Here is a 57,671-nt window from a genome sequence, read left to right as displayed (position 1 = left end):
CCACGTAAACCAGTAATTGAATGGTGTGGATAACGATATAACCATTGTGCTTTTCTTCGCAAACTTCCAGTGGCAATAATAGCAGTCTCGCGCGTGAAGAAATTCTCATCTTCTTTAATGACTAAAACATCATTAAAATCACCTCGCTTTAAAATGGCCGCTTGAACTATACCCTCTGGTAATTTTGTAGGTACATCTTTAAAAGAGTGCACTGCAATATCAATTTGATTATTTAGCAGTGCAATATCTAGATTTTTTGTAAAAACACCGGTAATTCCTAATTCATATAATGGCTTGTCAAGAACAATATCTCCAACAGAATCAATTTTTATAATTTCAGTTTTAAATCCTAAATGCTCTAGCTGACCTGAGACGGTATTTGCTTGCCACATCGCAAGTTCACTTGATCTTGTCCCTATTTTAATTGTTCTCATTTAAAACCATTTCTTTAATATTAAACATTTTGCTGATAACATTTATACTTTGATCAACCGACGTATCTTCATCTTTTAAATGTTTCACAAATTGTGTAGTAATTTTTTGAATTAAACGAGATGATATCACCTCAGCTTGTTCAACATTAAAGTCTTTTATTTTTTTTGATTGAAAATCAATTTCTTCATTTTGGATGACCTGAAGTGTTTCTTTTAAAGCATTTACAGCAGGTACAAATTTACGAAGAGAAATCCATTCATTAAATTCTTGCTTGTACTTGTTAATTATTTTTTCAGCTTCCGGAATTTCGTTTTTACGAGTTTCAAGTGTTTTATCAGTTATTCTAGATAGTTCATCAACATTTATAAGTGTTACACCTTCAATTTCTTGAACTGAAGCGTCAACATTTTCTGGCATTGACAAATCCAGGATTAGAAGTTTTTTATTATTCGCAACATCAGATTTTGTCACAGTTGGAACAACAGCTCCTGTTGAAACTATTAAAATATCTGATTCTTCAATTTTCGAAGTCAAATCTTGATAATCTACAACAGTAACTTCTGGGTGACTATCTTTAAATGATATTGCCGTTTCTTTTGTTCTATTAACTAAAGATATCATTTTATTTGAGGTGTATTCTAACACATTCTTACAAGTGTTTTTACCTATATCACCTAAACCATATATAAGAATATTTTTTTTATCATATCCCTCAACATTCTCTAACAAATACTGTATCGCAGCATAGGAAACTGAAGTTGTTCCAGAACTTAATTTTGTATTATTTTTTACATCTTTACTTGCTTGTAATACCAAATTCATCAAACGCTCTATATACGCATTTGTAGTACCAACTTCTTTTGCTAACCTAAAAGCCTCTTTTAATTGACCTACAATTTCGTAATCACCTAAAATTTGACTTTCTAAACCTGTTGCTATATAAAATAAATGCTTTACAGCATCCTTATTTTTGTAAACATTAGATACATTAATAAAATCTTCAACAGTTCCATTTGAATATTGAACCAATAAAGTTATAAGCTCAAATGGATGCTTTGCAAAACCTGTAATTTCAGTTCTATTACAAGTAGACAACACAAAAACACCTTCAATACCCTTGGATTTTGCCTCTTCTAGTAATAATTTCTGATTTTCTTTTGTTATGCTAAAAGCACCACGCACTTTTGCATCTGCTTTTTTATAACTTAAGCCTACATTGTAAAACTTTGTAGACATTTCTTCTTGATTCATAATAAATGGTATTACCAATAAGTATCGTCAAAAGTACTAATATATTCGATTAGTAAACATCGACAAAAGTACTTTTATTATCGACATAAGTTACTACTAGTTATTTAGAATATTTCTAAATAACAAATTTCATAACTAAAACTGACATATGTCAGTAAAAATAACTAGTTGACCCTATGACAAATATCATATTTTAATTTTTTTTAATTTTTTTGTTATCATAATAAATACTACTTTTGCTCTACTTTTTAATTTTTAACTATAAAAGTATCTTATGAAATCCTCTCTAGAAAATTATAAAAATATCGACAAAAGTACTCAGAAGATTTTTGATGAGAATAATACTTTTAAAGTGTTTCATTTCAACAACTTATCATCTAATTCAGAACTATACCAATACCCTATAACAAAAAATTGCATTCATTTATATTTCCCAATTACCAACCAAAGTAAAGTTGCGTTTAATTTTGAGCATTGTGCCGTAAATTTAACTGCAAATAATTCTAATATGGTTTACTTTAAAGATGAACATATGAATCTTCTTTTTAATGTACCTCCACAATCTGAATTAATTGTTATTCTTATTTCGTTAGAATATTTTCATTCTTTATTTTCAATTGATGGAAATCTTTTATTTAAGTACAACAGTTTAAAAGGAGAAAACCCTATTATTGAGGCGAAAGAAATTAATTCAACTATTAAATTAATTTTAAACCAAATAACTACAAGACAAACAAACGAGGTTTTAAGACCCATTTTTATCAAAGGAAAAGTGTACGAATTATTAAGTTATTACTTTAGCACTACTACCACTGATAACAACAGTGAATCTTGCCCTTATATCGCTAACGAAGAAACAATTAGCAAAATTAAACATGCTAAACAACTTATTATAAAAGAAATGATTAACCCTCCTTCCCTAGCTGAATTAGCTAAAGAAGTTGGATTAAATATTAAAAAATTAAAATCTGAATTTAAAGAAGTGTACGGTGTTCCTGTTTTTACATTTTTACTTAATTATAAAATGGAACTAGGAAAACAACTTTTATTAGAACAACAACTAAACGTAAATGAAATTGCTTTACAACTTGGCTACAGCACTTCAAGTCATTTTATTGCAGCGTTTAAAAGAAAATACGGAATAACCCCAAAACAATTTTCAAAATCATAAAATATGAAAGGAGCATTATTAGTAAACTTAGGTTCACCAAATAGCACATCAACAAAAGATGTAAAAAATTATTTAGGTGAATTTTTAATGGATGAAAGAGTCATTGATGTACCATATTTGTTAAGAACTTTTCTAGTAAAAGGAATTATTTTAAATACACGCCCAAAAAAATCTGCGGCTGCCTATAAAAAAATATGGTGGAAAGAAGGATCACCACTCATAGTTTTGTCTGAACGATTACATAAAAAAGTACAAGAAAATTCAGATATACCAGTTGAATTGGCAATGCGTTATGGAAAACCCTCAATTAAAAGTGGAATTGAAAAATTAGCTAAACAAGGAGTTTCTGAAATATTTTTGATTCCATTATATCCGCAATTTGCAATGGCAACTACTGAAACAATTGTTGTTTTAGCGAATGAAATTATTAAAAAGGAATTCCCATCTATTAAGCTAACCGATTTTCCTGCATTTTATAATAATACATCTTATGTAGAGGCCCTAAGTCATTCTATTAAAAATGAATTAGATAAAATAAAACCTGATCATCTATTATTTTCATATCACGGAGTTCCTGAACGACATATTAAAAAGTCTGACATTACAAAATCTCACTGCAAAATAGATGGAAGTTGTTGTAACACACCTTCACCTGCACATGAATTTTGTTATAGACATCAATGCTATGAAACCACCAAATTAGTTGCAAAACACTTAAATTTAGAGGAAGGAACGTATAGCACTTCTTTTCAATCTCGATTAGGTAGAGATCCTTGGCTACAGCCATATACAGACAAAACTATTGATACTTTTGCCCAAAATGGAACTAAAAATTTAGCAGTTGTAACACCTGCTTTTGTTTCGGATTGCCTTGAGACTTTAGAAGAAATAGGTATGGAAGCTAAAGAATCGTTCATTGAAAATGGTGGAGAAAAGTTTAACACAATCCCCTGCTTAAATGATGATGAAAATTGGGTAAAAACAGTAGCAAAATGGATTAATGATTGGGCTCAAACTAAATAATTATGGATTATTTATACATAAAATCGCTTCACATAATTTTTATAACTACTTGGTTTGCTGGACTTTTTTATATCATTCGTCTTTTTATTTACTATAAGGAGGCTCAAGAAAAAATTGAAATAGAAAAAAATATTCTATTAAAACAGTATAAATTAATGATAAAAAGGCTTTGGTATATAATTACTTGGCCTTCAGCAGTTTTAGCTACACTATTTGCCATTTGGCTTTTAATATTGCAACCAGGTTGGCTTCAACAAAATTGGATGCTAATTAAATTAGGGTTTGTTGCAGCACTTTTTATCTATCATTGGTCTTGTCAAGTTTTATATAACCAAATTGAAAAAGGACATCTCAATTATTCTTCTTTTGCCTTAAGAATTTGGAACGAGGTTGCTACCATCATTTTATTTGCTTGTGTATTTTTGGTTGTTCTTAAAACATCTTTTGGATGGATTTTTGGTGTGCTTGGCATAGTTGGAGTTTCAGTTTTATTAATGCTCGGTGTTAAATTATATAAAAATATACGAGCTAAAAATAGTTGGGATAACGATTAGTTCGACACTAAAAATGTAGAATACTTAAATTCTTACTCATTTTACTATAAATCCATCAAATAAAATATCCTATTTCCAGTAAATTAATCAATTCTTTATTGCATTTATTGCATATTTAATATTCTGTTTTTCAATTTATTAAGCTTCAAAAGTATGATTTTGGTCATTCTAAATACGAAAACGTTTTCATAATTTTACAGCATTAATAAAACAAATATTAAATTAGAATTTCATGAAAAAACTTCTACTAGGTAATGAAGCTTTAGCACAAGGAGCAATAGATGCGGGAATATCAGGCGTTTATGCATATCCAGGCACACCTTCAACTGAAATTACCGAATATATACAACGCTCAAAAACTGCCAAAGAATTAAACATTCATTCTCAATGGTCAGTCAATGAAAAAACTGCAATGGAGGCTGCTTTAGGTATGTCATACGCTGGTAAAAGAGCCATGACCGTTATGAAACACGTAGGTTTAAATGTTGCTGCAGATGTATTTATGAACATGTCAGTATCAGGAATAAACGGAGGATTAGTTGTTGTTGTTGCTGATGATCCTTCAATGCATTCATCACAAAATGAACAAGACTCGCGGTACTATGGTAGATTTGCAATGATTCCAATTTTAGAACCTTCAAATCAACAGGAATGCTATGAAATTACAAAGTATGCTTTTGATTTATCAGAAAATATGGGATTGCCAATAATGATTCGTTTGGTAACACGTTTATCACACTCAAGAGCTGGAATAAATGTTGGAGATAGAATCGCCGAGAATAAGATACATTTACCGCTAAACTCGACACAATTTCAACTCATACCAATGCACGCAAGGGGAAGATACCAGCACTTAGTTGATATACAAGCTGACAGCCGTGAGAGTTCAGAAAACAGTTCTTTCAATAAAAGTTTTGATGGAAAAGATACTTCGATGGGAATTATAGCAGCAGGTATTGCATATAATTATTTAATGGAAAATTACGAAGATGGCGAATGCCCTTACCCTATCTTAAAAATATCACAATACCCACTTCCAAAAACTAGTATTAAAAATTTATTTGATACCTGTAAAAAAATATTGGTTTTAGAAGATGGCTATCCATTTATAGAAGAAATTATCTCAGATTTTTTAGGTGAAAATAGAAATGTAATTGGTCGTTTAAGCGGTCATGTAAATCGAGTTGGAGAACTAAATCCTGATTCAATAAAAAAAGCATTAGGGTTTAAAGTAGAAGTCACTGATTCTATTCCAAAAGTAGTATCTGGCAGACCACCAGAATTATGTGTTGGATGCGGTCATAGAGATTTATTTGATGCTATTAACCAACTTGGAAAAGAACAAAATACACAAAAAGTTTTTGGTGATATTGGTTGTTATGCATTAGGAGCTTTACCACCTTTTAATAGTATAAACACTTTAATAGATATGGGTGCATCTATTACTATGGCAAAAGGTGCTTCAGATGCTGGTATTCATCCATCGATTGCAGTTATTGGGGATTCTACATTTACACATTCTGGAATGACCGGCTTGTTAGATGCGGTTATTGAAAATACACCAATAACGGTTATTATTTCTGATAATTCAGCTATTGCAATGACCGGAGCTCAAGATTCATCAGCCTCTGGTAGATTAGTAACTATTTGTAAAGGAATTGGTGTAAAAGAAGAACACCTAAAAGTACTAACACCATTACATAAAAATTTAGAGGAAAACATTAATGTTATTCGAGAGGAAATAAATTACCAAGGAGTTTCTGTAATTATCTCTCAGCGCCCTTGTGTACAGTTATCTAAAGAAAAAAAGGACAATGTTAAACATTTACAAGCGGTTTCTATAAATTAATTTTAAACAATTAAAATGAAAATAAACATAATATTAGCTGGAGTTGGTGGACAAGGAATTTTAACAATTGCTGCAGTTTTAGACACAGCTGCGCTAGCATCAAACTTAAACATCAAACAATCTGAAGTTCATGGAATGAGTCAACGCGGCGGTGCGGTGCAATCTCATGTGCGAATTTCAGATACTGAAATTTATTCAGATCTAATCCCTTTAGGAAAAGCAGATATGATAATTTCTGTTGAACCTATGGAATTATTACGCTATTTACCATTTCTAAAGAAAGACGGGTTGCTTGTTACAGACTCCAATCCATTTAATAATATTACAGATTATCCTGAGCTAGAAGAATTGTATAGTGAAATAAAATCGCACTCAAATACAATCTTAGTAGATGCAAAAAAAATAGCAAAAGAATTAGGTAATTCAAGAGCAACAAATATTGTCTTGTTAGGTGCAGCTTCGTCACAACTGCCTTTAAGTGATGAAAGCCTGCAACAAGCTATTAAAACCCTTTTTGAACGAAAAGGTGAAAAAGTTGTTCTCAAAAACATTGAAGCATATCATAAAGGGAAAGAAATTGCAACTGCAACTATTTAATAAAATTACATATTTATAAATGCTACACAAAAACCTACTTAACCCCAAAAACATAGTTGTTGTTGGCGCTTCAAATAATGTGCATACTCCGGGAGGTAATGTTCTCAAAAATTTAATAGATCATAATTTTAAAGGACAATTAATTGCTGTAAACCCAAAAGAAACGGAAGTACAGGGAGTAAAATGTTATCAAAATATTATTGACATTCCTAATGTGGATCTAGCTATTATTGCTATTTCAGCTAAATTTACATTAGAGACTATTATAATTTTAACTCAACAAAAAAACACGAAAGGATTTATTATTTTTTCAGCCGGTTTTAGTGAAAAAGATGAAGCTGGAGCATTAATAGAACAACAAATTGTTGATGAAATTAATGCAGTTGGCGGTACTCTATTAGGCCCAAATAATATTGGATTAATCAATACGAATTATGCGGGTGTGTTTACCACTCCAATTCCTAAATTAAATCCAAAAGGAGTTGATTTTATTTCTGGCTCAGGCGCTACTGCAGTTTTTATTATGGAAGCTGCCATGTCAACTGGACTCACATTTTCAAGCGTTTATTCTGTAGGAAATTCAGCTCTAATTGGTGTTGAAGATGTTCTAGAGCATTTTGATAAAACTTTTGATTCTAAAACAAGTTCAAAAGTAAAATTATTGTACATAGAAAGTATTGAAAATCCACAAAAACTATTAAAGCATGCCGCTTCTTTAATCAATAAAGGTTGTAAAATAGCGGCTATAAAAGCTGGAAGTTCTGATGAAGGAAGTCGTGCAGCGAGTTCACATACTGGCGCCTTAGCAAATTCAGACGTAGCTGTTGATGCATTGTTTAAAAAAGCAGGAATTATACGTTGTTATGGTAAAAATGAATTAATTACAGTTGCTTCTATTTTTATGCATCCTGAATTAAAGGGAAAAAATATAGCAATTATTACACATGCTGGAGGACCAGCAGTCATGTTAACAGATGCTTTGTCTAAGAACGGTCTGAACGTACCTGAAATAAAAAATCAAGAAAGTGAAGAATTATTAACTAAACTATATCCAGGTTCTTCGGTTTCTAATCCTATTGATTTTTTAGCGACAGGAACTGCTGAACAACTTGAAACTATTATTGATTATTGTGAACAAGAATTCACCAATATAGATGCTATGGTTGTTATTTTTGGAAGCCCTGGTTTATTTGAAGTTTATGATGTTTATGATGTACTTCACAATAAAATGCAAACGTGTAGCAAACCCATATTTCCAATTTTACCTTCCGTAGTAAACGTAAAAAAGGAAATAGATTATTTCATTTCAAAAGGAAATATTAATTTCCCTGATGAAGTTTTATTTGGGAATGCATTAACTAAAATCTATAATACTACAAAACCAACAACTGCCATAAAAAAGACCTTTGAAGTTGATAGGGCTAAAATTAGAAGTATTATTAATAACAATTCAAATGGTTATTTGCACCCTCAACAAGTTAAAGAATTATTAGTTGCAGCAGAAATTCCTATAGTTAGTGAAATGGTTTGCAACACAAAAGAAGAATGCCTAACAGCATCTAAAACTCTTGGATTTCCATTAGTGATAAAAGTTGTTGGACCTGTGCATAAAAGTGATGTTGGAGGTATTATTCTAAACATTTCATCAAAAGAAAAATTATATGAATCCTTTGAAAAAATAATGCAAGTTAAAGGAGCTACTTCTGTTTTACTTCAGCCTATGAAAAAGGGAATTGAATTATTTATTGGCGCAAAAAGAGAGGGTGATTTTGGGCATTTAGTATTATGTGGTTTGGGCGGTATTTATATTGAAGTTTTAAATGATGTAAACACATCTTTAGCGCCAGTTTCACAAAATGAAGCTCTCGAAATGATTCGAAATTTAAAATCGTATAAAATTATTCAAGGAGTAAGAAATCAGGAAGGTGTAAATGAAAGTTTATTTGCTGAAATTGTAACAAAAATTTCCAACTTAGTTACTTTTGCTCCGGAAATTATTGAATTAGATTTAAATCCGCTTTTAGGAAATTCAAAAGAAATTTTAGCTGTAGATGCACGAGTAAGAATTCAAAAGAATTAACTTGTTTCAACTAATTCTATTTGACCAGATTTTGAAGAGTTTTGGCTTCCTATTAAGAAATTCGTTGTTCTTGGTTTAATTTTAAAAACTAATCTTTCATTTTTCAAATCTTGAAAAAGAGCTATAATTTGCTTATATGAAAGGATTTCATTATCAAAAATAATAGTATCAATAAGACTAGCTTTAATTAATTGTTTTATTTGAATAATATCTGAAGATGAATTACTACTCACTGCTATATGGTTTTTTGCTAAGTAATTTTCAAACAACTTATTTTGACCTATATACAATACATTAAAACTCTGTTTTAAATTTTGCCTAATTTGAAGAACTCTAAAAAACTTCAACCAAAACCAAAATTCAATTCCAAAACTCATTACAAAATCATAAATAAGGTTTAATTTAAAATACTTCTTGTAAAATATTTTCATTGCTTTATGAAAATATTTTAAGTGTTTTACATCTTTTTCGGTACTCTCTCCTTTATAATGAATTACTTGTACTTCAGCAAAATAATAGTTTTGATACCCTTTATTCAAAATTTTATAACTGAGATCAATATCCTCTCCATACATAAAATAAGCTTCGTCAAAACCTTTTACTTCATTATAAACACTTCTTTTTAAAAACATAAATGCACCCACAAGAATATCAACTATTCCAGTTTCATCTTCTGCTAAATGAGTGGCGTAATATTTTCCAGTTCTTTTACTCGAAACTCCAAACAATTTATTAAACGCAACCATTGGTGTTGGAATTCCTCTTTTACTCTCAGGCAAATAAACTCCAGATCCATCTATTAATTTTACACCTAACGCACCCATATTTTGTTTACTTTTTGAAAATTTCAAAATTTGAGTGAAGGTATCTTCAGGGATAACAGTATCTGGATTTAAAATTAAAATATATTCACCACTCGCCTTGGCAACACCTTGATTGTTCGCTTTTGAAAATCCGACATTTTTAGTGTTTTTTATAAGTACAACTTCTGGATATTTTCTTTGCAATAAAGAACAGCTAGCATCTGTAGAACTATTATCTACTACTATAATTTCAACACTTAAGTTTCTTGAAGCAGCATTTACACTTAAAATGCATTGCTCTAAAAAATATTGAACATTATAATTTACAATTATTACTGATATATCCATTTATATTACAGAGAAGTTTCAAATGGGATTCTATTTACAATACTTCTTCCTAAAGTAATTTCATCAGCATATTCTAACTCATCTCCAACTGCAATTCCACGTGCAATAGTTGAAGTTTTAATATTTAACGACTCTAGTTGTTTAAAAATATAAAAGTTTGTTGTATCGCCTTCTATAGTAGAACTTAAAGCGAAAATAATTTCTTTAATAGCTCCTTCTTTCACTTTTGCTATCAAACTATCAATAGTTAAATTTTGCGGTCCAATTCCTTCAATAGGTGAAATTTTACCACCTAACACATGATATAATCCTTTAAATTGAGCTGTATTTTCAATTGCCATAACATCACGAACATCTTCAACAACACAAATTATCTCTTCATTTCTTGAAGGGTTTGCACAAATTTCACAAACCTTCACATCTGAAATATTATGACATTTTTCACACAACTTTATTTCATCTACTAAATTAATAAGTGCATTAGATAATTGATGTGTTTGAGTTTTTGGTTGCTTTAACAAATGAAGTACTAATCGAAGAGCAGTTCTCTTACCAATCCCTGGTAATTGAGATACCTCATTCACTGCGTTTTCCAAAAGTTTTGACGAAAAATTCATTTCGCAAATGTACAATTAGGAAATGATATTCTCAATAATTTTAGTTTCTTTGTTACTTGTTACAAATATTCGTTAATGAAACCACTGTTTATTCTTTCTCTAATCGCTATATATTTTAGTATACTTTTAATAATTGCTTATTTCACAGGGAAAAATGATAGTAACGAAACATTTTTTAAGGCAAATAAAAAATCAACTTGGTATGTTGTTGCATTTGGAATGATTGGCGCTTCTCTCTCTGGCGTCACATTTATTTCTGTTCCTGGATGGGTACAAAGTTCTCAGTTTAGATATATGCAAATTGTAATTGGTTATTTATTTGGCTATATCGTTATTGGTCTGCTTTTAATTCCGATGTATTATAAACTCAAAATTACTTCTATTTATGAGTTTTTGAAGCACCGCTTTGGTTCAACTTCGCACAAAACAGGTGCTTTTTTCTTTATTGTTTCTAGAAGTTTAGTCGCTTCATTTCGGTTATTTTTAGTTGTTTCAGTATTACAATATTATGTTTTTGACGCTTGGAATATACCGTTTGAATTTACGGTTATTCTTTCCATTTTATTGATATGGGTTTACACATTTAAAGGAGGAATAAAAACAATAGTTTGGACTGATACTTTTCAAACAACTTTTATGCTTATTGCAGTTTTTGCAGCTATCTTCATTATTCTTAACAAACTAGATTGGTCAATTTTAGATATGATCAACTCAAAAGAGTTCACCAAATACAGTCAAATTATATTTTCAGAAGACTTTAACGATAAAAAACATGTGATTAAATCATTTTTAGGCGGAATGTTTATTGCCATTGCCATGACGGGTTTAGACCAAGACATGATGCAAAAAAACCTAACTTGTAAAAACCCAAAAGAATCACAATGGAACGTGATTTCATTGGGCTTTGTTCTTATAATTGTAAATTTCATCTTTTTAACTTTAGGAGCATTATTATTTATTTACGCTGAAAAATTTGGTATTTCAATACCTAAAATTGATGGCGCTGTTAAAACAGATCTATTATTTCCTGAAATTGCATTAAATAGCAATTTAGGCATTATTATAGCAGTCTTTTTTATTTTAGGATTAATTGCAGCAGCATATTCTAGCGCTGATAGTGCCTTAACCTCAGTGACAACCTCTTACTGTGTTGATTTTTTAGCTATTGAGGAAAAAGAAAAATCACAACAAAAAAGAATTAGAAAGAAGGTACATATAGTAATCTCAATAGTATTAGTATTTGTTGTTATAGCATTTAAATATGTATTAGCCGATAACGTAATTAGCAGTTTATTGCAGGTGGTTTCCTATACATACGGACCGCTCTTAGGTTTATTTACTTTCGGTATTTTTACAAAATATATAATTAAAGATCAATACGTTTGGATTATAGCAATCCTATCTGTAAGCTTAAGTTACGCTTTAAACAGCTATTCTTCTCTAATTTTTAACGGATATACATTTGGTTATGAGCTAATTATAATAAACGGATTATTCACGTTTTTTGGACTTTATTTAATTAGAAAACCAATCAAATAATTATTATTTTTACCATATGAATGTTAACGATTTAAGCAATTATCGAAAAGTTTATAAGAAAAGTGAACTTTCAAAAAATGAAGTACCAGAAAACCCAATGGAATTATTTCAAAAATGGTTTTTTGAAGTTGAAGAATTTGGAGGTGATATTGAGGCTAACGCAATGACAATTTCTACTATAGACTCCAACAGTATTCCTCAAAATAGAGTTGTTCTTTTAAAAAAATATACGTGGGAAGGTTTTATTTTTTATACTAATTATGATAGCAACAAAGGAAAAGCAATAGCGAAAAACCCAAATGTTTGTTTGTCTTTTTTTTGGCATAACATTGAACGTCAGGTTATTATTAAAGGAAGTGCTGAAAAAATTTCAGAAAATTTATCGGATGGGTATTTCGAGTCAAGACCTGACGGAAGTAAATTAGGTGCTTGGGCATCTAATCAAAGTGAAGTAGTTCCATCTAGAGAATTTTTAGACAATCGTTTAGCTAATTATGAAGAAAAATTTAAAGATCAAGAAATCCCTCGACCAAAAAATTGGGGTGGTTATATTGTAAAACCAATGAGTATAGAATTCTGGCAAGGACGTCCAAATAGAATGCACGATAGAATTAAGTACACATTGCAAGAAAATTATGATTGGAAAATTGAAAGATTAGCTCCATAATTTTTATATTTGAACTTCAACCAAACCAAATGAAAACACTTTACATTGTAAGACATGCAAAATCTTCTTGGGAATACGAAAACATCAAAGATATTGATCGTCCTTTGAAAAAAAGAGGAATTAATGATGCCTATTTAATTTCTAGCGTCCTTGAAAAAAAAATAGCCAGCCCAGATGTTTTTGTATCAAGTTGTGCAAACAGAGCATTGCACACTGCAATGATTTTTAGCTACACTTTTAATTATCCTTTAGCAAACCTTAAAATAAGTAAATCGTTGTACAGCTTTAGCGATGGCTATTTAATTAAAACCGTAAAAGCTTTAGATGATGGTTTTGATTCTGCCATAATATTTAGTCATGACCATGGCATTAGCGATTTTGTAAATAAATTTGGAAGTAAAAATTTAGATCACGTGCCTACTTGTGGTGTTATTGGAATAAAATTTAATACTAACCACTGGAAAAACGTTAAAGCTGGAGAAACCTTTTTAACGGAATTTCCAAAAACCTATAAATAGTTTTATTTTGAAAATTGAAAAACTTGCTGGAATTGATATTGGCTCAAATGCTGTGCGCTTATTAGTTGCAAATGTAATTACGGAGCGAGATGGTGAAAAATCAATCCCAAGTTTTAAAAAGTCTGCTTTAGTTCGTGTTCCTATTCGTTTAGGTGCTGATACTTTTATAACTGGAGAAATTTCAAAAGCAAATAAATTGAGAATGCTAAAAGCCATGAAAGCATTTAAACTGCTTATGGAAGTGCATGGAGTAGAAAAATATTATGCTTGCGCAACATCTGCAATGAGAGATGCTTCTAACAATGCAGCTCTTATTTCTGAAATTTTTGAAAAAACTTCAGTTAACATTCATATTATTAATGGGAAAAAAGAAGCTGCTATTATATTCTCAACAGATTTAAGTCATATTATAAAACCTAATAATTCATATTTATACATTGATGTTGGTGGAGGAAGCACAGAAATTACGTTATTTTCAAAAGGTAAAATTATTACCTCAAAATCTTTTAAAATTGGTACTGTACGCCTATTAAATAGTACAACTAAATTTACAAGTGTCTGGAGAAATATGGAGGATTGGATTAAAGAAAATACAAAAGGCTTAAAAAACCTATATGCTATTGGATCTGGTGGAAATATTAATAAGATTTTTAAACTATCGAGCAAACCAATGGGAACGCCACTTACTATAAATTATATAAGCACTCAGTTGGATTTTTTAAGCGAAATGACTTATGAAGATCGTATTACAAAACTCGATTTAAATCCAGATAGAGCTGACGTTATTATACCAGCAACAAAAATATATTTAAATGCAATGAAATGGGGAGGCGCAAATAAAATTTATGTTCCAAAAATTGGATTAGCTGACGGAATAGTTAAAAGCTTATACTACAATAATTTATAACTTATTTTAACATTTTATTTTTAAAATGTGACTTACATTAGATTTGTTGTGTCATAGTGATATAGAGTAAATAGAAATTAATTCAAATTATCATTATGAGAAAATTATTATTATCAATTACAGTATTTATTTTTGGAGTAAGTGCCTTTTCGCAAGACTTACCTGAAAATCCAGAACCAGGAAAATGTTACGTACGTTGTAAAACTCCAGACGTTTGGAAAAACCAAGATGTAACTATTGAAACTTATGCAGCTTACAATAAAGTTGTAACATACCCTGCTGTATACAAAACGGTTTCTGAAAGGGTCCTTATAAAAGAAGCCAGTCAACGTCTAGAACTTGTTCCTGCTGTTTATGAAACTAGAGATGTTGTAGTAACTGTAAAAGAAGCTAGTTATAAATTAGAAGTTGTTCCAGGAAGTTTTGGATCAGAAACTTTAACTTATACAGCTAAAGAAGATGCCTCTAAATTAAGTATTATTCCGGCAACTTTTAAATCAGGCTCTGAGACAATTGAGATTAAACCAGCTACTGCCGTATGGCAAATGAGTGATAAAGCTCCTGATTGTGAATCAAGTGATCCTAACGACTGTAGATATTGGTGCTACAAACCAATCCCATCTGAGTTTGTTACCATTCCACAAACAAAACTAGATGTTGATGCCTATACACAAAAAATGGCAGTACCTGGATTTGATAAGTCTTACAAAAAAACTGTTGTAGCTAAAGAGCCAACAACTAGAAGAATTGATATTCCTGAAGTAACAAAAGTTGTTAAAAAAACAGTAATGGTTACTCCTCCAACAACAAGAGTTATTGATATTCCTGCTGAATATTCTACTATTTCTAAAACTGTTTTAGTAAAAGATGCCTGGGAAGAAAATGTTACCGTACCTGCTAAATATAAGACTGTAGTTAAAGAAATATTAGTTGAAAAAGGTGGATTAACATCTTGGAAAGAAGTAGATTGTAAATTGACTGAAAGCAGTCCTTTACCAATTAACTGGAATTTAGGAAGTGCTACTTTAACAAGCGCAGCTAAAAAAATTATCGATTCTCGTTTATTACCTATCTTAAAAACTGGAGTTGCTGTAGCTATTGAGTCTCATACAGATTCAAGAGGTACTAAAGAAAGTAACCAAGATTTATCTGAAAGAAGAGCCTTAGCGGTAACAAACTATTTAATTGCGAAAGGAATTAACCCTTCAAAATTAACAGGTAATGGTTATGGTGAAAACAAATTAACAAATAGATGTTCTGATGGTGTTTCTTGTACTGAGAGAGAGCATTTAGCAAACAGAAGAACTACATTTAGAGTTATTAATCAATAATTAATATATTCTATTTATTAAATAAAAAAACCGCTTTACAGCGGTTTTTTTTATAATAATGGTAACATTACTTTAAAACAGAGTCTATTAAATCAAAATAATAACTAGTATCTCTCATTAAATTATATCCTTTTCTCTTTGCTAAAACTTTTCCATTAGCATTTACAATAATTACAGTTGGATATGAAGTAACCTCATATTTTTTCTTTAACCTAGTATTTTCAGCTACTTGCAAATCTGTAACTAGATCTTTATTTCTAGGAAAATTTGCTTTATATAAAATAAAATCTTTTTTAGAAATTTTCTTAAACCTTTCAGATTCAAAAAAATCGGAGACTAACTTTTTACAAGGTCCACACCAATCAGAGCCAGTGAAAAAAATCAAGATTGGTTTCTCCTCTAATTTCGATATTGATTTCGCATGATTAAAATCTTGTTCCCATTTTAACGTCTCAAGAGATAAATTTATACTATCCTGAGCATTAACACCTAAATAAAATAAGAATAAGGCAATCAATGTTAATTTTTTCATATTATAGATTTAAGAATCATATTACCAAAATAATGCCAATTTTAAGACTTTACAAATTCTTCAACTAATTTACCTACAATTTTTTCCGATTTTTTAGCAACTTCTTGAACTTCCTCGTGAGAAACTTCTTCAACAATTCCTTCAACGCCTAAATCCGTAATTACTGAAATCCCAAAACAAGTAATTCCCATATGCTTCGCAACAATTACTTCAGGAACTGTAGACATTCCAACAGCATCTGCTCCTACTAATTTAACCATTCTATATTCTGCCGGAGTTTCAAAAGTTGGCCCTTGTAATGCAAGGTAAATCCCTTTTTGAATAGGAACATTCATTTTATCAGCAATCTGTTCCATTTTAGCAATCATTTTATGGCTATAAGGCTCGTGCATATCTACAAATCTTGGTCCAAAACGATCTTCATTTTTACCGCGTAATGGATGATCAGGTATAAAGTTAATATGATCTGTAATTAACATAATATCTCCAACTTTAAACGCAGGATTTACACCTCCTGAGGCATTTGAAACAATCAAATTTTCAACACCCAAATATTTCATTACACGAACTGGAAAAACGGTTTCTTCCATGGTCCATCCTTCGTAATAATGAAAACGTCCTCGCATAGCAATCACCTTTTTAGTACCAATAGTACCAAAAATTAATTCGCCAGAATGGCCAGCTACTGTCGAAATTGGGAAATTTGGTATTTCAGCATAAGGAATTTTAATCTCAATTTCAATTTTTTCAACTAGATTTCCCAAACCTGTTCCTAAAATAATTCCATAAGCTGGTTTCGTAATTCCTTTATCTTGAAGAAATTTAACGGTCTCTTGAACTCTGTTCCACATAATTCTTTATTATTTTATCAAAACTTGTATTATTTGCTACAAATTTTGTTTGTATTGATATAAATCGCAAATTTTGCAATTTTGCAAAGATACGAACATAATCTTTCTCTGTTGTCAAAACAATTTTCTTATTTGACTTAATCTTTTCAAATTCTTGTTTAATTTTTTTAATATCTGTAGAACTAAAATGATGATGATCTGGATATTTTAAATGTTGAAATTTAACTTTTTCAGTTGTTAAATATTTTTGTAGCGGAGTTGGATTAGCAATACCAGTTACAAGTAAAATTTCTTCATTCTTATAATCATCTAAATTAATGAAGGAATCACCTTTTAATTTAGTATCATATTCAATGGTTGTAAAAAAAACTTCTTGATTGGATGTTGGTTGTAACTTTTCAATTACGAACTGCTGTTCTTTTATTGAAATATTTGAGGGACATTTAGTTACAACAATAATCTGAGCTCTTCTAGCACCCGATTTGTACTCACGTAAATTACCAGTTGGTAGCATACTATCATTAACGTATAAATCATTATACGAGGTTAATAAAATATTCAGTCCTGCTTTCACTTTTCTATGTTGAAAAGCATCATCAAGCAAAATTACTTGTGGCGGATTTTCTAAAGCCTCTAACTGCTGAATTCCATTTGTTCTATCGGCGTCAACACAAACAATTATATTTGGATATTTCTTATAATATTGAAAAGGTTCATCTCCAATATCTTCTGAAGTGATATTGTTTTCAGCAATTATAAACCCTTTCGTTTTACGTTTATACCCCCTACTTAAAACTGCTACTCTAAAGTCGTTTTGTAACAATCTAATTAAATACTCTATTTGAGGTGTCTTACCAGTTCCTCCTACACTTAAATTTCCAACAACAATTGTTGGCGTTTTAAATTGCGTAGACGTTAAAATTCCTACATGAAATAAATAGTTACGAAAACTTGTAACTAAACCATACAGTAATGAAAATGGATATGCTATTTTTCTTAATAAATACACCTATAAGCGAAAGTACAAAACAAATTAAAAAATGATGAGTAAATAGGCTAACTTTCTTTTGTAAAATTTATCTTTGTTCATATAATTAAGTTTTAACTATGAAAATTAAAGATTTTACTAGCTGTATTGAAGAAATTGCTCCTTTAAGTTATGCCGAAAGTTTTGATAATGTAGGCTTACTTGTTGGAGATTATAACACACAAGTAACTGGAGTTTTAATTACACTAGACACACTAGAAAACGTTGTTGATGAAGCAATTGAAAAAAAATGCAACTTAATTGTTAGTTTTCACCCAATTATATTTTCGGGCTTAAAAAAATTGAATGGCAACAATTATGTGGAACGCGTTGTACTGAAAGCCGTTAAGAATGATATTGCAATTTATGCAATGCATACTGCCTTAGATAATTCTTTTCAAGGAGTCAATGCTAAAATTTGTGAGGTATTAGGTTTGCAAAATAAAAAATTACTTATTCCACAAAAAAACACCATTAAAAAATTAACCACCTAAGTTCCTAATAAGAATGCTGAAGAAGTTCGATTCGCACTTTTTAATGCCCGAGCTGGAAACATAGGCAATTATGATAATTGTAGCTTTAACACTGAAGGATTTGGCACTTACAAAGGAAATGATAATTCAAACCCAGCAATTGGAGAAAAAGGAGTCTTACACACCGAAAATGAAACTTTAATTAGTGTAATTTTTGAAAAACATAGAGAAAAAAGTATACTTTCTGCACTTTTCAACTCACATCCTTATGAAGAAGTTGCCTATGACATTGTTCCTTTAGATAATTTACACCAAGAAATTGGTCTAGGAATGGTAGGTGAATTGGAGAAGGAAATGAGTGAATTAGATTTTTTGAATTTCTTAAAAAGAACTATGAATTCTAATGGGATTAGACATTCAAAGTTTATAAACAAACCTATTAAAAAAGTAGCTGTTCTAGGAGGTTCAGGAAGTTTTGCAATTCAAAATGCTATAAATTCTGGAGCAGATATTTATGTTACTTCCGACATTAAATATCACGAATTTTACAAAGCTGAAAACAAATTGATTATTGCGGATATTGGACATTATGAAAGTGAACAATTCACAAAAAATCTTTTAGTAGATATACTTACGAAAAAATTTCCTAATTTTGCAATCATTTTATCAAATAAAAACACAAATCCAATTTATTACTTATAATATGGCTAAAAGCAAAGAAGTTACTGTTGAAGAAAAATTAAGAGCTCTTTACGACTTACAATTAATTGACTCAAGAGCTGATGAAATTAAAAATGTAAGAGGCGAACTACCTTTAGAAATTGAAGATTTAGAAGATGAAATTGTTGGTTTAAACAAAAGACTTTCAAATTTAGATGAAGATGTTGTAAACTTGAAAGGTGAAATTTCTGCTAAAAAATTAGTTATTGAAGAAGCTAAATCTTTAGTTAAAAAATACGCTGAACAACAAAAGAATGTTCGTAACAATAGAGAGTTTAATTCAATAAGCAAAGAAACTGAATATCAAGAGCTTGAAATTGAATTAGCTGAAAAAAGAATCAAAGAATACAAGGCTAAAATTGAACAAAAAAATGAAGTAATTGCTGCCACTAAAGAAAATATCGCAAAGCAAGCTGATTTATTAAAACATAAATCAGATGAACTAAAAGATATTATGGGTGATACAATTAAAGAAGAGGCCTTATTGCTTAAAAAATCAAAAGAATATAGCGGATTAATAGATGATCATTTATTAAAAGCTTACAATAGAATTAGATCTACTGTAAAAAATGGATTGGCTGTTGTTTCTATTGATAGAGGAGCGTCTGGTGGTTCTTTCTTTACAATTCCACCTCAAAGACAAGTAGAAATAGCAAGCCGTAAAAAAATTATTACTGATGAACACAGTGGTAGAATTTTAGTAGATGGAGCTTTAGCAGAAGAAGAAAAAGAAAAAATAGACAAGTTGTTAAGCTAATTTGTTAGTCTATTCAACACTTATTATAAAAAAGGGATTTACTTTAAAAAGTAAATCCCTTTTTTATATACTTAATTTAAATTGTTTACCAACGAATAATTACACTTCCCCAAGTAAATCCACTACCAAAAGCAGCCAACACAACAAGGTCGTTATCTTTAATTTTACCTTTCTCCCAAGCCTCGGTTAAGGCAATAACAATAGAAGCCGCAGTTGTATTACCGTACTTCATAATATTATTATAAATCTGATCATCACTAAGTTTAAACTTTTTCTGAACAAATTGAGAAATACGCAAATTTGCTTGATGCGGAATTAACATATCTATATCTGAAGCCTCTAAATTATTAGTTTTCAACCCTTCTATAATTGCTTCTGAAAAACGAACTACCGCATGTTTAAATACAAACGTACCATTCATATAAGGAAAATAAGATTCATCATTATCATCATTTGCGGCAATCAATGCAGGTACCCAATGTCTAATGCTTGGAGCAATAACGGTTAATTCCTCAGCATGTTTACCTTCAGAATGTAAATGAGAGGATAAAATTCCTTTCGTATTGTCTTCAGTTCTAGACAATATTGCTGCACCCGCTCCATCTCCAAAAATTACCGAAACACCTCTACCTCTAGTTGTTTTATCTAAACCACCTGAATGAAACTCTGCTCCAACTACCAATACATTTTTGTACATACCGGTCTTAATAAACTGATCAGCAACTGACATTGCATAAACAAACCCAGAACATTGATTTCTAACATCTAATGCACCAACAGTTCTTAAGTCTAACATTTCTTGCAATTGAACTCCTCCTCCTGGGAAATAATAATCAGGACTAAGTGTTGCAAAAACTATAAAATCAATATCATCTTTTGTCAATCCAGCTCTTTCAATAGCAATTCGAGATGCTTTAGCTCCCATCACAGCTGATGTATCTTCACTTCCTTCTTTTATCCATCTTCTCTCTTTTATCCCTGTTCTTTCTTGAATCCATTCATCATTTGTATCCATCATTTTAGATAAATCGTCATTTGTGACTACATTATCAGGAACATAATAACCGAGTCCAGTTATCTTCGAATTATACATATATTATTGTTTTTATTTATTTGTTTCAAACATACTAAAATTAGAATGTATTTACAACTATAATAATTACAGCGAGCCACATAATACATTTCAAGTTTAAATAGATTAATAAATTTAGTGAAATTTTAATAAATACAATGTATATCAATTTATATCTATTATAAATTGCTTCCATTTAACATTTTATTAGGATTCTAAATCTCTTTATTTTGCTAGATTTATAAACTATTTAAAACAATTAACTCAACAAACATGAAAAATATTTTTTTATTTATTGGTTTACTTTTAGGAACCTTAGTTTATTCTCAGGAAAACTTAACGTATCAACAACCTCCTCAAGAAATTCTCGAACTTGCTGAAGCACCTCTTGCACCATCAATAAGAATGGATGATGACGGTGAAAACTTAATCTTTTTATATCGAAGTAATTTTACTTCTATAGAAGCTCTGTCAGAAACAGAAATGCGTTTAGGAGGTCTTCGAATTAATCCAGTAACCAACATTAATAGCCGACAAAATTATTATAATAAGGTAAAAATTCGTGTTGGCAGAGATTCAAACAATGAAGATATTGTAGGAATGCCAGAAAATGGAAGATTTGCTAATTTTTCTTGGTCTCCAAACCAACAAAAAATGGCATTTACAAATACGGTAAGTACTGGTGTTGAATTATGGGTGTTAGATATTACAACAAAATCAGCAAAAAAGATAACTCAAGCCAATTTAAACGCAAATACAGGAAACCCTTATACTTGGTTTAAAGACAATAACTCGTTACTTATAAAAGTAATTTCAAAAGAACGTAAACCTTTAATTGATACAAAATCTGCAGTACCAACCGGGCCAACAATTTCAGTAAGTGAAGCAGGAAAAAAAGCACAAAACAGAACTTATCAAGATTTGTTAAAAAATAAAAGTGACGAACATAATTTTGAACAACTTACATTATCGGAACTTTATAAAGTGACATTGGATGGTAATATTTCCTTATGGAAAGAAAGCGATATGTATAGTCGTTTAAACTTATCACCAGATGGAAACTATATTTTAGTTACAACAATAGAAAAACCATTTTCCTATTTGGTTACATATAGAAGATTCCCCTCTAAAACAAATATTTATAGTTCACAAGGAACATTAGTAAACAATATTTTAAATATACCATTAATCGAGGATCTTCCTAAAGGATTTATGGCTGTTAGAAAAGGAAAAAGAAATTTATCTTGGAGAGCTGACAAAGCTGCTACTCTCTTTTGGTGTGAAGCTTTAGATGAAGGGAATCCTGCCAACAACGTTGAATATAGAGATGAAGTTTTTGAATTAAATGCTCCATTTACTGGTGAAAAAAAATCATTAATTAAAACTATTGATCGCTTTAATGGGATTGAATGGGGTAATGAAAAAACTGCAATAGCTACAGATATTTGGAGAGATAATAGAAATACAAAATCGTATCTTTTTAACCCTTCTAATAGCGCTGTTAAACCTGTAGTTATTTCTGACAGAAACTATCAAGATAGATATAATGATCCTGGAAGTTTCGTAACTACACGAAATGAATTTGGTAAATATACTATGAATATATCGGGTAATAATGTTTATCTAATTGGTGATGGCTATAGTAAAAAAGGTCAATTTCCATTTATTGATCAAATGAATTTGAAAACGCTAAAAACCAAGCGATTATATCAATCAGAATTAACTGATAAAGCTGAAAACATCTCTTCTGTTTTTGATATGAAAAAAGGTGAAATTCTAGTTAGAATTGAATCCAAAAATGAATACCCAAACTATTATATTAGAAATATTAAAAAAGGAAATAAACTAACGGCTCTTACTCAATTTGAAAATCCTTTTAAAAGTATTCAAAATGTTCACAAAGAAGTTATAAAATACAAACGTGAAGATGGTTTAGATTTATCTGGAGTCTTGTACTTGCCTACCAACTATGAAGAAGGAAAAAAATACCCTATGATTGTTTGGGCGTATCCAAGAGAATATAAAGATAAAAGTAGCGCAGGACAAAGTACTTCAAACTCAAATAGTTTTACCTATCCAAGATATAATTCTCCTATTTTTTGGGTGACAAGAGGATACGTTGTTTTAAACAGCGCCTCCTTCCCTATTGTTGGTGAAGGTGATGAAGAGCCTAACGACTCATTTATAAAGCAATTAGTTGCCAATGGTAAAGCTGCAATTGACGCCGTGGATGCCTTAGGATATATTGACAGAAATAAAGTTGCCGTTGGAGGCCATTCTTATGGTGCTTTTATGACTGCAAACTTATTATCTCATTCAAATCTATTTGCTGCCGGTATTGCAAGAAGTGGTGCATATAATAGAACGTTAACTCCATTTGGTTTCCAAGCGGAAGAAAGAAATTATTGGGAAGCTCCTGAAATTTATTATAATATGTCTCCATTTATGCATGCGAATACCATGAAAACTCCTTTATTACTTATTCATGGTGAAGCTGATAATAATTCAGGAACTTATCCTTTGCAAAGTGAACGTTATTTCAATGCTTTAAAAGGTCTTGGTGCTCCTGTTCGTTTAGTTATGCTGCCAAAAGAAAGTCATGGCTATAGCGCTAAAGAATCTGTTTTGCATTTACTTTGGGAGCAAGATCAATGGTTAGAAAAACACGTAAAGAATAGACAATAACTTAAGGTTATTTAGATATCTAGATAATTCCAATAATAATTCTATTAAAAAAAGCAGCGTTAACGCTGCTTTTTTTAATAGAAACTCATAATATCATCAATTGATTTTCGCTGTATATCTGGTACATAAGCCTTTTCGGCTTCATACCCTACAGGCAACAATAAAAAAGCCCGCTCATTAGTTGGTCTCTCTAATATCTTTTCTAAAAATCGCATTGGGCTTGGAGTATGTGTTAAAGTTACTAAACCAGCATTATGAATCGCTGAAATTAAAAATCCACAAGCTAAACCTACAGACTCATTGACGTAATAATTTTGACGCTTAGTACCATCATTATTTATTTCGTAAGGTCTTTTAAAAACAATTATTAAATATGGCGCAATTTCTAAAAAAGGTTTATCTGCATTAGTTCCCAAATGTTTTAAATCTTCTAGCCATTCATCACTCATTCGTTCTTTATAACTTCTACGCTCCTCTTCTTCTGCTGCCATTCTAATTTTTTTCTTTAGTTGAGGATTCGCCACAACACAAAAAGTCCAAGGTTGCTTATGAGCACCAGATGGTGCTGTTGATGCAGTTTTTATAATATTTTCAATAACTTCTCTAGGGATTAGTTTATTAGAGAAATCTCTAACAGATCTCCTTTTATTTAACCAATTAAAATAATCTTTAGTTTTTTTTAGCATTTCATTTTCAGAATAACTTTCTTGAGTATGCCTTATATGTTTATAACCATCAACTAAAATAAAATCGTCTTTTTCCATTCTTTTAATTTAAAGTTTTAAAAGTAAGCATTTAAAATTTATGTCATATTGTCACTATAAAAAGTTTGGTATTTTTTTTGACTAATAGGTAGTTGTAAAAATTAATTTAAAAATATTAAAATATGGCAACAGGAAATATTAATGTAACGGCTGAGAATATTTTTCCAATTATTAAAAAATTCTTGTATTCAGATCACGAAATATTTTTACGTGAGCTAATATCGAATGCAACAGATGCTACTTTAAAACTAAAACACCTATCAACTTTAGGGGAAATAAAAGGAGGCATTGGAAATCCAATGATTGAAATTAAAGTTGATAAAGACAAAAAAGAAATTAGAATTATTGACCAAGGCGTTGGTATGACTGCTGAAGAAGTAGAAAAATACATCAACCAAGTAGCTTTTTCAGGAGCTGAAGAGTTTGTTGAAAAGTATAAAGACAAAGTTGAAGATTCGGGAATAATTGGGCACTTTGGTTTAGGTTTCTACTCTTCTTTTATGGTAGCTAGTAAAGTCGAAATTTTCACAAAATCATTTGCTGAAAATTCAAAAGCGGTTCGTTGGGAATGCGATGGAAGTCCAGAATATACTTTGGAGGAAACTGACAAAACAGACAGAGGGACTGAAATTGTTTTACACATTGATGACGATTCAACCGAATTTCTAGAAGAAAATAAAATTACTGAGCTTTTAAATAAGTATAATAAATTTATGCCTATTCCAATTAAATTTGGAACACGCGAAGAAACATTACCATTACCAGAAGGAGCTGCAGATGATGCTGAAGCCGAAAAAATTACTGTTGATAATATTGTAAACAACCCTAATCCAGCTTGGACGAAAAATCCTACTGAACTAAAAGATGAAGATTATAAGTCTTTTTATAGAGAGTTGTATCCAATGCAATTTGAAGAACCTTTATTTAACATTCATTTAAATGTAGACTATCCGTTTAACTTAACAGGTATTTTATATTTTCCTAAATTGAGTAAAAACCTAGACCCTTCAAAAGATAGAATTCAGCTATATCAAAATCAAGTATTTGTAACAGATAATGTAGAAGGAATTGTGCCTGATTTTTTACAAATGCTACGTGGGGTAATTGATTCTCCAGATATTCCTCTAAATGTTTCCCGTTCCTATTTACAAGCTGATGGAGCAGTTAAAAAAATATCGAGTTATATTACACGAAAAGTTGCTGATAAGTTAATAAGTCTTTTCAAAAATGACCGTAAAGCTTTTGAAGAAAAATGGGATGATATTAAAATTATTATTGAGTACGGAATGCTTTCAGAAGAAAAATTCTTTGAAAAATCAGATAAATTTGCATTGTACCCAACAGTAGATAAAAACTATTTTACTTTTTCTGAGTTAGAAGAAAAAATTAAACCTGCGCAAACAGATAAAGATGATAAGCTAATTGTTTTATATGCTTCTGATGTAAAAGCACAGCATAGTTATATTGACGCAGCAAAAGAAAAAGGATATGAAGTTTTATTATTAGATTCTCCAATTGTTTCTCATTTCATTCAAAAACTTGAAGGAAGTAAAGAAAATATTCAATTTGTTAGAGTTGATTCAGATCATATTGACAATTTGATAAAAAAGGATGAGGATAAAATCAGTAAACTTTCTGATGAGGAAAAAGAAAAATTAAAACCAATTATTGAGGAGGTAATTCCAAAAGAAACATATACTGTTCAACTAGAGGCTATGGATTCAAGCGCCAATCCTTTTATAATTACGCAACCAGAATTTATGCGTAGAATGAAAGAAATGCAAGCTACAGGTGGCGGCGGAATGATGGGAATGGGTAATTTCCCCGAGATGTATAACTTAGTTATTAATACAAATAATGATTTGGTTGGTGAAATTTTAAATACAAAAACTAAAAAGAAACAAGAACGTTTGGTTCAACAAGCTTTTGATTTAGCAAAATTATCACAAGGACTATTACAAGGTGAAGATTTAACAAACTTTATTAAACGAAGTTTTCAAATGGTTAAATAAATTTAGTCATATAAATAGTTTAACAAACAATTAATATAGAGCCTCAATTAGTTTTGAGGCTTTTTTTATTATTTTTACTGTTTAAAAAATAATATAAATATAGAGTTGGCATTTTTTTTGATACAATAGGGTTAAATGTTTACAATGAATACATCCATAAAATCACTTTTTATAATTTTACTAATTAGTTTTAGTTCAATACAGTCATTTTCTCAAAGCGATACAACTAAAACGGTGATAAAAGACTCTAAAATTAATGGTGAAATTTCTAAAACGGGTAATTATAAACTTAAAGCCACTACTAAAGCTGCAACTAACTCGAGCTTCGATTTAAAAATTAATAAAAAATTGAATACTGCTGCGATTGATAAAAATTTAAAAGAGAATAGGCCAAATTCCAAAACTCAAAACTTTTTATTGGAAGAATTACCTGAAGACAGAGATATTATTGGAAAAAAATATTGGAAAAATAAAGATGTAACTCATAAAAGGTTAGAAAGTAATTTAAGCTTAGGAACTGTAAATAGTAGTACTAGAACTGTTAAAATTGAATGTAGAGATCATAGCTATGTTGATGGTGATAGAATTAGGCTTTATCTAAATGAGCAAGTTATAAGTAACAATATTGGTTTAAAAGGTAATTATTATGTGTTCTACATAAATTTGGAAGATGGCTATAATAGAATTGATTTTCAAGCTTTAAACCAAGGACTTTCAGGGCCCAATACTGCAGAGCTAAAAGTATATGATGATAAAGGAAACTTAATTTCGGCAAAAGAATGGAACCTTCCAACTGGAGCGACTGCTACATTGGGGATTATTAAAAAGTAAATAAATTTATGATTTTAGCTGCATCTGGAATTATCTTACAAAATAGAAAAATACTATTACTTCAACGTTCACATTACACAAAAAATTATCCCGAATTTTGGGGTTGTCCAGGTGGTCGAGCAGAACCTAATGAATCAGCAGAACAAAACGTAATACGAGAAGTTAAGGAAGAATGTAATTTAAATTTTACACCTAAATCAATTCTTAAAACTGGAATTTGGCAAGATAGAAGTTATTACCGCTTTTTAGGTGACTGGCACGGAGAAATTAAAATACAAGAACAAGAAGTTTTAGCGTATGATTGGTTTAGTTATCAAGAAGCTATTAAGCTTCAATTATCATTTGATTATAAAGAAGTGATTGAGTTATTATATCGTAAGCAACTTTTGTAAGATAGATTGAATTTATCATTTTTAACAGTTTATTAGCACTTTAAATATAAGTGAATTGTAACTTTAATGATTTACTGTCGTCTTTATTAAGTATGGTGCTTACAATAAATTAACTCAAAATAGAATTATTAAAACAATCCATTCACATATAGTTCCTAAAGGAATTGAGAAAATTCGATTACAAGATTATGCTCCAAAAGCTTTTCATACATATATTCCTTCAAATAGTGGAATTAAAAAAGCGATAAAAAAAGGTTTATTTCTATCTAATGGTGAAGTTGCGCAAACTGGTACTTGGGTAAATCATGGGCAAATTTTGGAATTAATTGAAGATTCCGCAACTAAACCTAAAATTTATGAGTTCAATTTAGAAGTTGTTTTTGAAGATGATCATATAGCTGTTATTAATAAACCAGCTGGTATTTCAGTAAGTGGGAACTCTTTTAAAACTATAGCCAATGCCTTACTTCATAATTTAAAGGAAAGTTCGCAAAAAGATGCACTTTATAAACCAACTCCAGTTCATAGATTAGACAATCAAACCTCTGGTTTGCTGTTAATTGCAAAAACCAAAACGGCACAAATTGAGCTAGGAAATCAATTTACAAATAAAACAATTCAAAAAAAATATTGTGCAATAACTATAGGTAAGGTCCATTCCAATCAATTGATACATACACCTATTGATCATAAAGATGCTGAAACTAGTTTTGAAATTATTAAAATTGTAAAATCTTTAAAATACGATAATTTAAGTTGTTTGAAAGTTTCACCCAAAACTGGCAGAACACATCAAATTCGTATTCATTTGTCATCTATTGGACATCCTATTTTAGGTGACAAATTATATGGATATAAAGAATTAATTCACAAAGGAAAAGGGTTGTTTTTATGTGCAAGTGAAATTACATTTTTACATCCAAAAACCTTTCAGGTACAGAATTTAAAATTAGAAAAAATTCCACAAAAATTTAACTCAATTCTTATACGTGAAAAAAGACGCTGGAACACCTATAATTTAGGCAAATAATTCGTTTAGAACTTTTGCCAAACGTATACCGCCAACTTGCAATTGAGAACGAACTAAACCAAAATTTTGATATATATATGTATACCCTAATTTTTCTCCAATCTCAACAGTAGCATAAGTTTTAATAGCTAATTTATGTGTTTCATTAGCCCAATCTTCAGTAGTTCCTCTTTGTAAAAATTTCACTTGTTCTTTTGATATTTCATCAGCATTTTCACTAAGTTCAGTATAAGTCATATCAAAATGGTTGATCATATCAGAATCCCAAACTCTATGCAAATTAGTCCCTCGATTGAACCATTGCACTTGAATATCATTACCGCCTTTATCTTCTTTTCTACCAATATGCATTGGTTGATGCAGGTCACCTATCAAATGAACCAACATTTTTAAATAAAAAGCTTTATCCTCCTTTGTTGCTTTCTTATCTAAAATAACTGATTTACATTTTTCGATACCATTTACTAAATCACCGTCAGGATTTTTTTCTGAATTTTCATAATTCACATCAAAAGGCATGTTCACAAAATGCCAAGTGTAAAATTTATCATAACGCCTATCCGACTTAATTTCATCACCAAACGTTGATACTAATGCTAAACTTTGCCCGTCTAAAAGTTCAGCTATTTTTCGTTTTGTTTTACCTTTTAAGTAATCTTCAGCTATTTTACCTATGGTTCTATGTCCAGTTGCTCCCCAATCTGGAGAATTTGCACCTAAAATTGTAAAGGAAATAAAAAACGCACCTACTATAAAAATTGATTTTATCAAATTCATTCTGAAATATTTTTTGCAAATATAAACATAATGTTTGTTAAAAATTTGGAAATATCATAAATAATTTTATATCTTTATGATATCATTTTAATATCATTATAAATATAATAATTATGACACAAGAAAAATTAATAAAAGTATCAAATGGTTATTTTATGCTATTCATGTTAGCATTGTTTATTGCAGGAGCAATTTTTAGTCTGGTTAAATCATCAGAATGGGGACTTATCTTTCTGTTTTTAACCATACTTTCATTGCCAGGATTCTTTTTAGTAAACCCAAATACATCAAAGGTTATCTTACTTTTTGGTAAATACATAGGAACCGTTAAAGAAAATGGTTTCTATTGGGCAAATCCACTCTACAAGAAAAAAGGAATTTCATTAAGAGCTAGTAATTTTGATAGTGAACGAGTAAAAGTGAACGACAAACTAGGAAATCCAATTATGATTAGTACTATTGCTGTTTGGAAAGTCAAAGACACTTATAGAGCAGCATTTGATGTTGATAATTACGAAAATTTTGTCCGTGTACAATCTGATGCTGCAGTTAGAAAATTAGCAAGTTTATACCCATATGATAATTTTGAAGATGATGGTCAAGCGGAGGAAATCACTTTGAGAGCAAGTGTTAATGAAGTAAGTGAAGCACTAGAAAAAGAACTAGCAGAAAGATTAGAAATGGCCGGAATTGAAGTACTAGAAGCTAGAATTGGATATTTAGCATATGCTCAAGAAATTGCGAGTGCTATGTTAAAAAGACAACAAGCCACAGCTATAATCGCAGCGCGTCATAAAATTGTTGAAGGGGCTGTGAGCATGGTTGAAATGGCCATAGATAAATTAGGAAAACACAACATAGTTGATTTAGATGAAGAAAGAAAAGCTGCAATGGTAAGTAATTTAATGGTTGTATTGTGCTCGGATAAAGATGCAGCACCAATTGTAAATACAGGAACTTTAAACCACTAAAATGATAACATTTCTAATCTATATTATCATACTTATATGTACAACTGTCTCATTTTTAATTTTTTAATATGAAAGAATACAAAATAATCAAGAAAAGTTTTTGGAAGAAAGATGATGTTTTTGAAGATTTACTCAATCAACTTTCCAGAGAAGGTTGGACTGTTAATTGTGTAACACATACCGAGGGTAATTTTACCAAAGCATTATTAGAACGCGATAAGAATAGATAATTCTATGAAATCAAATTATTCCAAAATTGGAGTGGGAATAGCAATTGGCGTGGCATTTGGTTTAGCATTAAAAAGTGTTGCATTAGGTGTTGCTATTGGTATTACTTTCTCTGCTGCTTTTATTCAAAAAGAAAACTCAAAAACAAAAAATTAACATTTTGGTATGAAAGTATTTGTTGAAGAACAAAAATTCAATCAGCTATTCGTAATTATAGGGTTAATAATGGCTCTATTAATTGTAAGTGGTTTTACTTTTAAGGAATGGGAAACAATTTCAAAAGGCAGTAATATTGAAATACTTGGCTCGTTAAGCGGATTAATTCTTGTTATTTTAATTGGTATTCTATTTTTTAACTTAAAACTAAAAACTAGAGTTGATGAAAAAGGTATCTATTATCAATATGTTCCATTTCAATTAGCTTATAAAGTAATACTATGGGAAAATATTTCAAAAAGCTATATAAGAAAATACGATGCTATTTCTGAATTTGGAGGCTGGGGATTAAGATTTAATTTTTTTAGAAAAACTGGTAAGTCGGTTACTACAAGTGGTAATATTGGATTACAAATAGAGTTAAAAACAGGATCTAAAATCTTAATTGGAACTCAGAAAAAAGAAGATTTGAAAAGTGTTCTAAAGACCTATCAAGATAAAATTAAAACTCATGAAAGTTAAATATACCTTAATTTTATTTTTACTTGTTTCAATTTTTACAATTGCACAAGAAAAAAATTATTCAGAAGAAGAAGTTAGTATTTCTACACCAAGTGTAGCTATAAACGGGACTTTATTATCACCAAACACCGTTTCAAAAAATGAATTAGTTATTATTATTCCTGGTTCTGGCCCAACAGATAGAGATGGAAATAATAGCGTAATGAAAAATAATTCTCTAAAATATTTAGCTGAAGAATTGATTGCACATGAAATTGCCTCATACCGTTTCGATAAAAGTGTACTTTCTTATTCGAAAGAAGATCTTGGAAAGTTAGATTCCCTAACCTTCGATGACTTTATTGATGAAGCAAAAGCTGTTATTAATTACTTTAAAACAACTAAGTTGTATTCTAAAATTATTGTTGCTGGCCATAGTCAAGGTAGTTTAGTTGGGATGATTGCATCTAAAAATACTGTAGATGGTTTTATTTCTTTAGCGGGTTCGGGAAGAACAATTGATAAAATTTTAATTGAACAAATTGAGAAACAGGCTCCAATTTTAAAAAATGAAAGTGCTACTATCTTAGGGCAACTAAAAAAAGGCGTACTAGTTGATGTAGTAAATCCAATGTTAAATTCTTTATTTAGAAAATCTGTACAACCTTTTCTTATATCATGGATAAAGTACAATCCACAAATTGAATTAAAAAAACTTTCAATTCCCATACTAATTATTCAAGGAAGCAAAGATATACAAGTTGATACAATTGACGCTGAATTATTACATGCTTCAAACATAAAATCGAAATTAAAAATAGTAGAAAATATGAATCACTTATTTAAAGAAATCAAAGGTGATATTGGCGAAAATATGAGCTCCTATTCAAATCCCAATTTACCTATAATGAATGAATTAACGAACAACATTGTTGATTATATAAATGAATTAAAATAAAATGGCAAAGAAAAAAGCTTTTGCGTTACGCATAAATGAAGATATGCTAAGAGCTGTTGAAAAATGGGCGGCAGATGAGTTTAGGTCAACTAATGGACAATTAGAATGGATGCTAAACAAATGCTTGAAAGATGCTAAGAGACAACCTAAAAAGCAAACCTCTGAAGATTAGGATGTTTATTACTAAGAATGTATTATGGACTCTTACTAAATAACCAATCTTCATACATTAGAATCTGAAGGATTGCAATCAAATAAAATCTAAGATTATTTTACAAGGTGGCATTATAAATTTCACTATGATATGGATCAGAAACAGCCATTAAAAAAATATTTTTAAATTCGTAGTAAATAATTTCAACTATGCAGATTCCACAAATACCAAATTTAATTTTGTATGCGATACCTTTTTTTGTTGCTACTGTAATTATTGAAGGTATTGTTATTTATAAAAAAAATCCAACAAACTACAATTTAAAAGATACCCTTGCTTCCCTATCTATGGGTATTGGAAATTTACTTATAAACATGATTAGTAAAATTTTAGTAGTACTAGTAGTTACTTTTTTATACGAAAACTTTAGACTTATAACAATTCCTTTCGTTTGGTGGGCCTGGCTACTCGTTTTAATTGCCGATGACTTTTGCTATTATTGGTTTCATAGAATAAGCCATGAAAGTCGATTTTTTTGGGCATCTCATATTGTGCATCACTCTTCTCAAAAATATAATTTAAGTACTGCTTTGCGCCAAACCTGGACAGGTGGTTTTTTTAGTTTTATTTTTTATTTAGTTCTACCCATTATCGGATTTCATCCGTTAATGATTTTTACACAAATGAGCATAAGCTTATTATATCAATATTGGATTCATACTGAATTAATACATAAAATGCCCCATTGGTTTGAGGCCATTTTTAACACACCTTCTCATCATAGAGTTCATCACGGTTCAAATCCATTATATTTAGATAGAAACCATGCCGGGATTTTTATTATTTGGGATAAATTATTTGGCACATTCCAGGAAGAACTAGAAGAAGAAAAAGTGGTTTATGGATTAACTTCAAACATAAAAACATACAATCCAATTGTTATTGCATTTCATGAATGGATTTTAATATTTCAAGACGCGTTTAGAAGTAAAACGTCATTCATCAAAAAATTGAGCTATTTTATTAAACCTCCTGGCTGGAAGCATAATGGCACAGGAATGTTATCTAATGATTTAAGAAAAGAATGGCTTCTAAAAAACAGGAAACTATAGTATATGCAATAATTAAACAATATTTTTTTTAATATTATTTAATATAATAACTATCTCAACTTAAAAAACTTAAGTTATAATTTCATATGACCCCCAATAGATAATAAATATAATTCTTTTTTGGCCTTTGCAAATTTCTCAAAAGCTTCTTTGTGATCTATTTTTATATACCCAAATGTATCAAAATGATATCCTAAAACTTTATTACAATTTAAAAATGTACTTGCTCTAATTGCCTCATCAATTCCCATAGTAAAATTATCTCCAACTGGTAAAATTGCCAAATCTAATTCTCCAATTACTTCAGGAATTAATTTCATATCATTTGTTAAGGCTGTATCACCTGCAATATATAATCTATGATGACTTGTTTCAATTACAAAACCTCCTGGCTGACCTCCATACGTTCCGTCAGGAAAAGAACTTGAATGAATTGCATTAGTATAGTGAACAGTTCCAAAATCAAATTCCCATTTCCCTCCATGATTCATAGGGTGGCCTTTTAATCCTTTGTTTTCAAAATGACTTACAATTTCATAATTAGAAATAATTACTGCACCTGTTCTATTAGCTATCGCTTCAACATCTAAAATATGATCTTGATGTGCATGCGTAATTAAAATATAATCAGCTTGTAATTTATCTATATCAATTTCTGAAGCAAGTTCATTACCTGTTATAAAAGGATCAATTAATAATGTTTTATCCTTTGTTTCAATACTTATACATGCGTGGCCTAAATAGGTAATTTTCATATTTGAAGTGTTTTTATAGTTATTGCAATTTAAAAAATAAATAATAAAAAAACCACGAAAAAATTAATTTCCGTGGTAAATCAATCAACTAAATCATAAATAAATTCTTTGTTTAGAATTTATATTTAATATAAGCTGTAAAATTTCTTCCAGGCTCCAAAATTCTTCCAGAAAGAAGATCTGAATTCGTAAAAGAAAAATTCAAATGCTCATAGTACGTTTTGTCGAAAATATTAAAAACTGCTGCTCCGACAGAGAAACCTCTATAAGGCTGCAATCCTATTCGTAAATCCATAGTTCCAAAACCAGGTGTTTCTTGCTCCATAAATGAATCTGAAATTCTATTTTGAGCTCCAACAAGTCGTGAGTTTAATGCTACCCAAAATATATCATCTTCAAATTTGGCACCTAAGTTAGTTGTAAAAGGAGGAATTTGTGCTAATGGCTCATTGATATCTTTATTTTCAGCTTGTGTGTAAGAAAAATCTGATGTAAATTGTAATTTATCAGTTGCTTGATAGTACAAACTAAACTCAAATCCGGTTTGAATTGCTTTATCTACATTCATAAATTGTTTTGCAACAGTTGGTGGTGTTGTAGGCATAAATTTCCTTGGAATGTCTTCATTCACAATTGGCTGAATATAGTCTGACAAGAACGAATGAAATACAGATGCACTTACTTCAAATGCTTTAAAATTCTTGCTAAATGATAATTCAAGTTGTGTATTTACTTCAGGCTTTAAATTAGGATTTCCAACATACTCAAAAGGATCTACTCCCACAGCAAAATGATTGATATAACGTTCAATCATATTCGCGGTTCTAACACCTCTACCAATTGCAAATTGAGTTTGAAAACCATTTTCTTGGTATTTAATTGCTGCATTTGCACTTACATTGGTTTCTGTTTTATCACTAATTTCTCCTCCATATAAATCTAGAAAATCTTGTGCAGGATCATCTATTGAGGCAGAAATAAAATCGGCTCTTATACCAGAAGTTATTGTAGTATTATCCGACACTTTAAATTTACCTTCTGTAAACACTCCAACATCATTTAAACTTGCATCTTGCCATATTTTATCAGTAAATGTTCTTGGGTTTGGAAGAACAGTTCCATTCATTATTTTCACAATTCTTGTTCTATCTCCTTCTCTACTTATTAAATTAGCATCAACACCTGCAAATATTCTTGAATTGTCTGATGGTCTAAAAACAATTTCTGCTTTTCCTCCAGTTGTCCATACTTCTACTGGCGAACTTGAAAAAGTCATCATAAAATTTGGTCGGCCTTCATTGGTCATTAAATGATCTACATAGGAATGAAAAACTTTAGCAGAAAAACTTTCAACTTTTTCTGATATTTCATTCCACTTATAATCTAAACCGGCTAAAAAACTGTCATCATAAGGCGAATCCATAGGTAAACCGGCGTGATCTATATCTCTTCCGAAAGACTGTCTCCAAGATAATTGAAGTCTTTGATTGTCTGTCGGATTTAATCCAACCTTAACTGAATAATCAGTAGTTCTAAAAGATGATGGAACTTCTGTACCATTTCCATCTTCATAATCTCCAAAATCTCTATACGATCCATTAAAAAGAATATCGAATTTTTTATCTACATAAAGTAAAGAAGCTCCAGTAACTAAATTATTACCATTAGTCTCATACCCTCCTTCAACACTTCCATGCAATCCAAATTGGTCTTTTGTTGGGTTTTTTGAAACTAAATTAATAATTCCTCCAAAATTTTGACCAAAACGAACTGTAAAAGGCCCTTTTACAATTTCAATTTTTTCTATTTCTTCAGGAATTACGTGCGTTGTAATAGGATCCATTCTATTTGGGCACGCATTTAAAACTTTGAATCCTCCATCATATTGAATATTTAACTGCTCATATTTAAATGACCGAAATACAGGCTCTGATGCGTAAGCACCACGTTTGGTTATTCCAAAACCTTTAATATCTCTAAATAAGTGACCAACACTTCTAGGCTGACTTATTCTTTTTTCGGCATCATTAATTACAACCGATTGCGAAATATCTTTTAATGGGTTTGCTGTAACAATTATCTCATTTAATTCTATCTGAGCTAACTCTAACTTTATGATTAAATTATTCGTTAATTTCTCATTTTTAGTTTTATAACTTACATGAGACAATTCAATTAAATCTCCATCAATCCCTTGAATCTCAAATTCTCCATTCGTATTTGAGATTGTAAATGCATTACTTTTTAAAACTTTTATCGTTACATTTTCTATAGGTTGATTTGTTGCTTCGTCAACAATTTTACCTCTTATTTTTACTGTTTGAGTATAAGAAACTGTAGTCATAAGTATTACTAAACAGTTTACTAATATATTTTTTACCATCTATTTTTTTGATTTTTGATATAGCGTAGTGAATGCTAATAATACATTTATTAACAACTACTTAAATTAATAACACTAAACCATCACCCCTTCAATTTAAATTATTGAAGAGACTAATGAAATACTATGTATAATTACACTTGTAATTAACTAGTATTGAGCATGATGAGCTATTAAGAAAATATTTGTGGTGGTTTTAGCAAAAAGGTATGTATTTCTTTGAGTGTATATTTACACGCGGACATACTTTTAGAAGAATGGTTGTCGATATTTTTAAAATTATAAGTAAAATAATCAATAGGAGAAACAGGATATTTTTCAAGATCAATTAGTGGTACATTCGATTTATGATCGTGATCTGTATGATTTACTTTATTAAGCTGCTTTTCTAAATAACATTTACCGTTGCATTCTAGATAAGGTTTATCTCTATTTTCACAAAGTTCACTTGCTATATAATCATAATTGGCATAATACTCTATAATTGGAACTATAGGTCTAACCATTGCCAACAAATAGAGTAAATAAAAAAATATACCTAAAAATTGATTTTTCATTTATTAAAAAATAGAGGCCAAATATAATCCAAATCCAAATAATAATGAAAACAGAAAAGTACTAATTGCTAATTTTTTTAATTCAGGATCTAACAATTTAGGTTTTTTATTGTTAAAGACCATTATAACATGTTTAAATATAGGTATATAAGCCAAAATAAATATAAGCTGATAAATAGCTTTAAAGTGTATTATAGTATATAACGCTGCAACTAAAAACGAAGAAAATAGCAAAAAATAGTGATAATATTTTGCGAATTGAACTCCAATTTTAACAACTAATGTATTTTTACCAGATTTCACATCAGACTCCCTATCTCTCATATTGTTCAGGTTCAAAACCCCAATGCTCAAAAAGCCTACAGAGAATGCTGGTAGTAAAATTGTAAAATCCAATTGCTTTGTAAATAAATAATAACTCCCACAAACACTTAATAATCCGAAAAATAAGAATACAAACAAATCTCCAAACCCACTATAGCCATATGCTTTTTTACCTACTGTATATTTAATGGCCGCAGCAATACTCAAAATTCCTAATAAAAAAAATACAGTAAGATTTACTAAATCATTTTTGCCAAATGCTTCATATATTAAAAAAACTGCAATAAGAAATGTAATTACTGAGGAGATTATTATCGCTTTCAGCATTTGCTTAGGTGAAATTTTACCACTTTGTATGGCTCTTTTCGGACCAATTCTATCTTCGTTATCGGTTCCTTTTACTCCATCACCATAATCATTCGCGAAGTTTGAAATTATTTGAAATCCTATAGTAGCTAGCAAAGCTAATAAACAAACTAACCAATTAAAAGATCCTTGAGATGCGGCAATAAAACTTCCAATAATAATACCAGAAACTGATAGCGGTAAAGTTCTCAACCGTGCAGCTTCTATATAATGTTTAACCATATATAACTAAATAATTCTAAGTAACTGTATAAATAAGTGTATTATAGTTTATTGTTTTTTGCTATAATTTCGGCAATATCCAATACGTCCACTTTTTCCTCGTTATTTGTAATTTTAACACCATCCGTCATCATCGTATTACAAAATGGGCAACCAGTTGCAATAATATCAGGATTTACTTCTATTGCTTGTTCAGTTCTTTCAATATTAATTTCTTTGTCACCTTTTTCTGCATCTTTAAACATTTGAGCACCTCCTGCCCCACAACATAAACCGTTACTTTTGCAATGCTTCATTTCTACCAATTCAACATCTAATTGCTTTATTAAATCTCTTGGTGCTTCATAAATATCATTAGAACGCCCTAAATAACAAGGGTCATGAAAAGTGATTTTTTTACCTTTAAATTCTCCACCTTCAATGGTAATTCTACCTTCATCAACCAAAGATTTGAGTAACTCTGTGTGATGCACCACTTCATAAACACCTCCTAGTTCAGGGTATTCATTTTTTAGGGTATTGAAACAGTGAGGACAAGCTGTGACTATTTTTTTTATTTCATACGCATTCAACACTTCAATATTAGTCATGGCTTGCATTTGGAATAAGAACTCATTTCCAGCTCTTTTTGCAGGATCTCCAGAGCAACTTTCTTCTGTTCCTAAAACCGCAAATTCCACCTTTGCAGCATTTAAGATTTTTACAAATGCCTTTGTAATTTTTTTAGCTCTATCATCAAAGCTACCGGCACAACCTACCCAAAATAATACTTCAGGTTGTTTTCCTTGTGCCATCATTTCTGCCATTGTTGGTACATTCATTCTAAAAATATTTTTTTATTTATTCGTGCTGTCCGTCATCAAAAACTTCAATAGTAACATCTTTTTCTACTAAATCAGTAAATTTACCTCTATATCTTGTAGCTTTTACTAAATGGTTATCAATCCAATGGTAATTTCCTCCTCTTGGTTTTCCCATTAATAAACTATGATATTTAAATCCATTTTCTTTTAACCAAGTTTCAGTGTAAACTCTATGCTCTTCTGTTCTTGATGTAAAAAAACAAATTACATGTCCTTCATCAAACCATTTATTTAAAGTATCCAGCGCATCAGGATATACTTTTGCTGTAAGCATTCTTTCCGGCTCTTCATTTGGAATATCATCACATACTGTTCCATCAATGTCAATTAAATAATTTTTAATTCCTTCGGGTAAAATAGGACTAATATGCAATCCTGCTTCCACTTTATCATGTAATAATTTATCTACGTCTTCTTTTTTCATTCCTGTTTTTTAAAAAATTCTATTCATCCTTCCAATTCAATCGATCCATCTGATTGTATTGCCAAGGAGCCCCATTATTTTCAATATTGGTCATCATCATATTTAATTCTTGTGGTGCAGAAGATTCTTCCATCACTAAATAACGTCTCATATCTATAATAATAGATAGCGGATCTATATTTACCGGACACTCCTCTACACAGGCATTACAACTTGTGCAAGCCCACAATTCTTCAGGAGTTATATAATCATTTAGCAATTGTTTACCATCATCAATAAACTTTCCGTTTTTATCAATATTGTTTCCTACCTCTTCTAATCTATCACGTGTTTTCATCATAATAGCTCGAGGAGATAATTCTTTACCAGTCTGATTTGCTGGGCAAGATGAAGTACAACGACCACACTCAGTACATGTATAAGCATTCATTAATTGAACCCAATTTAAATCTGTAACATCACTTGCTCCAAATTTTTCAGGAACATCATTTTCTGTTTCAGGCACTGCTGCATAAGGATCTGCATCTGGGTCTAACATTAACTTTACTTCATTCTTTACCGATTCAAGGTTATCTAATTTTCCTATTACATTTAAATTAGCATAAAATGTATTTGGAAACGCCAATAAAATATGAAGATGCTTAGAGTAATATAAATAATTTAAAAATATAAGAATCCCTATAATATGAATCCACCACGCAGTACGCTCAATTAAATGTAGACTTTCAACACTAAATCCGTCAAAAATTGGCACTAGAAATTGACTTATTAAGTTTCCTGAGTTCATTTCTTGAAAATGAATATCAGTGGCATTCATTATAAGAAATAGTGACATTAAAACCATTTCAAAATACAAAATATAAAGCGCATCATTTTTAGGGAATCCTTTCATTTCTTTATTCCAGAAACGAGGTATTCTAAGAACCATTCTTCGCAACCAAAAAATGGTTACTGATACTAAAACGAGGAATGCTAATAATTCAAAAGAAGCAATTAAAAAATTATAAAAACCTCCTAAAAAAGATAGAATTCTATGAGTCCCAAAAAGTCCATCAATCAATATCTCTATAACTTCAATATTGACAATAATAAATCCAACATAAACAATAATATGTAAAATTGCTGCGATAGGTCGCTTCACCATTTTAGATTGACCTATGGCAACCATCACCATATTTTTCCAACGTGCTTTCGAATTATCAGTTCTATTTACATCTTTACCTAACTTAATATTTCTAGTTAGTTTTTTAACATTTTTTACAAAAAACCCAATTCCTAAAACTAAAAGGATTGCAAATGCAATATTGTCAAGATAATTCATACGTGTTGGTTATTGTCAATTTTATTTCTAAAATATATTCTACTCTTTTTGATCTTCAGATTCTTGATACCCTTTATCCTTTTTTCCGAATAATGAAAAATGAACAAAACGCTTAGGATGTAGTTTCATCTCTCGTAATAACTCTTCTAATTCTTTTGACGAATTAGCTAAGTTATTATACATTCTCTCATCCTTAACTAGCTTACCTAAAGTGCCTTCACCAGATTCTACACTTGCTAAAATTTTATTTAAATTAGTAACTGTCGCTTCTAAATTTTTAACAGTTAGTCCTAAATTAGCATCAACTAAAGTATCTGAAAGTTTCGCTAAATTACTTGTCATTACCTCAGCATTTGCAAGGGTAAATCCCATTTTTTCTTCATTAGTTTGAATTAATTTATCTACTCTTTCAGAAATAGTTTTAAAATTGGTAATGGTGGCATTAAGCTGAGAAATACTTGATTTTAAATGAGCTCTACTATTAGCATCTAATACATCGGTTAAACTCGTCATTAAAGAATCTGCACTAACTATCACATCTTCAACTTTTGCCTGTAATGGGTTTAGTTTTTCTGTTACTGAAGAAAATATATCCGATTCAATTTCTCCCGTTAAAAAATCACCTGGTTTAGCCATTTCACCTTCGTAAGAAGGCACAACAGCTAATGATTTTCCTCCCATTAAGCTCGCGCTGTAGATTTTAGCCACACTTTGTTTCGAAAATTCAAAATCATTTTCAACACTAAATTCTACAATTAACCCCCCCCTTTTTTCAGGGTCTTTATTAAACATAATATTAATAACTTTCCCTACTTCTACACCATTAATAGTTACCACACTTGCAGTGTTTAAACCTTGAACATTACTATATTCTGTTAAATATGTTTTCGAAGGACCATCAAATAAGTTAAGGCCTTTCATAAAATTAAATCCCCAAATAAATAGTGCAATAACACTAACTGCAACTATCCCTGTTTTTACTTCTCTTGTAATTTTCAAAATAACAATATTTATAAAAGCAATATTACTAATTATTTACCCAAAATTGGTATGATTTATTTAAAAACATCATCAATAGATATTTTTTTTCCATTTTTAAAAGCGACTATAAAAGCGGTTGTATATCCTTTAGAATTTGCTTGTTTTTTAACTTTATTTATTTCAGTAAAATCAGAAGTATTACCTAAATAATACCTGTAGATTTTTCCAAATTTAACACGTTCTACATTTTTTAAACCCTTAAAATTATACGATTTAGTTGCCAACTTACGTTTTCCTGCAGCAATTTGAACTTTAAATTGAATATTTTTTTCAACACTTTTAACTTCTTTTGGTTGTTCTTTTGGTTGCTCATCAATCTCTTCATTGGCAACAGAATTTAATGAAAGTTGGTTAAAATATTTTACAATACCTTTATAAATAGATTCAGAGAATTTTTCTTGGCCTACTTTGGAATTTAAAAAAGTTCCTTCAGTTTTATTTGTTAAAAAACCTGTTTCGATTAAAATACTTGGCATATATGTTTGATGTAAAACTACAAAACCTGCTTGCTTTACACCTCTGTTTTTTCTTTTTAATGTATTAGTAAATCCGTCTTGAACAATACTCGCCAGCTGAATACTTTGATCTAAGTATTCCTCCTGCATTAAAGTGAGCCCAATAACTGATTCTGGTGAATTAGGGTCAAAACCTTTATAATTTGTTTTGTAATCTTCCTCTAATAATATAACAGAGTTCTCAGCCTTCGCAACTTCAAAATTTTGACGGTTTGCATGCGTTCCTAACACCCAAGTTTCTGAACCTAAAGCCTGCGAGCTATGTGCATTGCAATGAACAGAAACAAACAAATCCGCATCTGCTTTATTAGCTATTCTCCCTCGCTCCCATAAATCTACAAAAACATCTGTTTTACGTGTATAAACAACTTTAACATTTGGTTCCTTTTCTAATAATTTACCTACGTGTAAGACAATATTAAGGGCAATTTCTTTTTCCTTGCTGTTTTTATAGCCAACCTTACCAGGATCTTTTCCACCATGTCCAGCATCTAACACAACTATAAAATCCTTTTTTTGAGAAAAAACATCATAATTATTAGAAAAAAAGATCATCAAAAACACGAAAATTACATTTAATTTCGTTCTAACCTTAAATTTAGAAAAGAGTTGCAAGTTCATCAATTATTTTAATTATTTTTGGCGTTTGTTATTTGTGTGTTTCAAATATTAAGCCATACATTTACAAACAATCAATTATGTGGTTGATTAATTCTAAGCTAATGTAAAAAAAGTTATGCTATCAGCCCAATTTTATGGTTTTTTTTATAAAATATTTCATTATTAAAACATCTAATAGAAATACTTATTTTACCTTATTTTTGATAGCTTTAAGTAGCATTATCAATACAGTGACTTATTCTCAGGAATTAAGCAAAGAACTAGGTGAAAATTTACAAGTAAAATCAATCGATTCTATAATTCCACAGAAAAAAGATTCTATAATTCCTATTGCTAAAGATTCAATTATAAAACCTAAGGAATTACTTGAAAGTATTATCGAACACTCGGCAGATAGCTTAATAAGACAAGATATAAAAAACAATAAAATTATTTTGTTTAATAATGCTCACATACATTATAAAGATATTGATTTAACTGCTGGTTATATTGAAATTGATAATAATACCAATGAAGTTTGGGCAAGAGGAATAAAGGATACCATAGGAAATTACGTACAACTTCCTGTTTTTAAGCAAGGTACTGAAGAATCAACACAAGATACTATTTCTTTCAATTTTAAATCTGAAAAAGCAAAAATTTGGGGATTGCGCACGGAGCAAGATGGTGTAATTATAAGGGGAGAAGTTATGAAAAAGGAAAACGATTCAACTATATATGTCCAAAACATAAAATTTACAACTTCAGAGAAAGAAGATCCTGATTTTTATATAAAAACGGCAAAAGCAAAAATTGTCCCAAATAAAAAATTAGTTATTGGTTTGAGTAATTTGGTTATTCAAGATGTTCCAACTCCGCTATTTTTACCCTTTGCATACATTCCATTAACAAAAGGAAATGTCTCTGGCTTTATTATGCCAACATGGGGAGATACGGCTGAACAAGGTTACTTTTTACAAAATGGAGGTTATTATTTTGCTATTAATGACTATGTAGATTTAGCTGTTTTGGGAGATGTTTACACCAATGGAAGTTGGGGTTTAAGAACAGAATCAAGTTATGTTGTTCGTTATAAGTTCAATGGAAATATTAGTATTAGATATGAAAATTTAAAAAATAGTATTCGTGGTTTCGACGATTTTTCTAAAACAACTAACTACAATATTAGATGGAGCCATAGCCAAGATTCAAAATCAAATCCAAACGCTCGGTTCTCTGCGTCTGTAAACTTAGGGAGTAGTACTTATTATAGACAATCTTTAAATGAATATAATACCAATTCATTTTTAAATAATACACTTAATTCATCTATCTCTTATTACAAAAAGTTTGTAGGTACCCCTTTTAATTTAGCTGTTTCTGCAACACACTCCCAAAATACAAATACGCAAAGTATTACCATGTCATTGCCCTCTTTACAATTAAATATGGATAGAATATATCCTTTTACCACTAAATCTGGTGGTAAAAATAATGCAATTCAAAAGTTAGGAGTTACCTATTCTATGAAGGGAGATTACAAAATTAACACCACCGATGAGTTTTTCTTTAAAAAAGAAATGTTTGAAACTGCCAAATCTGGATTACAACACAATGCCTCTTTTAATACAAATATGAAAGTTTTAAAATATTTTACATTATCTCCAAATGCAAATTATAAAGAGGTTTGGTATTTTGATAAAATTAGTAAAACATATAATGCTGAAGAAAACATAGTAGTCTCGGATACTATTAATAGATTCAGTTCATTTAGAGAATATACGGCTGGTGCTTCGTTAGCTACAACTATTTACGGGATGTTCAACTTTAAAAAAGGGAGATTACAAGCCATAAGGCATACAATTAGACCTTCAATTTCTTACGGTTATCGCCCAGATTTTAGTTCATTTTTTGAGGAAGTACAACAAAGTCAAGACGCAAATGATATTGTTGAGTACTCACCTTTTACCAATGGTGTTTATGGCGGACCTAGTACGGGACTTTCTAATAGTTTAGGATTTACAATAAACAACACTATTGAAGCAAAGGTAATGTCTAAAGATTCAACCAAAGTTGAACCTGAAAAAGTTACTTTAATTAATAATTTAAATTTTTCTTCAAGTTACAATATGGCAGCAGATTCTTTAAAATGGAGTCCTGTAAGAATGACTGCTGGTACAGACTTATTTAAGAAAAAATTAAAATTAAATGTAAATGCGACCTTTGATCCATATGCAATTACTGCTGAAGGGAAAAAAATTAATACCTTTAATATAAATAACGGAGGAAGTTTATTTCGATTAACCAATGCCGCGTTAACAATGAATTATGATCTTGCAAGTAGCAAGTCTGAAGGAACAAAAAGTGCTGCACAGCAAAATGCAGACGCTAATAATTCTGATGGAATATTTGGTGAAAATCTAAATACGAGCAATGATTTAAGTTCTAATAATAACAAGTCTAATAAGAATTCAAAAACTGCTAAATTGTATAGAGCTACATTTCCTTGGACCTTAAAACTAGCGTATTCTTTAAATTATTTGAATACAGCTAGACAAAAAGAAATTTCTTCAAATTCTTTAATGGTTTCAGGAGACATTGAACTAACACCAAAATGGAAGGTTGGAGCATCAAGTGGTTATGATATAAAAAATAAAGGTTTTAGTTATACCCAATTGCGTTTTTCCCGAGATTTAGACAGCTGGAAATTGAATTTTAATTGGGTGCCTTTTGGAGACAGACAAACGTACTACTTTTTCTTAGGTGTAAAATCCTCTATGCTTAGTGATTTAAAATACGACAAAAGACAAGTACCTGACAGACGATTATTTTAAAATTATATATTTTATGAAAAAAATTATTAAAACAACAAATGCGCCAGCACCTGTTGGCCCTTACAACCAAGCAGTTTTAAAAGGAGATACTCTATATACTTCTGGACAAATTGGAATTAATCCTTCGACAGGAACTATTATTAATGAAACTATAGAAGCTGAAACTAAGCAAGTTTTAGAAAATATGAAAGCTGTTTTAACTGAAGCTGAAATGACCTTTGACAATGTTGTAAAAACAACCATATTTGTTAAAAACATGAACGACTTTGCAAAAATAAATACGGTATATGCTACGTATTTTAATGCAGATACAGCACCTGCAAGAGAAACTGTTGAAGTTGGAAATTTACCGTTATTTGTAAACGTTGAAATTTCAATGATTGCAATTAAATAATAGTTTAAATAGATTTCATTAAAAGTTCTGCAGTAGCAGGATTTGTTGCTAATGGAACATCATGAACATCACATAAACGCATGAGCATTGCGATATCCGGTTCATGCGGGTGCATTCCTAAAGGATCTCTAAAAAAGAAGACCATATTGGTTTTACCTTCGGCTACACGCGCAGCAATTTGAGCATCACCTCCATAAGGGCCCGATAAAAATTTATTTACTTTAAATCCTGCTTTCTCAGCATTTTTACCTGTAGTTCCCGTCGAAACTAATTCAACTTTTTTAGCTAAAATTAATGCTTTAAAATCCATTAAAAACTGAATCATTTCAGCTTTTTTACCATCGTGCGCAATAATTGCAATTTCCATAATTCTAAATGATTTTATAGTTAAAGTGATGCTGAGTATTCAATTAAATCTACTACTTTATTTGCATAGCCAAATTCATTATCATACCAAGCAATAATTTTATAAAAATTGGCATTCAGCGCCAAACCTGCAGTTGCATCAAATACGGAAGTTCTTGACTCTGAAACAAAATCTTGAGAAACTACTTCATCCTCAGTGTACCCTAAAATACCTTTTAATTCGTTCTCAGAAGCTTTTTTCATAGCTTCTTTTATAGCTTTATATGTTGTTCCTTTTTTTAAACGAACTGTCAAATCAACCAATGAAACATCAACTATTGGAACTCTCACTGCCATAGCCAATATTTTACCTTCAAGTTCTGGAATAATTTTAGTAATTGCCACTCCTGCACTTGTTGTGGTTGGAATCATATTATTTAATGCTGATCGACCTCTACGCCACTTTTCAGAGGGTCCATCTACTGTTTTTTGACTTGATGTTGTTGAATGAACCGTATTTACTAATGCCTCTTCAATAACAAAATTATCATGTAAAACCTTTGCAACTGGAGCCAAACAATTAGTTGTACAGGAAGCATTAGAAAAAATTAAATCATCTTTTAAAAGTAGCTTGTTGTTAACACCCATAACAAACATAGGTGCATCTTTTGAAGGTGCAGAGATAACCACTTTTTTTGCTCCGCCTTTAATATGTTGTGCTGCTTGACTTTTACTTGTAAAAAAACCAGTTGATTCAATTACAAAATCTACATTTATTTTATCCCAATGAATATTTTCTGGTTTTTTCTCAGAAGTGATTCTTATTGATTTTCCATTAACTATTAAAGACCCTTCTTTTATTAAAATATCTCCTTCAAATTTTCCGTGTACCGAATCATATTTCAATAAATAGGCTAAATGCTCAACTTCTAATAAATCATTAATTCCTACAATTTCAATATTTTCTCTTTCAATAATAGTTCTAAAAGCTAGTCTTCCTATTCTCCCAAATCCGTTTATTCCTATTCTAATCATTTATATGACATCTAGATAATCTACTATTTACTTATTAAATTGACATAATATCACTTACACGTAGCAATTCCTTATTAATAGCATGGTGACCTTTTACGGCATTTTCTAAATCGGTAGTTTCAACCTTATTGTTTATTAAACCAACCATTAAATTAGTTTTACCATCTAATATTAACTCAACAGCTTTAACCCCTAATCTACTTGCTAAAACACGATCAAAACAACTTGGAGAACCTCCTCTTTGCATATGTCCTAAAACTGAAACTCTAACTTCATACTGCGGTAAATTTTCTTCTACATAATCGGCCAATTCAAAAACGCTTTTACCAATTTTATCTCCTTCAGAAACCACAACAATGCTTGATGATTTACCTGACCGCTTACTCCTTTTTAAAGCTTCTAGCAATCTATCTAATCCTAGGTCTTCTTCAGGAATTAATATTTCTTCAGCACCTGCTCCAACTCCAGCATTTAAAGCAATAAAACCTGCATCTCGCCCCATAACTTCAACAAAAAATAAGCGATTGTGTGAACTTGCAGTATCTCTAATTTTATCTATAACTTCTACAACAGTATTCAATGCCGTATCAAAACCGATAGTGTAATTTGTGCCAAAAATATCGTTATCTATGGTACCTGGAATACCAATACAAGGGAAACTGTATTCTTTATTAAAAATCATACCTCCAGTAAAAGTACCATCACCACCAATTAACACTAGTGCATCAATTTTAGCATTTTTAAGCTGTTTATAAGCTTTTGCTCGTCCTTCTTCTGTTCTAAATTCTTTAGATCTAGCTGATTTTAAAATTGTTCCTCCTCTATTAATTATATTACTGACGTGACGTGCTGAAAGATTTTCAAAATCACCTTCAATTAAACCTTGATACCCTCTATAAATACCAACGCATTCTACATTGTAATAAGAGCAAGCTCTAACTACTGCTCTAATAGCAGCATTCATTCCTGGTGCATCTCCTCCTGAAGTCATAACACCAATTTTATTTATCTTTTTTCCCATAAAATGAATTGCAAAATTAGACTATAATTTTAAATTAGTGATGGTTGTTTACCATAAATCTATTGGATAGATACCAGTTTCTTTTAATTTTTGAATTTCTGATGTCACATATTCTTTGTCTTGTTTATAAGTTACCCCAAACCAGCGTGCATTAGATTTTAATACTTCCATAGTTGCAATATTATTTACAATTAGATGATTCACTACCAAAGGAATAAAAAATTCTGCTTTTGGGCTTTTATAGTTTTCTTCTAAGAAACTCTCAAATAATGATGCAGAAACCTCAAAGTATTTTGGCGTAAAACCAAAAAAGTTCATTGAAACAGTTGTTTCTTCTGAAATGGGAACTAATTGTTCATTCTCATTTTTAAACTTTAATCCTCCATCAATTTTTTCAATATGTGTTCGTTCTGTGATACCTGTTAAATTTCCTTTTTCATTCACTTGACATTCACCTCTTGAAACAAATCCATAATCTGAAACGGTATTTTTTAATATATAACCCATCATATTAAAATTCGTTGAATTTTGATCAATATTTTTTAATGATTTAGACATCACTTCAAAAGCTTCCTTCCCATAAAAATCATCAGCATTTATTACGGCAAAATTCTCTGATACTACATCTTTAGCCATTAACAATGCATGACCAGTTCCCCAAGGTTTTTGCCTATCATTATCTTGAAATTTTTTAGGAATATTTTCTATTTCTTGAAAAACATATTCAACTTCAATTTTACCCTTTAATTTATGATTAAAAAAAGCTTTGAAATCTTCTTGAATACTTTTTCTAATAATGAATACTACCTTTCCAAAACCAGCCTGAATAGCATCATAAATTGAAAAATCTAAAATGGTATCTCCCTGTGGTGTAAATGTATCTAATTGTTTTAATCCTCCATAACGGCTTCCTATTCCTGCGGCTAATACTACTAAAGTTGGTTTACTCATTTTTTGTTAATTTTTTTACTTTTAAACTCGATTAATTTATTTACTTTTTTTATGGTGTCTATAGGTTTTAGCGAATTAATTGAATCAGTCAATTGTTTCTTTTTTAATCCTAACTTTTGCAATAATTCGTTCCTTGTATCAAAGTCAATTTGATAATTCAAACCAACACCCTGAGTGTATCCTTCTTCTTGCTCAGTATATTGAATTTCATTTTGACGATTAAATACAGACGATCGTAACGTTCCTTCTTCATTCAGTAAAAATTCTACATTCACTTCTCCTATAACACTCGACTGTTCTTTTGAACCAATTGGAACACCCACACTACCATTAATAATTATTCTATCATTCACTTGAAAATCTAATGCAATAGCTAGTTGATCATCAATATTTAAATTGTCAACTGTATTCCTTTCTCCAACTGTATACACTGGTTTTAATTTAAAACGATTATCACCTTGATTGAAAATATTGTCAAAAGCATTTGATAACATATCAAAACCAGTACCATAAAGTGCTGCATTGCTATTGACACTTATATCTGTTTCATTATAAAAACTTCCTGAGGCTAATAAAAATAAAAATTGAATGGTTTTATTGTTATCATCATTACTATTCAATTTAAATGCCAACTCAGATGCCACTGTTGAACTAGAATTTGGAATTTCAATATCAAATTCTCGTTGTGAATTGAATAATTCGCCTGAAAAACGTGTAATTAAATCAATAGGAATTTTTCTATTTGCTGTAATATTTTCTAACAATGATTTTGGGTTTGCTGATACTCTATGAACTGCTTCGATATTTATATTTGCGGTAAAAGGGTCTCCACTCCAAGAAATGCTTCCTCCTTTTTTTACCGTAAATGGTTTATTTATAAAACCTCCATATTTAAAATTATAAATTCCATTATCAACAACAAAATCACCATACATATCAAATTTATCTTTGGTGTCTAATTCTAACTGTAAATTTCCAGTTCCGCTTCCTTGTAAATAACTTCCTGTTGCTTTATCTAAAACCATTTCAACAACGGCATCTTTAGTAACTTCAATATTAAAATTTAAGGAAAGTCCTTTTAATTTTTCCGAAATAAAGGCATTCCTAATTTTTTCATTTTCATCAATATTATCTTTATTTACAAACCTAATTAATTCAGATGATTCAACAGTTTTTACATCACTAATTGGAATTACAAAGTGAGTTCCTTTTTTTGTTTTTCCATTTACATCAATTACTAATTTATCCGTAGGTCCAGCAATTGTTGCATCTCCTTCAATAAATCCTGTCCCATAATAAACTGAAGTTTCCTCCTCTTCTGTATTTAAAACTAATAAATTCTTAGTATTTAATTTTAAATCAAGCAACCAATTATCAAAGTATGAGTGCTTTAATGTTCCTGTTAAGGTTCCTTTGGTATCGTACTCTTTATCTTTCAAAGAAACGTCTTCAAATATAAAGGTTTGATCCTTTAATGTTATGATGCTTGTTCCATCAAAGTCAAAATCAACATTTAGATATGGGAAGTACAAACCAGCTCCATCTAAAAATAAATCACCCTCCATAGTTGGATTACTTAATAAACCCGTTAAATGTGCATTACCATAGACAAAACCTCTAATATTATTAAAAACGTCTTCACCTAATGGGCTAAAGGCATCTAATTTAAATTCTTCAAAATCAACTATTACATCAAGGGTTGGGTTTTTAGGCGTAAAATCAATTTCACCTTTTGAAGAAAAATTAATACTTCTATCCCTTTCTAACGAAATATCAAGTGCATATTTTTTAAAAGAATTTTGCCCTTCAATATCAACTTTTAAATTACCTTGATATGAATTATTAATATTAAAGTTTGCTATTGAAAGTTTTGCAGAGGGTCTTAGTTGCCTTTCAAATTCTTTATAATTAATAGTTCCATTTATAGTTCCTTTCAATTTTAAACTGTCAATATCGGGTGTAATTGTGGCAAGTTTAACATTCTTAAAATTAAATTTTAAATCTTTAGATATTGTATCATTAATTGCCCCAAAAAATTCAATTTCTTGATTCGCTGTAGTTATTACAAAAGGATTAATATCATATGTTTTTGTTTTACTGTCAAAAACAACTTTGTTATCAAAATTATTGTTAGGGTTAATTGTCCAATTATTATTTTTAAAGGTAAAATTGGACTTTTGAATTCCAAATACAGATTTATTTTCTTTATTAAATGTATGATAAAAGGCTAAATTATAATCTTCTGTATCTTTTATACCTCCTTTAAATTCGGTTCTAAAAAATAAGGTGTCATTAAGTGTAATATTTACTAGTCTTAATTTTGAAACTGTGTATTGTGGTGTTTCAACTTTTTTAATTGAAAGCTGTGTGTTAAACAATGGATTTTGATTATCAATTTGCAAATTAACGGCATCAATATTATTTTGAAATGCTCTAATTTTAGGCGATTTAATATTAAGTCTAAACAAGTTTTCATCTGCTTCAATAGAACCGCTTATTATTGTATTCGCAGAAAATTCAACTTCAGGATAAAATATTTCAACTATTTTATTGTAGATTTTAAACTTGAATTCTAAATTTTGACCTGCAATTACTTTGTGAGGCTTATAATTAGAATAGATACTACCAATTGAATTTTGCGCTAATTTACCAAATTCGTTAAACTTGAATATTCCACTAACATAGCCATCAATTATTTCAGAAGAGTTGACTTTAATAGTTCTAATACTGTCTAAAAATGATGATGTTATATTAAAGTCTTTAAAAAAATAATTTCCTTTTTGGTTGGTATATAATGAATTTTTAAAATTTACAGAACCTATTAAATCATCTAATGAATTTCCCCTAACATTAATATCTATATCTCCTTTTACATTCGAAATACTATCCCGCTTAAAAACATTTATCTTATTAAGATCACAATAATCAACAACTGTCTTAAAATCAAATGTATAAACATCAGAAGAGAAATTTGCTAATCCATTAAAATTTAGTTTTATATTATCATCATTTACTTCCATTTCTCCATTAAAATGCTTGCTTTTTATCAAGCCATTTAATGTAATATTATTATAATCATAATTATTATATTGGTAGTTAGATATTAACCCTCTTACCGAAGTATTCATGGCTTCTAAAGTAAATCCTTCCCCATCAACATCACCTTCAATTGAAAATTTACCTACTAAAGGGTTTTCAATAATTTTTCCTAAGTCGAAATCAATTATTTTAATATGTCCAATATAAGATGCTTCATCGATATTAGAAATGTTAGTAATTTCTAAATCAGATATTGAAGTACCTATTTCTGTATTTAACGTAAGTTGTGCATTTATTAAATTTTCTTCTACATATATATTACCAAGTATGGTAAATCTTCCAAATTTTTGAAATGATGTTGGTAATGTTTTTCCTAAAACATCTGGTAAAAGTATTTTTAAATGATTGTAATCAGATGTTAAATTTGTTAAATTACCTTCTAAAGAAAATCCGTTTTCTTGATTAAAGGAATTTTTAAAGTTTAATGTTCCGTTAATAATTGCATTTTTATCGGTAGTAAGTTGTAAGTTATTCGTTACAAAATCATTCAATTTACCCGATATTTTTGTTGAAAAATGCAACATATCATCCGTACCTAGTTCACCATAAAACTTTTTTAAATCTGCCAGAGAAACATCAGCTGATTTTACATCCGCATTTATATTCACTTTATTATTAAAATCTGAAAAGTCTTCCCGTTTATAAGTAAAACTTAGATCAGTTAAAATTGAGGACTTTTCGGTTTCTAACTTTGTATTGATAAAATCCATACCTGATTTTGTGTATATAAAATCAGTAGACAAACTTTTTACCGTTAAATCATGATTTTCAGTAAAACTTAATTCATCAATTATTGTAGAAACATTAGGCCCACTAATTTTAAAATCATGAGTAGTTCCATCTATATTTTTAAAAAACAATGGATTATCATTTGCGTAATTAGCATCAATTACCTCAACATAGCCCTCAGATAAATTTAAACTTTTTGCAGTTAGTAAAAACCCTGATGGTTTTTCGCTTACAGTACCATCATCAAATTTATCAACAAAAATAGTTAAGGCATCATCTATTTCTCCTTCATAAGTATTTATATTAACCTCAAAGTTGCTCAAAGAAATTTTTCCGAATTCTAGCTTACTATTTATCATATTTCGATAACTAGAAACAGAAGTCGCTAAATTTTGAGCATAAATTAGCGTATCATTATGGTGGTTAATAATTAAAACATCTTTTAATTGAACTTTTCCTAAAAAGGATAAATCAACTTTATTGACATTAATATGAACATCAAACTCTTTTTGTAAATAGTTCGTGGCTGTTTTTCCTAACTTTGTTTGCACAACAGGAATAGACAAGGTAACACTTACTAATACTGATAAAAGCAGAAGTACAATTAAAATTCTTACAACTATTTTTTTAAATCGTTTGATATGCGCTAAATTTGCATTTTTATGGCAATTTTCGTGCCTTTATTTGTTATTAAATGATTAAAACTAAACCCATTTATATTCTTGGTATTGAATCCTCTTGTGATGATACAAGCGCTGCTGTAATTTGCAACGGAAAAATACTATCAAATGTTGTTGCTAATCAAGAAATTCACGCTAAATATGGCGGTGTTGTGCCAGAATTAGCTTCCCGTGCTCATCAACAAAATATTGTTCCTGTCATTCATCAAGCAATTGAACAAGCAAATATCGACAAAAAAGACTTAAATGCCATAGCTTTTACGCGCGGACCTGGATTAATGGGTTCACTATTAGTAGGAACCTCATTCGCCAAGTCACTTTCACTAGCTTTAAACATTCCATTAATTGCAGTAAATCATATGCAAGGACACGTTTTAGCCCATTTTATTGAAGAAGAAAACCAACAAAAACCTCCTTTTCCGTTTTTATGCTTAACTATAAGTGGCGGACATACACAAATTGTGAAAATTACTAACTATTTTACAATGGAAGTTATTGGAGAAACATTAGACGATGCCGTTGGTGAAGCTTACGACAAATCTGCTAAAATATTAGGCTTACCATATCCTGGTGGACCGTTAATTGACTCATATGCAAAACTTGGGAATCCAAAAGCTTTTCCATTTACAAAACCAAAAGTAGACGGTTTAAATTTTAGCTTTAGTGGTTTAAAAACTGCCATCCTTTACTTTATTCAAAAAAAGGTTAAAGAAAATTCAAAATTTATAGAAGAAAATCTACATGACATTTGCGCATCTATTCAATATACCATTGTTCAAATTTTATTTAATAAGTTACAAAAAGCAGTTCAGCAAACTGAAATAAAACATATTGCAATTGCTGGTGGAGTAAGTGCAAATTCCGAAATTAGAAAAGTGCTAAAATCAAATGAAGAAACATTAGGTTGGACAACCTATATTCCAAAATTTGAATATACAACAGATAATGCTGGTATGATTGCAATTGTAGGGTATCTAAAATACCTAGAAAATGATTTTTCAAAAGATACAACTGCGGCTACTGCACGATTAAAAGTGAGTGAGAATTAAAATTAATAAACCACTGAGGAATTAATTCTTACAAAAAATTGCATTTTAATAGTTTCAAGCTACCGAATAAAAATTATTAAAAAAATCAAAATCTACAAAACTCGTTAATTGGTAGCATTTGTTACATCACTTTTCATCAGGTTTTAACCACTTTATAACTAAACCAAGAGATAGAACAATTAGGATGCATTACACATTTCCTAATATATATCAATATAATTATATATTTAACAACATATACTTATTAATTATAATGTATTTTATTAATAACATAATATGTAAAGCTCACTCAATTAAAATTTCCACAACATTTTACCCTCAACACGCCAAAATATTCCATCAAAAAAAAATTTTTATTAAAAATTAAATCAGCGAATAACTAGAAAAAAAATAAGTCAACCTTAAATATTTTATAAAAAACCTCCTAACTATTTGATAATAAGATATTTCTATATGTAATAAATGTTACTATAAAGAATAATTATGTATTAATATCCTTATGATAAATGTCATATAAAAAAAATAATTCGGTGTCTAATTTTGGTGTAACAATTAGTACATCAATTTTAATTTAAATTACTTATAAAATGAAAAATTTAACAAAAAACTTAATTACACTATTATTTTTAACCACCCTTTTTTGTGGTTATACTAGCAACGCACAAGATAGCACAAGCACTTCAAATTCTGAATTTGATTTAGTTGTTCAATACCTAGAAGCTAACGGTAATTTTATAAATAGTGAGGCAGCACCTGCAATAGTTACTGCAGATGAAATCAAAGAAAATTTGAAAAACAAAAAATATCTGACATTAGACATAAGAAGCGAAAGTTGGTTTGAGTATGGACACATTAAAAATGCTGAAAATTTAAAAGCTGAAAATTTACTTTCTTATTTTCAAAATGACATTAATCCAGAAGAATTTGACAAAATTACAATTGTTTGTTACTCTGGTCAATCAGCAGCATATTTTGCAGGTTTATTGAGACTTTATGGATATGATAATGTATATAATTTAAAATGGGGAATGAGTTCTTGGGATGAAGAATTTGCTGCAAATATTTGGATTAAAAATACAAAGGATGATTTTTTGGACCAATTAGAGACTACAGTAAATATGATGCCTGAAAAAGGAGCTTCACCTCAACTTAATACGGGAAAAACAACAGGAGAAGAAATTTTAAAAGAACGAATTAAAGAAGCTTTCACAAAACCATATAAAGAATATATTACAAAATCAGATGTGTTTTTTGAAAATCCAGCTGACTTCTACGTTATGAATTATGTAAATGAAGAAGTATACAATTATGGTCATTTAAAGGGTGCTGTGAGATATGAACCTTCTACTTCAATGGCATCAACAGCTGATTTATTAACACTGCCAACCGACAAAAAAATTGTAGTAAACTGTTTAACAGGGCAACATGCAGCATATGTAGTAGCATATTTAAACGTTCTTGGATATGACGTTTCAAATTTTGCTTACGGATCTAATTCTGTAATGAATTCTGTTTTAGTTGAAAAAGGCTTGAATGGATTTACCAAAAGCGAAATAAAAGGATACCCAATTGTAGAATAAATAGAAAATAAAAACTAAACATCATTATATAAATTTTAAACAAACAAATCATGAAAAAATTATCATTATTATTAATAGCATTATTCTTAGTTCCAACATTATTCTTAACCTCATGTGACAAAGGTGACGATGTAAATAGTGGTGGTGTTACAGCCGAGCCAACCTTTACAATATTATCAGATTATATGGTTGCAAACTCATTAGACATCAACAATGTAATAACAAGCCCAGCAGGGAAAAAATTTGTTATGGCAGCACCAGCAGCAGCAGATTATGATGCGGCAGATTTTAAATCAAAATATTATCTTATGGATATAAGAAGTGCATCTGCTTTTGCAGCTGGACATATTGATGGAGCAATTAATGTAGCTTTTGGAGATATTTTAACGCAAGCCGCTAATAAAGGTAGCAAACAAATTCTAGTAATTTGTTTTACTGGACAAACCGCTTGTTATGCAACAGCTTTATTACGTATGTACGGACACCCAAATGCACAAGCTTTAAAATGGGGTATGTCAGGTTGGTCTGATAATACAGATTCTTGGTCAGGTAAAGTTGGAAATGTTGGATCTGGAAGTTCAAATTGGTCATATGGATCTGCACCTTCATTAAATATTTATGATGACCCTACACTTAGCAGTTTAAGTACAGATGGTGCTGCTATCTTGAAAAAAAGAGTGGAAGATGTTGTTGCAGGTGGATTTAAAACCGCTTCTGGTGCAGATGTAGTTGCTTCTCCTTCTAACTATTTCATTAATAATTACTTTAGTGAGGCAGATTATGCAGGTTTTGGACATATTGCAGGTGCAAACAGAATTTTACCTTTAACCGTAGCGAATGGTGAAACTAATAATTTAGATCCTTCAGGAAAAATAGTTACTTACTGCTAT

The 57,671-nt window shown here is 30.0% G+C and carries 53 protein-coding genes and 1 pseudogene (1 of these 54 running past the window's edge); 30 read left to right on the top strand and 24 right to left on the bottom strand.

Annotated features, from left to right (window positions below; translation table 11 throughout):
* Together hemC and hemA are read right to left on the bottom strand one after the other, a co-directional pair.
* Positions 1-434 carry the 5' end (the start) of a hydroxymethylbilane synthase gene (hemC, locus tag HKP59_RS07445; protein ID WP_291805156.1) on the bottom strand. The gene continues 1,153 nt to the left of window position 1, outside the view, so only the first 434 of its 1,587 coding nucleotides appear in the window; its start codon is at positions 432-434; the stop codon falls past the left edge of the window.
* Entirely contained in the window at positions 421-1,686 is a 1,266-nt protein-coding gene (gene hemA / locus HKP59_RS07440; protein WP_291805154.1) for a glutamyl-tRNA reductase, read from the bottom strand. Before hemA ends, hemC begins: the two co-directional genes overlap by 14 nt.
* A 274-nt stretch (positions 1,687-1,960) precedes the next feature.
* On the opposite strand from hemA, the gene HKP59_RS07435 reads away from it, so the two are divergent.
* The 6 genes from HKP59_RS07435 (at position 1,961) to HKP59_RS07410 (ending at position 8,960) form a co-directional block, all read left to right on the top strand.
* Positions 1,961-2,857, top strand: a complete 897-nt coding sequence (locus HKP59_RS07435) for an AraC family transcriptional regulator (RefSeq protein ID WP_291805151.1) — start codon at positions 1,961-1,963, stop codon at positions 2,855-2,857.
* 3 nt (positions 2,858-2,860) lie between these two features.
* Positions 2,861-3,880: a ferrochelatase gene (gene hemH, locus HKP59_RS07430; protein ID WP_291805149.1), complete on the top strand. Its 1,020-nt coding sequence runs from the start codon at positions 2,861-2,863 to the stop codon at positions 3,878-3,880.
* A gap of 2 nt (positions 3,881-3,882) precedes the next feature.
* Complete coding sequence (locus HKP59_RS07425; RefSeq protein ID WP_291805146.1) at positions 3,883-4,434, top strand: CopD family protein; 552 nt, start codon at positions 3,883-3,885, stop codon at positions 4,432-4,434.
* A 232-nt stretch (positions 4,435-4,666) separates the two neighbouring features.
* A complete protein-coding gene (locus HKP59_RS07420; RefSeq protein ID WP_291805143.1) occupies positions 4,667-6,283 on the top strand; it encodes a thiamine pyrophosphate-dependent enzyme in 1,617 nt (538 codons plus the stop codon).
* 15 nt (positions 6,284-6,298) lie between these two features.
* Positions 6,299-6,880 (top strand): indolepyruvate oxidoreductase subunit beta, encoded by a 582-nt coding sequence (locus tag HKP59_RS07415; RefSeq protein ID WP_291805140.1) that lies wholly within the window; start codon positions 6,299-6,301, stop codon positions 6,878-6,880.
* A 19-nt stretch (positions 6,881-6,899) separates the two neighbouring features.
* Entirely contained in the window at positions 6,900-8,960 is a 2,061-nt protein-coding gene (locus tag HKP59_RS07410) for an acetate--CoA ligase family protein (RefSeq protein WP_291805138.1), read from the top strand.
* On the opposite strand, the gene HKP59_RS07405 is transcribed toward HKP59_RS07410, so the two are convergent.
* Complete coding sequence (locus tag HKP59_RS07405) at positions 8,957-10,111, bottom strand: glycosyltransferase family 2 protein (RefSeq protein WP_291805135.1); 1,155 nt, start codon at positions 10,109-10,111, stop codon at positions 8,957-8,959. The two genes, HKP59_RS07410 and HKP59_RS07405, sit on opposite strands and share 4 nt — an antisense overlap.
* A gap of 5 nt (positions 10,112-10,116) precedes the next feature.
* Positions 10,117-10,728, bottom strand: coding sequence for a recombination mediator RecR (recR, locus tag HKP59_RS07400; protein ID WP_291805132.1), 612 nt, complete (start codon positions 10,726-10,728; stop codon positions 10,117-10,119).
* Between the two features lie 75 nt (positions 10,729-10,803).
* Here recR and HKP59_RS07395 point away from each other — a divergent pair, with 75 nt between their 5' ends.
* The 5 genes from HKP59_RS07395 to HKP59_RS07375 all read left to right on the top strand — a co-directional run bounded on the left by HKP59_RS07395 (position 10,804) and on the right by HKP59_RS07375 (position 15,690).
* Entirely contained in the window at positions 10,804-12,267 is a 1,464-nt protein-coding gene (locus HKP59_RS07395) for a sodium:solute symporter (RefSeq protein WP_291805129.1), read from the top strand.
* A 16-nt stretch (positions 12,268-12,283) separates the two neighbouring features.
* Positions 12,284-12,934, top strand: coding sequence for a pyridoxamine 5'-phosphate oxidase (gene pdxH, locus HKP59_RS07390; RefSeq protein ID WP_291805126.1), 651 nt, complete (start codon positions 12,284-12,286; stop codon positions 12,932-12,934).
* 29 nt (positions 12,935-12,963) lie between these two features.
* Positions 12,964-13,452 (top strand): histidine phosphatase family protein, encoded by a 489-nt coding sequence (locus tag HKP59_RS07385; RefSeq protein ID WP_291805123.1) that lies wholly within the window; start codon positions 12,964-12,966, stop codon positions 13,450-13,452.
* A gap of 4 nt (positions 13,453-13,456) precedes the next feature.
* Positions 13,457-14,359, top strand: coding sequence for a Ppx/GppA phosphatase family protein (locus tag HKP59_RS07380; RefSeq protein WP_291805197.1), 903 nt, complete (start codon positions 13,457-13,459; stop codon positions 14,357-14,359).
* 95 nt (positions 14,360-14,454) lie between these two features.
* The gene (locus HKP59_RS07375) at positions 14,455-15,690 is read left to right on the top strand and encodes an OmpA family protein (protein WP_291805122.1); all 1,236 of its coding nucleotides are present in this window, start codon (positions 14,455-14,457) and stop codon (positions 15,688-15,690) included.
* A 67-nt stretch (positions 15,691-15,757) separates the two neighbouring features.
* Here HKP59_RS07375 and HKP59_RS07370 read toward each other — a convergent pair whose 3' ends face one another.
* Genes HKP59_RS07370 through lpxK form a run of 3 tightly spaced genes read right to left on the bottom strand, consistent with a single transcriptional unit; the run spans position 15,758 to position 18,082 of the window.
* A complete protein-coding gene (locus HKP59_RS07370; RefSeq protein ID WP_291805119.1) occupies positions 15,758-16,222 on the bottom strand; it encodes a thioredoxin family protein in 465 nt (154 codons plus the stop codon).
* Positions 16,223-16,263: 41 nt separating this feature from the next.
* Entirely contained in the window at positions 16,264-17,073 is an 810-nt protein-coding gene (locus HKP59_RS07365) for a purine-nucleoside phosphorylase (protein ID WP_291805117.1), read from the bottom strand.
* Positions 17,045-18,082 (bottom strand): tetraacyldisaccharide 4'-kinase, encoded by a 1,038-nt coding sequence (gene lpxK / locus HKP59_RS07360; RefSeq protein WP_291805116.1) that lies wholly within the window; start codon positions 18,080-18,082, stop codon positions 17,045-17,047. The genes HKP59_RS07365 and lpxK overlap by 29 nt, the downstream gene beginning before the upstream one ends.
* A 98-nt stretch (positions 18,083-18,180) precedes the next feature.
* Here lpxK and HKP59_RS07355 point away from each other — a divergent pair.
* Both HKP59_RS07355 and HKP59_RS07350 read left to right on the top strand, forming a co-directional pair.
* Positions 18,181-19,275 (top strand): annotated as a pseudogene (locus tag HKP59_RS07355) (Nif3-like dinuclear metal center hexameric protein).
* A gap of 1 nt (position 19,276) precedes the next feature.
* Positions 19,277-20,050 carry a C4-type zinc ribbon domain-containing protein gene (locus HKP59_RS07350; protein ID WP_291805114.1) on the top strand — a complete coding sequence of 258 codons (774 nt, stop codon included), beginning with the start codon at positions 19,277-19,279 and terminating at the stop codon, positions 20,048-20,050.
* Between the two features lie 85 nt (positions 20,051-20,135).
* Here the strand turns inward: HKP59_RS07350 and HKP59_RS07345 are convergent, their stop codons facing one another.
* On the bottom strand, positions 20,136-21,143 hold the full coding sequence (locus HKP59_RS07345) for a beta-ketoacyl-ACP synthase III (RefSeq protein ID WP_291805111.1): 1,008 nt from the start codon (positions 21,141-21,143) through the stop codon (positions 20,136-20,138).
* A 252-nt stretch (positions 21,144-21,395) separates the two neighbouring features.
* On the opposite strand from HKP59_RS07345, the gene HKP59_RS07340 reads away from it, so the two are divergent.
* Positions 21,396-23,807 (top strand): prolyl oligopeptidase family serine peptidase, encoded by a 2,412-nt coding sequence (locus HKP59_RS07340; protein ID WP_291805109.1) that lies wholly within the window; start codon positions 21,396-21,398, stop codon positions 23,805-23,807.
* A gap of 74 nt (positions 23,808-23,881) precedes the next feature.
* Here HKP59_RS07340 and HKP59_RS07335 read toward each other — a convergent pair whose 3' ends face one another.
* Positions 23,882-24,571, bottom strand: coding sequence for a nitroreductase family protein (locus HKP59_RS07335; RefSeq protein ID WP_291805108.1), 690 nt, complete (start codon positions 24,569-24,571; stop codon positions 23,882-23,884).
* Between the two features lie 122 nt (positions 24,572-24,693).
* Here HKP59_RS07335 and htpG point away from each other — a divergent pair, with 122 nt between their 5' ends.
* The 4 genes from htpG (at position 24,694) to HKP59_RS07315 (ending at position 28,836) form a co-directional block, all read left to right on the top strand.
* The gene (gene htpG, locus HKP59_RS07330) at positions 24,694-26,583 is read left to right on the top strand and encodes a molecular chaperone HtpG (RefSeq protein ID WP_291805106.1); all 1,890 of its coding nucleotides are present in this window, start codon (positions 24,694-24,696) and stop codon (positions 26,581-26,583) included.
* 144 nt (positions 26,584-26,727) lie between these two features.
* Positions 26,728-27,414, top strand: coding sequence for a hypothetical protein (locus tag HKP59_RS07325; protein ID WP_291805105.1), 687 nt, complete (start codon positions 26,728-26,730; stop codon positions 27,412-27,414).
* An 8-nt stretch (positions 27,415-27,422) separates the two neighbouring features.
* Positions 27,423-27,806: an NUDIX hydrolase gene (locus HKP59_RS07320; RefSeq protein WP_291805103.1), complete on the top strand. Its 384-nt coding sequence runs from the start codon at positions 27,423-27,425 to the stop codon at positions 27,804-27,806.
* A 316-nt stretch (positions 27,807-28,122) separates the two neighbouring features.
* On the top strand, positions 28,123-28,836 hold the full coding sequence (locus HKP59_RS07315) for an RluA family pseudouridine synthase (protein WP_291805101.1): 714 nt from the start codon (positions 28,123-28,125) through the stop codon (positions 28,834-28,836).
* Here the strand turns inward: HKP59_RS07315 and HKP59_RS07310 are convergent.
* Entirely contained in the window at positions 28,825-29,613 is a 789-nt protein-coding gene (locus tag HKP59_RS07310) for a S1/P1 nuclease (protein WP_291805099.1), read from the bottom strand. The genes HKP59_RS07315 and HKP59_RS07310 overlap by 12 nt on opposite strands.
* A 113-nt stretch (positions 29,614-29,726) precedes the next feature.
* Here HKP59_RS07310 and HKP59_RS07305 point away from each other — a divergent pair, with 113 nt between their 5' ends.
* From HKP59_RS07305 to HKP59_RS07275, 7 genes are all read left to right on the top strand, one after another.
* Positions 29,727-30,584, top strand: coding sequence for an SPFH domain-containing protein (locus HKP59_RS07305; RefSeq protein WP_291805097.1), 858 nt, complete (start codon positions 29,727-29,729; stop codon positions 30,582-30,584).
* Positions 30,585-30,652: 68 nt separating this feature from the next.
* Complete coding sequence (locus tag HKP59_RS07300) at positions 30,653-30,814, top strand: hypothetical protein (RefSeq protein WP_291805094.1); 162 nt, start codon at positions 30,653-30,655, stop codon at positions 30,812-30,814.
* Between the two features lie 4 nt (positions 30,815-30,818).
* A complete protein-coding gene (locus tag HKP59_RS07295) occupies positions 30,819-30,968 on the top strand; it encodes a hypothetical protein (protein ID WP_291805092.1) in 150 nt (49 codons plus the stop codon).
* Positions 30,969-30,977: 9 nt separating this feature from the next.
* Positions 30,978-31,490: a hypothetical protein gene (locus tag HKP59_RS07290; protein WP_291805091.1), complete on the top strand. Its 513-nt coding sequence runs from the start codon at positions 30,978-30,980 to the stop codon at positions 31,488-31,490.
* A complete protein-coding gene (locus HKP59_RS07285; protein ID WP_291805090.1) occupies positions 31,480-32,427 on the top strand; it encodes an alpha/beta hydrolase in 948 nt (315 codons plus the stop codon). The genes HKP59_RS07290 and HKP59_RS07285 overlap by 11 nt, the downstream gene beginning before the upstream one ends.
* 1 nt (position 32,428) lies before the next feature.
* Positions 32,429-32,599 carry an Arc family DNA binding domain-containing protein gene (locus HKP59_RS07280; RefSeq protein WP_291805089.1) on the top strand — a complete coding sequence of 57 codons (171 nt, stop codon included), beginning with the start codon at positions 32,429-32,431 and terminating at the stop codon, positions 32,597-32,599.
* Between the two features lie 191 nt (positions 32,600-32,790).
* A complete protein-coding gene (locus HKP59_RS07275; protein WP_291805086.1) occupies positions 32,791-33,693 on the top strand; it encodes a sterol desaturase family protein in 903 nt (300 codons plus the stop codon).
* A 74-nt stretch (positions 33,694-33,767) separates the two neighbouring features.
* Here the strand turns inward: HKP59_RS07275 and HKP59_RS07270 are convergent, their stop codons facing one another.
* The 9 genes from HKP59_RS07270 to HKP59_RS07230 all read right to left on the bottom strand — a co-directional run bounded on the left by HKP59_RS07270 (position 33,768) and on the right by HKP59_RS07230 (position 43,019).
* Positions 33,768-34,448 carry a metal-dependent hydrolase gene (locus tag HKP59_RS07270; RefSeq protein ID WP_291805083.1) on the bottom strand — a complete coding sequence of 227 codons (681 nt, stop codon included), beginning with the start codon at positions 34,446-34,448 and terminating at the stop codon, positions 33,768-33,770.
* A 112-nt stretch (positions 34,449-34,560) separates the two neighbouring features.
* Positions 34,561-36,792, bottom strand: a complete 2,232-nt coding sequence (locus HKP59_RS07265; RefSeq protein WP_291805080.1) for a TonB-dependent receptor — start codon at positions 36,790-36,792, stop codon at positions 34,561-34,563.
* Positions 36,793-37,004: 212 nt separating this feature from the next.
* The gene (locus HKP59_RS07260) at positions 37,005-37,388 is read right to left on the bottom strand and encodes a hypothetical protein (RefSeq protein ID WP_291805077.1); all 384 of its coding nucleotides are present in this window, start codon (positions 37,386-37,388) and stop codon (positions 37,005-37,007) included.
* A gap of 3 nt (positions 37,389-37,391) precedes the next feature.
* Positions 37,392-38,300, bottom strand: a complete 909-nt coding sequence (locus tag HKP59_RS07255; RefSeq protein WP_291805076.1) for a 1,4-dihydroxy-2-naphthoate polyprenyltransferase — start codon at positions 38,298-38,300, stop codon at positions 37,392-37,394.
* A gap of 41 nt (positions 38,301-38,341) precedes the next feature.
* A complete protein-coding gene (locus tag HKP59_RS07250) occupies positions 38,342-39,121 on the bottom strand; it encodes a (Fe-S)-binding protein (protein WP_291805073.1) in 780 nt (259 codons plus the stop codon).
* Between the two features lie 19 nt (positions 39,122-39,140).
* Positions 39,141-39,587 (bottom strand): phosphoheptose isomerase, encoded by a 447-nt coding sequence (locus HKP59_RS07245; RefSeq protein ID WP_291805071.1) that lies wholly within the window; start codon positions 39,585-39,587, stop codon positions 39,141-39,143.
* Positions 39,588-39,606: 19 nt separating this feature from the next.
* The gene (locus tag HKP59_RS07240) at positions 39,607-40,908 is read right to left on the bottom strand and encodes a (Fe-S)-binding protein (RefSeq protein ID WP_291805068.1); all 1,302 of its coding nucleotides are present in this window, start codon (positions 40,906-40,908) and stop codon (positions 39,607-39,609) included.
* 39 nt (positions 40,909-40,947) lie between these two features.
* A complete protein-coding gene (locus tag HKP59_RS07235; RefSeq protein WP_291805065.1) occupies positions 40,948-41,907 on the bottom strand; it encodes an MlaD family protein in 960 nt (319 codons plus the stop codon).
* Positions 41,908-41,963: 56 nt separating this feature from the next.
* A complete protein-coding gene (locus HKP59_RS07230) occupies positions 41,964-43,019 on the bottom strand; it encodes an N-acetylmuramoyl-L-alanine amidase (protein WP_291805194.1) in 1,056 nt (351 codons plus the stop codon).
* 200 nt (positions 43,020-43,219) lie between these two features.
* On the opposite strand from HKP59_RS07230, the gene HKP59_RS07225 reads away from it, so the two are divergent.
* Together HKP59_RS07225 and HKP59_RS07220 are read left to right on the top strand one after the other, a co-directional pair.
* Complete coding sequence (locus HKP59_RS07225; RefSeq protein WP_291805062.1) at positions 43,220-45,898, top strand: putative LPS assembly protein LptD; 2,679 nt, start codon at positions 43,220-43,222, stop codon at positions 45,896-45,898.
* 13 nt (positions 45,899-45,911) lie between these two features.
* Positions 45,912-46,292, top strand: a complete 381-nt coding sequence (locus HKP59_RS07220) for a Rid family detoxifying hydrolase (protein ID WP_291805060.1) — start codon at positions 45,912-45,914, stop codon at positions 46,290-46,292.
* A gap of 4 nt (positions 46,293-46,296) precedes the next feature.
* On the opposite strand, the gene HKP59_RS07215 is transcribed toward HKP59_RS07220, so the two are convergent.
* From HKP59_RS07215 to HKP59_RS07195, 5 genes are read right to left on the bottom strand one after another with little or no spacing between them, the layout of a single operon-like run.
* Entirely contained in the window at positions 46,297-46,659 is a 363-nt protein-coding gene (locus HKP59_RS07215; RefSeq protein WP_291805057.1) for a methylglyoxal synthase, read from the bottom strand.
* A gap of 20 nt (positions 46,660-46,679) precedes the next feature.
* Positions 46,680-47,672, bottom strand: coding sequence for a type I glyceraldehyde-3-phosphate dehydrogenase (gene gap / locus HKP59_RS07210; protein WP_291805054.1), 993 nt, complete (start codon positions 47,670-47,672; stop codon positions 46,680-46,682).
* Between the two features lie 34 nt (positions 47,673-47,706).
* A complete protein-coding gene (gene pfkA, locus HKP59_RS07205; RefSeq protein WP_291805051.1) occupies positions 47,707-48,693 on the bottom strand; it encodes a 6-phosphofructokinase in 987 nt (328 codons plus the stop codon).
* A 48-nt stretch (positions 48,694-48,741) separates the two neighbouring features.
* Entirely contained in the window at positions 48,742-49,644 is a 903-nt protein-coding gene (locus tag HKP59_RS07200) for a sugar phosphate nucleotidyltransferase (RefSeq protein WP_291805048.1), read from the bottom strand.
* Positions 49,641-54,023, bottom strand: a complete 4,383-nt coding sequence (locus HKP59_RS07195) for a translocation/assembly module TamB domain-containing protein (RefSeq protein WP_291805047.1) — start codon at positions 54,021-54,023, stop codon at positions 49,641-49,643. The genes HKP59_RS07200 and HKP59_RS07195 overlap by 4 nt, the downstream gene beginning before the upstream one ends.
* A 146-nt stretch (positions 54,024-54,169) precedes the next feature.
* Here HKP59_RS07195 and tsaD point away from each other — a divergent pair, with 146 nt between their 5' ends.
* From tsaD to HKP59_RS07180, 3 genes are all read left to right on the top strand, one after another.
* Entirely contained in the window at positions 54,170-55,201 is a 1,032-nt protein-coding gene (gene tsaD / locus HKP59_RS07190; protein ID WP_291805191.1) for a tRNA (adenosine(37)-N6)-threonylcarbamoyltransferase complex transferase subunit TsaD, read from the top strand.
* A gap of 587 nt (positions 55,202-55,788) precedes the next feature.
* Positions 55,789-56,781 (top strand): rhodanese-like domain-containing protein, encoded by a 993-nt coding sequence (locus HKP59_RS07185; protein WP_291805045.1) that lies wholly within the window; start codon positions 55,789-55,791, stop codon positions 56,779-56,781.
* 50 nt (positions 56,782-56,831) lie between these two features.
* Positions 56,832-57,671, top strand: an 840-nt coding sequence (locus HKP59_RS07180; RefSeq protein WP_291805009.1) for a rhodanese-like domain-containing protein, incomplete at its 3' end; no start/stop codon positions are given.

It is taken from the genome of Lutibacter sp. (genome assembly GCF_013041805.1).
In the GTDB taxonomy this organism is placed as follows: Bacteria; Bacteroidota; Bacteroidia; order Flavobacteriales; family Flavobacteriaceae; genus Lutibacter.
Note: the sequence above shows the minus strand (reverse complement) of the source record. Positions and strands in the feature narration are given on the sequence as shown.

Bases quoted from the DNA above. Each gene is read 5' to 3' on its own strand.
- hemA (WP_291805154.1), bottom strand. From the start codon at position 1,686: ATGAATCAAGAAGAAATGTCTACAAAGTTTTACAATGTAGGCTTAAGT.
- HKP59_RS07435 (WP_291805151.1), top strand. From the start codon at position 1,961: ATGAAATCCTCTCTAGAAAATTATAAAAATATCGACAAAAGTACTCAG.
- hemH (WP_291805149.1), top strand. From the start codon at position 2,861: ATGAAAGGAGCATTATTAGTAAACTTAGGTTCACCAAATAGCACATCA.
- HKP59_RS07425 (WP_291805146.1), top strand. From the start codon at position 3,883: ATGGATTATTTATACATAAAATCGCTTCACATAATTTTTATAACTACT.
- HKP59_RS07420 (WP_291805143.1), top strand. From the start codon at position 4,667: ATGAAAAAACTTCTACTAGGTAATGAAGCTTTAGCACAAGGAGCAATA.
- HKP59_RS07415 (WP_291805140.1), top strand. From the start codon at position 6,299: ATGAAAATAAACATAATATTAGCTGGAGTTGGTGGACAAGGAATTTTA.
- HKP59_RS07410 (WP_291805138.1), top strand. From the start codon at position 6,900: ATGCTACACAAAAACCTACTTAACCCCAAAAACATAGTTGTTGTTGGC.
- HKP59_RS07405 (WP_291805135.1), bottom strand. From the start codon at position 10,111: ATGGATATATCAGTAATAATTGTAAATTATAATGTTCAATATTTTTTA.
- recR (WP_291805132.1), bottom strand. From the start codon at position 10,728: ATGAATTTTTCGTCAAAACTTTTGGAAAACGCAGTGAATGAGGTATCT.
- HKP59_RS07395 (WP_291805129.1), top strand. From the start codon at position 10,804: ATGAAACCACTGTTTATTCTTTCTCTAATCGCTATATATTTTAGTATA.
- pdxH (WP_291805126.1), top strand. From the start codon at position 12,284: ATGAATGTTAACGATTTAAGCAATTATCGAAAAGTTTATAAGAAAAGT.
- HKP59_RS07385 (WP_291805123.1), top strand. From the start codon at position 12,964: ATGAAAACACTTTACATTGTAAGACATGCAAAATCTTCTTGGGAATAC.
- HKP59_RS07375 (WP_291805122.1), top strand. From the start codon at position 14,455: ATGAGAAAATTATTATTATCAATTACAGTATTTATTTTTGGAGTAAGT.
- HKP59_RS07370 (WP_291805119.1), bottom strand. From the start codon at position 16,222: ATGAAAAAATTAACATTGATTGCCTTATTCTTATTTTATTTAGGTGTT.
- HKP59_RS07365 (WP_291805117.1), bottom strand. From the start codon at position 17,073: ATGTGGAACAGAGTTCAAGAGACCGTTAAATTTCTTCAAGATAAAGGA.
- HKP59_RS07350 (WP_291805114.1), top strand. From the start codon at position 19,277: ATGGCTAAAAGCAAAGAAGTTACTGTTGAAGAAAAATTAAGAGCTCTT.
- HKP59_RS07345 (WP_291805111.1), bottom strand. From the start codon at position 21,143: ATGTATAATTCGAAGATAACTGGACTCGGTTATTATGTTCCTGATAAT.
- HKP59_RS07340 (WP_291805109.1), top strand. From the start codon at position 21,396: ATGAAAAATATTTTTTTATTTATTGGTTTACTTTTAGGAACCTTAGTT.
- HKP59_RS07335 (WP_291805108.1), bottom strand. From the start codon at position 24,571: ATGGAAAAAGACGATTTTATTTTAGTTGATGGTTATAAACATATAAGG.
- htpG (WP_291805106.1), top strand. From the start codon at position 24,694: ATGGCAACAGGAAATATTAATGTAACGGCTGAGAATATTTTTCCAATT.
- HKP59_RS07325 (WP_291805105.1), top strand. From the start codon at position 26,728: ATGAATACATCCATAAAATCACTTTTTATAATTTTACTAATTAGTTTT.
- HKP59_RS07320 (WP_291805103.1), top strand. From the start codon at position 27,423: ATGATTTTAGCTGCATCTGGAATTATCTTACAAAATAGAAAAATACTA.
- HKP59_RS07310 (WP_291805099.1), bottom strand. From the start codon at position 29,613: ATGAATTTGATAAAATCAATTTTTATAGTAGGTGCGTTTTTTATTTCC.
- HKP59_RS07305 (WP_291805097.1), top strand. From the start codon at position 29,727: ATGACACAAGAAAAATTAATAAAAGTATCAAATGGTTATTTTATGCTA.
- HKP59_RS07300 (WP_291805094.1), top strand. From the start codon at position 30,653: ATGAAAGAATACAAAATAATCAAGAAAAGTTTTTGGAAGAAAGATGAT.
- HKP59_RS07295 (WP_291805092.1), top strand. From the start codon at position 30,819: ATGAAATCAAATTATTCCAAAATTGGAGTGGGAATAGCAATTGGCGTG.
- HKP59_RS07290 (WP_291805091.1), top strand. From the start codon at position 30,978: ATGAAAGTATTTGTTGAAGAACAAAAATTCAATCAGCTATTCGTAATT.
- HKP59_RS07285 (WP_291805090.1), top strand. From the start codon at position 31,480: ATGAAAGTTAAATATACCTTAATTTTATTTTTACTTGTTTCAATTTTT.
- HKP59_RS07280 (WP_291805089.1), top strand. From the start codon at position 32,429: ATGGCAAAGAAAAAAGCTTTTGCGTTACGCATAAATGAAGATATGCTA.
- HKP59_RS07275 (WP_291805086.1), top strand. From the start codon at position 32,791: ATGCAGATTCCACAAATACCAAATTTAATTTTGTATGCGATACCTTTT.
- HKP59_RS07270 (WP_291805083.1), bottom strand. From the start codon at position 34,448: ATGAAAATTACCTATTTAGGCCACGCATGTATAAGTATTGAAACAAAG.
- HKP59_RS07265 (WP_291805080.1), bottom strand. From the start codon at position 36,792: ATGACTACAGTTTCTTATACTCAAACAGTAAAAATAAGAGGTAAAATT.
- HKP59_RS07260 (WP_291805077.1), bottom strand. From the start codon at position 37,388: ATGAAAAATCAATTTTTAGGTATATTTTTTTATTTACTCTATTTGTTG.
- HKP59_RS07255 (WP_291805076.1), bottom strand. From the start codon at position 38,300: ATGGTTAAACATTATATAGAAGCTGCACGGTTGAGAACTTTACCGCTA.
- HKP59_RS07250 (WP_291805073.1), bottom strand. From the start codon at position 39,121: ATGAATGTACCAACAATGGCAGAAATGATGGCACAAGGAAAACAACCT.
- HKP59_RS07245 (WP_291805071.1), bottom strand. From the start codon at position 39,587: ATGAAAAAAGAAGACGTAGATAAATTATTACATGATAAAGTGGAAGCA.
- HKP59_RS07240 (WP_291805068.1), bottom strand. From the start codon at position 40,908: ATGAATTATCTTGACAATATTGCATTTGCAATCCTTTTAGTTTTAGGA.
- HKP59_RS07230 (WP_291805194.1), bottom strand. From the start codon at position 43,019: ATGATCTTTTTTTCTAATAATTATGATGTTTTTTCTCAAAAAAAGGAT.
- HKP59_RS07225 (WP_291805062.1), top strand. From the start codon at position 43,220: ATGGTTTTTTTTATAAAATATTTCATTATTAAAACATCTAATAGAAAT.
- HKP59_RS07220 (WP_291805060.1), top strand. From the start codon at position 45,912: ATGAAAAAAATTATTAAAACAACAAATGCGCCAGCACCTGTTGGCCCT.
- HKP59_RS07215 (WP_291805057.1), bottom strand. From the start codon at position 46,659: ATGGAAATTGCAATTATTGCGCACGATGGTAAAAAAGCTGAAATGATT.
- gap (WP_291805054.1), bottom strand. From the start codon at position 47,672: ATGATTAGAATAGGAATAAACGGATTTGGGAGAATAGGAAGACTAGCT.
- pfkA (WP_291805051.1), bottom strand. From the start codon at position 48,693: ATGGGAAAAAAGATAAATAAAATTGGTGTTATGACTTCAGGAGGAGAT.
- HKP59_RS07200 (WP_291805048.1), bottom strand. From the start codon at position 49,644: ATGAGTAAACCAACTTTAGTAGTATTAGCCGCAGGAATAGGAAGCCGT.
- HKP59_RS07185 (WP_291805045.1), top strand. From the start codon at position 55,789: ATGAAAAATTTAACAAAAAACTTAATTACACTATTATTTTTAACCACC.